A 56,414-nucleotide genomic window follows, 5' to 3' on the forward strand; every position below is an offset into this window, starting at 1 on the left:
CCAGGCACGTCATGGAGCAGCCGGTGTCGACGCCCACGCCCGGTCGCGATGACCGCGCACGACGGGCACCCTGTCGGCCCAGCGGGGCTCGACACTGTGACGACCAGCAACCGCTCTTGACGGTCGACGTGCTCGACATGGACGCCATCGAGGCCGAGCAGAACGTCGCAGCGGGAACACGGATCAGTCGCAGAGCGCGCGGAAGCGCACCCCGAAGTAGGGTGAAGCACATCGAGGTCCTCGGTCGGAATCAGAGAGTTAGCGCTTCTGATCCTCGAGGACCTCGACCCCTACCCGCCGAACCTCACCCGGCGCGCCTCACCCCCCACCGAATGTCCGAAGAGCCGGCAAAGGTAGCGTGGAACACGTCGAGGTCTTTCCGGTGGACAGCGTAGGAACTTCCATCCTGGAAGACCTCGACCCCTATCCGCCAATCGCCGCGCGCACCCCGACTACACCTTCAATTACGAAGAGCCACTTATGAGTCAGACAGATTTTTGAGTCAGCGCACCTTCCGCGAGATCGCGGGTCGAACAACTTGAACCCGCCGCAGAACTGCCCAGCCGAAGCCACTCGCCAGAGACGCTACCGCAACGCGACAACGAGAATCGGCCTCTGCGAGAGCTCCGCAGAGACCGATCAAAGTCCCAGGTCAGCGGGACAAACGCTTAGCACCTGATGGTAAAGCGGAACCTGTCCATCGAACCCAACCGGAGGCCGAGAAGATAAAATCCCTGGTCAGAGACCCTTATTAGACATTAAATCTAAATTCGACCACGTCGCCGCACGTACCAACCTCTGGGTGGATGCCAGCGCTGGGTCGGCTTCGCGTCGATGCCCGTCCTACCGACCAAGGCCGAGCACATCGACGACAGCAGCCACTCGCGCGCGCTCCGCGTCGCGCAGCCCTTGAATCGGCAACGGCAGGCACCGAGGCGGAGCGAGGCCCAGCTGCTCGGCGATGGCTGCAACCACACGCAGACTCCCACCACACTCAGCAAACAGTCCCCACAGAGGTGCGAGGCGGTCCGACGCGGCAACCGCATCCGCGACGCGCCCCTGCTGCGCTGCGCGGGTGATCGCCACGGCAAGGTCCGGCAGCGTGCCGCCGATGACCGAGTACCACGCGTCGCAGCCAGCGTTCAGACCGGTCGCAGCGGACGCGTCACCTGAGATGCCGATGCTGACATGCTCCGGCACGACCGCACGGATCCTAGCGACGTGCTCGCGGGCCTCCGTCGGGTCCGAGGGCACACCTGGGATCTTGATCGAAGCGATTCCCGGAAGTCCGGCGATGCGGGCGTAGAGGTCACTCGTAAACGAGAAGTGAGTGGTGCCCGGATTGTCGTAGACAATCACCGGCATGGTGGTGTGCTCAGAGACGGTGCGGAACAGCTCGAACACATCGTCTTCAGTGAGCGGCTGATAGCTCATCGGCGCAAGCAAGACACCCTTCGCTCCCGCATCCTCGGCGCTGGCCACGTTGGCCATCACCTGCGAGGTGCGCAGCGCCCCGACTCCGACGAAGACCGGCGTCGCGCCCGCGTGCTCGACGGCGAGACGTGCAACGCGAGCGCGCTCCTCGGGGGCAAGGTAGGCGTATGAGCCGGTCGAGCCAAGCGCCGTGATCGAGTCGACCTTCGTATTTGCCAACCGTTCGACGATGCCGACGAACGCCCGTTCGTCGACGACGTCGTCCTTGATCGGGGTGAGTGGGAAAGCGCTCAGACCGGTGAACTCGTGCAATCCTGCTCCTGTTCGGTTTCTCTTGACGGGGCGATCCGCCAGCTTTCAACGTTAAACCCCGCCGCGGGTGGAGTCCAAGCGCGCCGTCTCCCTAACAGAGCACCAGAAGCTAAAGCGCGAAACGAAATTTGACGACGTGGCTACACAACGCCGCTCAGTCGAATTTCAATTGGATGAGCGGCGTTGTTGCACAAGCGAAAGCTAAACATTAAACCGGAACTCCACCGCGTTCCGGCACAGACCAACCTTTCGCGGTCATTCACCACGCGCGACCGCGCAGATCGACTGCGCCGACTGGCCAAGCGGCGACCTCATCCCCGATCGGCAAGATCAACAGAGGCTGCCCAGGCGGGTCGTCGATCGGCCGACCCGATCGATCGATCGAACGCTCCGCAGCAGAGATCCGAATCCAGCCGCAGGACGCGTAGAACGAGACCACTTCCTCGCGGCAACCGAGATAGCCGAAGGCGATGCCACCGGCGGTCTTCATCGACTCCACAGCACTGCCCATGAGTCGTCTCCCGACGCGCCCGCCCCTCACGGCATCCGAGATCAGCACGCCCCCGATGCCGGCTATCTCGACCTCATCGTCGCCGACGGTTACCGTCCGCCTTGCCCAGCCGACATGACCGACGACTTCGCCGTCACTCCGAGCGACGATATGAACGGCGTGAGGCGCATACCCGTGCGGCAGATCGGGGTCCCACTCGCCGAAGTCGTCCAGGTACTCGGCATCGAAGAGCTGGCGCAGTCCCACAAGGTCGCTGGTGGTCAGTTCCTCGTGCACAACGACATTGATCGCAAGCTCTGTCACGCGTTACGCAGCCTGCAGCGGCGTGATCGCCGCGACCTTCTCGCGCAGAGCACGCCGCTCGATTCGCAACTCGTAGTTCGTCTGCAGGTTCATCCAGAACTCCTCGGACGTCCCGAAGTACCGCGCCAGGCGGATCGCTGTGTCGGCGGTGATCCCCCGCTTACCGTGCACGATCTCGTTGATCCGGCGCGGCGGCACGCCAATGGACACCGCGAGCTTGTTCTGCGTGATCCCAAAGCCCTCGATAAAGTCCTCCATCAGGATCTCTCCCGGGTGGATCGGCTCGATCAGATCGGCCTCAGTGGTAGTCGACGAGTTCGACATTGTCCGCACCTCCCTCTCTCCAGACGAAGCAGAGACGCCATTGCGCGTTGACGCGGATGCTGTGCTGCCCTCGTCGGTTGCCGACCAGTTGCTCCAGGCGGTTGCCCGGCGGAATCCGGAGGTCCTCGACATCCTTCGCCGCATGGATCAGCTCGAGCTTCCGCAGAGTCGACCGTTGTACAGCCCGGTCAACGCGCTTGACGTACTGCTCATGCCAGATGCGCTCGGTGTCCTTGCTGCCGAACGATCTGATCACGAGACCAGTCTATAACGGGCACCGTCATTAACGCTAGACGTTAAACCGGAACTCGACCACGTCGCCGCACATACCAACCTCTGCTTGCGCAGCACATAGCGAAGCCTCCTGCTGCCTGCCGCACAAGTGCAGGCAAGCCCTGCTTGCATAGCGTGATGTAGGCAAGCTAGCCTTGCCTCATGGCTACCAACGCAAAAATCCATAGAACCCGCACCGCCCTACTCACCACCCTGATCGCTGGACTCGCACTAGGAGCCTTCAGTCTGATGATCGGAATCGGCTTGCCGGGGTTCATCTTGAGCGTTATCGGCTGGATCGCCTTCTTCGTCGCCGCCGTTTGGCTGATCACGCGGGCCATCAGAAAGCCTGCCAGCGCGACCCAGAGTGCGCCGTGGCGACCAGCCGACCAGAACTGACCCATGAATACCGAAGACACGCAGCTCGGAATGGAGCTATCGCAACTGGTAGTCCGTATCGAGGGCAACGCGGATCACGAAGCGACAGATACCCCACGGGCGGAACGGCTTCTTCGCTCAGTCGGCCACTTCGGAGATCTGGCCCGCGTGAGTTCTGACCTGCAAGCCGAGGCAGCCCGGGCGGCCCACGAGGCCGGAGCGAGCTGGGCCCGGATCGGTACTCACCTGGGCATTTCTCGTCAGGCCGTCCAGCAGCGCTTTGACCCCAGCTACCACAACGGCGAGCCGGAGAATGAAGGAACTAGGACCCTTGGCCCGGTCTCGCGCGCAGAGGAACTCGACCACCTCAACGCAGCCGGAGCGAATGGATGGCTACCAATCCGCTCTCTGCATGGCGAGCACATCATGCACCACCACCACGGTGAGTGGGAGGTGCGACGAGCCTCTGTGCTCACTGCTGGAAAAATGCCTTCAAAGAAGGATGGTTGGGAGCCCATCACGACCCGCTTCCCCGACTGCTTCTACATCCGCAAACGCCAATAGAATCAATCGGAATCACATGACTAAGCGGCTGCCGCCAGTATTGATGACGGTAGCCGCTTCGTTCTCGGAATCCAAGCGAGTCCCTAGATCCTTCCACTTGGAACGAGACGTTGAACCTGAACTGGACCGGACTCGCCACCGACCATAATTCGGCGGCTACCCATCCGTTTTATACATTAAACCGGAACTCCACCACGTCGCCGTCCTGCATGACGTAATCCTTGCCCTCGAGCCGCGCCTTGCCCTTCGAGCGGGCTTCGGCGACCGAGCCGGTCGCGACGAGGTCCTCGAACGAGATGACCTCAGCCTTGATGAAGCCCTTCTCGAAGTCGGTGTGGATGACGCCGGCGGCCTGCGGCGCCTTGGCGCCCTGCGGGATCGTCCAGGCGCGCGACTCCTTGGGGCCGGCAGTGAGGTAGGTCTGCAGGCCGAGCGTTGCGAAGCCGATGCGGGCGAGCTGGTCGAGACCCGACTCGTCCTGGCCGGTGGCTGCGAGCAGCTCGGCGGCGTCCTCGGGGTCGAGGTCGATGAGCTCCGACTCGATCTTCGCGTCGAGGAAGATCGCCTGCGCGGGGGCGACGAGCTCGGCGAGCTCGGCCTTGCGTGCAGCATCCGTCAGCACTGCCTCGTCGACGTTGAAGACGAAGATGACGGGCTTCGAGGTCAGCAGCCCGAGTTCCTTGATGGGCTCGAGGTCGATCTTGCTCGTCGATAGCAGCACGCCGCGCTCGAGAGCATCCTTCGCCTCGTTCGCCGCGACGAGCACCGAGGGGTCGAGCTTCTTGCCGCGGATCTCCTTCTCGAAGCGTGGAATCGCCTTCTCGATGGTCTGCAGGTCGGCGAGCATGAGCTCGGCGTTGATGGTCTCCATGTCGGATGCCGGGTTGACGGCGCCGTCGACGTGAACGACGTCGCCGTCGGCGAATCCGCGCACGACCTGGGCGATGGCATCCGCCTCACGGATGTTCGCGAGGAACTGGTTGCCGAGTCCCTCCCCCTCGCTCGCACCGCGCACGATGCCGGCGATGTCGACGAACGACACCGTCGCGGGCAGGATGCGCTCGCTGCCGAAGATCTCGGCGAGCTTGTTCAGCCGCGGGTCGGGCAAGTTGACGACGCCGACGTTCGGCTCGATCGTCGCGAACGGGTAGTTCGCCGCGAGCACGTCGTTCTTGGTCAGAGCGTTGAAAAGGGTCGACTTGCCGACGTTCGGGAGTCCGACGATACCGATGGTAAGAGCCACGAGAGTCGAGTCTACCGGGCGGATGTCGAGATGCCGGTGCTCGCGCTCTCAGTCCCGGATGGCCCGGAACGCCCGCGCCACATAGGGCAGGTCGATGGATGCTTCGCCCACGACCCCCAGCTCATCGAGCAGGGCGTCCATCTCGGTGTGGATCCGGCGGCGTTCGTCGTCGGATGCGGTGATCAGGTGGCTGCGGGAATCGGCCATCCGGTGCAGCTGGGCGCGTGTCATCGGCCGCGCCCACTCCCACTCCTGGGCCTCGAGCGCACCGAAGGGTGCTGCGATCGTCGGGCCGCCCTCCGCGAGCATGATCTCGGCCGCGCTGGCGTGCATGATCTCCGTCAGCCGTCGCACCCAGTCGACGCGGCTGTCACGGGTGTTCCAGATCAACCCCAGCGTGCCGCCCGAACGCACGACGCGGCCGACCTCGGCCGAGGCCCCAACCGGATCCGCCCAGTGCCACGCCTGCCCGAGCACGACCGCATCGAGGCTCGCAACGGGAAGCGGCAGTCGCTCCGCCGTGCCGTGGAACGTCGGCACGCCCGGCACCGCTTCCCGCAGCGCTGCAAGCATGAGCGCATCCGGGTCGATGGCGATGACCTCGGCCGTCGGGCTCTCGGCGAGCACCCGCGTGAGTTTGCCGGTTCCCGCCCCGACATCAGCGATGCGGTGGGATCCGTGCGGCAGCAGCTCGAGCATCCAGGCGACGGCATCGAACGGATAGTCCGGCCGCGCCGCCTCGTAGTCCGCCGCAACCGCACCGAATGATGTCGCCCTGTCATCGCTCATGTCGCCAGCCTACGGCGAGTCTGACAACGCCCCATAGGTCGCGGAGAGAAGGTGGACGGGTGCCTCTGGATTTCACCGCGATCGACTTCGAGACGGCGAATTCCAGCCCCGCCTCCGCGTGCTCGGTCGGTCTCGTCCGTGTTCGTGATGGCCTCGTCGTCGACACCGAGAGCTGGCTGATCCGCCCTCCCGCCGGGCACGACGACTTCCAGGAATGGAACATCAAGATCCACGGCATCCGTCCTGAGGATGTCGCCGGGGCCGACACCTGGCCCGATCAGTTCGAGCGCCTGTGCGCGTTCGCTGGCACCGACGTGCTGGTCGCCCACAACGCGGGCTTCGACCTCAAGGTGCTGCGCACGGCATCCCAGGTCACCGATCTCGACTGCCCGCCGTACCGCTCGCTGTGCACGCTGCAGGTCGCCCGCAAGGTCTACGACCTCGATTCGTACCGCCTGCCCAAGGCCGCCGCAGCCGCCGGCTTCGCCGAGTTCGCACACCACGATGCGCTCGCCGACGCGCGGGCGTGCGCGCAGATCGCGATCGATGCCGCGCAGCGCACGGCTTCCTCCGATCTCGACTCGCTGGCTCGCGCGATCGGGATCCGGGTGGCGGATGCTCCGGCTCCCGTCGCCCGCGAACACGCCGCCTGAGGACGCTGTTCCACCGGCTTCGGCGGTGGGGCATCCAACAATGTCGGAGGCACCGGGCATCATGGCGATATGGATGCTCCGCTCATCGCTCTGCTCACCGTCATCGCGCTCCTCGTGGGTGTTGCGGTCGGCTGGTTCGCACGCTCGTCGCGCGGATCGGCAGAATCAGCGCGCACCGCGGCGAACCTCGCCCGCACAGAGGCCGAGCTGGCCGCTGCACGCGATGACCGCGATCGGCAGTACGACCTGTATCGCGACGCGGTCGAGCACACGCGCGCCGAGCAGCGCGCCGAGGCGCAGCGCGTGCAGCAGCAGAATGCCGTTCTGACGGCGCTCGCCCCGGTGCGCGAGAGCCTGCAGCAGATACAGAACAAGGTCGCCGCCCTCGAGCACGAGCGGCACGAGCAGTTCGGCTCGCTCGCCGAGCAGCTGCGGCGCGCGCAGGAGTCCGATGAGGCGCTGCGCGCGACGACCGAGTCCCTCGCCGGGGCACTGCGATCCACGTCGACGCGCGGCGTCTGGGGTGAAACCCAGCTACGGCGCGTCGTCGAAGCCGCCGGGCTCACGCGCCACGTCGACTTCGACCTGCAGTCGACCATCTCCTCCGATCAGGGGCAGGGTCGCCCCGACATGGTGATCCGCCTCCCCGGGGCGAAGTCAATCGCCGTCGACGCCAAGGTGCCGCTCGACGCCTACCTCGAGGCGACAGCACTGCAGGGTTCCGATGCGAACGAGTCCGAACGCCGCCGTCACATGCAGAAGCACGTCAAGGCGGTTCGCGCGCACATCGATGCTCTGGCGAAGAAGGCCTACTGGTCGGGCCTCGAGTCCAGTCCCGAGTTCGTCATCTGCTTCCTGCCCAGCGAATCCCTTCTCGCGGCGGCGATCGATGAGGATCCGACGCTTTTGGACTACGCCTTCGGGAAGCGCGTGGCTTTGGCCTCGCCGGTCAACCTCTGGGCCGTGCTCAAGACCGTCGCCTACACGTGGACGCAGCAGGAGGTCTCCACCGAGGCGCGTACGCTGCTGAAGCTCGGCACCCAGCTCTTCGATCGGCTCGGCACTCTCGCTGGCCACGCCGACGACCTGCGCCGGGCGCTCGAGCGCACCGTCGACAGTTACAACAAGTTCGCGGGCTCGCTCGAGAGCCGGGTACTCGTGACGGCCCGACAGTTCCCGGGCATCGATACCTCATCGCTCGAGACCAGCCCCGCCGTGATCACCACCCCGGCACGACGCTTCACCGCCCCAGAGCTGCTCGAGGGAGCTCAATCGGCCGCGATCGCTGCCGAACTCGGAGAAGTGCGCGACCGAATCGACGTGGATCAGGCGCTGTAAGGCACCCAGCTCAGCAGAACGATCACCAGCGCGGATGTTCCGAGGAACGCGCCGATCATCCACCACGAGCTGAGCTCGTGCCCCTCGGCGCGACGCTTGCGGAAGAGCACGTCAGCGCGACGGGCCGGATCGACTTTTGCCGCGGTCACCGTTGGAGCGGCGGTGGACGCCGCACGAGCAGCCTCATCGGCCGGGGTCACTCGAAGGATGCGCCCGGTGTCGGTCGTGATCATCTTCACCGGGGCCGACGTGCTGTCGCCCTGATTCTGCTCAGCGGTCATCTCTCACCCTCCTGGAGGCCGTCATCAGGAATGTCGTTGATGACGAGGAAACCAGGCTCCATTGTGCCAGCAAAGCCTGGCCGTCCCCCGCAGGCCTGTGCAAAACGGGGAGAAAGAGCGGGTAACGATGCCGTTACAGCCACTTCGAGACGAGGTGCTCCGATGCGATGCGACGCAGCGTTCCGGAGGCTCCGCGCAGCACGACCGACTCCGTGTACACGTAGTTGCCCTCGCGGCTGACGCCGTCGACGAGCTGGCCATCGGTGACGCCCGTCGCGACGAAGAGAGTGTTGTCGCCGCGCACGAGATCCTCCGCCTCGTAGACGTGGTCCATCTTCAGCCCGGCGTCGATCCCACGCTGGCGCTCCTCATCGTCGCGCGGCCACAGGCGCCCCTGGATGTGCCCGCCGAGCGCCTTGATCGCGCAGGCGGTGACGATGCCCTCCGGGCTTCCGCCGACTCCCACGCACATGTCGGTGCGCGCATTGTGCCGGGCAGCATTGATGCCGCCTGCGACGTCGCCATCGCTCATGAGGCGGGTGCCGGCGCCGGTCTCGCGGATCTCGGCGATGAGCTTCTCGTGACGCGGGCGGTTCAGCACCGAGACGACGATCTCATCGACGGGCTTGCCCAGCGCCTGCGCCAGACGACGGATGTTCTCGCCGATCGGGAGGCGGATGTCGACGACGCCGACACCGGCGGGGCCCGTGACGAGCTTGTCCATGTAGAAGACGCTCGACGCGTCGAGCATCGTGCCGCGGTCGGAGACCGCGATCACCGACAGCGCGTTCTGGCGGCCGGCGGCGGTCAGCGACGTTCCATCGATCGGGTCGACGGCGATATCGCACTCGGGCCCGCGGCCCGATCCCACGACCTCGCCGTTGAACAGCATGGGCGCGTTGTCTTTCTCGCCCTCGCCGATCACGACTCGTCCCTGGAAGTTGACGGTGCCGAGGAAGGCGCGCATCGCGTCGACCGCAGCCCCATCGGCTGCTTCCTTGTCGCCTCGGCCGATGAACGGCACGGCACGGATCGCCGCGGCCTCGGTCGCACGCACCAACTCGAGTGCGAGGTTTCGATCAGGACGCAGCGGGCTCATATCGGCCGTCAGACTCACCATGTATCCATGGTAAGCACCCGAATCGTTGAAACAGCTGGTGTTTCCGCAAACACTTGCTGAAAGAAGTGGCTTTCTTAACGTCAGTGAAGATCGGGACTCGCAAACGACGCGATACAGCCCCGGCATCCGGTCCGGTCCACCGATAGAGTAAAGCTGTCCCAGGCTTCATCTATCGCAGGAGTTATTCATGCCCGTAGCCACTCCGGATCAGTACGCAGAGATGCTCGACCGCGCGAAGGCCGGTTCCTTCGCGTATCCCGCATTCAACGTCTCCAGCTCGCAGACCATCAACTCCGTCCTCCAGGGCCTGACCGAAGCCGGCTCCGACGGCATCATCCAGGTCACCACGGGCGGCGCCGACTACTTCGCCGGCCACACCGTCAAAGCCCGCGCCACCGGCGCCCTCGCCTTCGCGCGCTACGCCACCGAGGTCGCAAAGAACTACCCGATCACGGTCGCCCTGCACACCGACCACTGCCCGAAGGACGCCCTCGACGGCTTCGTCGAGCCGCTGATCGCCGCTTCGGAAGAAGAGGTCAAGGCAGGTCGCAACCCGATCTTCCAGTCGCACATGTGGGACGGCTCGGCCGTTCCCCTCGCTGAGAACATCGAGATCGCCCAGCAGCTGCTCCCCCGCATGAAGAACATCAACGCGATCCTCGAGGTCGAGATCGGTGTCGTCGGCGGCGAGGAGGACGGCGTCGAGCACAAGGGCTCCAACGACGCCCTGTACACCACCTTCGCCGACGTCGACCAGGCCGTTCAGGCCCTGGGCCTCGGCGAGCAGGGCCGCTACATCGCCGCCCTCACGTTCGGCAACGTCCACGGCGTCTACAAGCCCGGCGGAGTCAAGCTGCGCCCCGAGCTCCTGGGCGAGATCCAGGCCGAGGTCGCCGCGAAGTACAACACCGGCGCCAAGCCCCTCGACCTCGTCTTCCACGGCGGATCCGGATCGAGCGACGAAGAGATCGCCACGGCCGTCGCCAACGGTGTCATCAAGATGAACATCGACACCGACACGCAGTACGCCTACACGCGTGCGATCGCCGACTACATGTTCAAGAACTACGACAGCGTCCTGAAGGTCGATGGCGAGGTCGGCAACAAGAAGGTCTACGACCCGCGCGCCTGGGGCAAGGTCGCCGAGTCCGCGATGGCTGCGCGCATCGTCGAGTCGACCCGCCAGCTCGGCAGCTACGGCCAGTCCCAGAGCTGATCGACGCACCTCTGATAGACGCGAAGACCGCGTCGAGACGCTCTCCGTCTCGGCGCGGTCTTCGCGTTGGCGGGCGAGTATCAGCGTCGGCGTCGACGCACCTCCGCGATGATGAGATCGCCGATCGCATCCGAGATCAACAGAATGCCGAAGAAGCGGCCTGCCCCGGCGCGACGCGAGAGAAGGATGCCGCCGGAGAGCTCGGCGACGCTGAGCGCCGCCGCGATCAACGGCTTGCTCCGAAGAGCAGCGCCGAGGCGCGCGAACGGGCGATCGCGACGAGTCAGCGGGGTCATCTCGCCCAGGCCGCCGACGAGCGTGTCACCGATAGCGCGCGCCCACCCGGTGCGCTCGAACCGCCGCACCGGCAGGTGCGGCTCTTCGAAGGCTCCGGCGATGAGCTCGGCGGGCAGCCCGAAGGCCGCGAGGAACGCCTCCTCACGGGCGCGCAGCCCGACGATGCCGCCGAGCGCCTCCGGTCGGAGCGCGCGATGTGCGGCGTCGACATCGAGCACAGAATGCGCCGCGAGCTCGATGAGCTCCTCCCGGCTGCCATCGCCGTCGCTGAGCAGCGCACGGCAGATGGCCTGCGTCTCCGGCACGGTGATCGCATCGAGATCGAGCACCGGCTCGGTCGCCCGCTGGGCATCCGGCCAGAACAGATGCAGACCGCCCGGGGTCGTGATCTCGAACCAGTCCCCGCCGCCCGCGACGCGATTGAGCTCGATGACGGGCATCTCCGCCGCGGAACCGATCCCCGCGGTCGTGCTCTCCTCCGAAGCGAAGCGCACGAGCGACCAGGCGCCCGACTCCATATGGTCGACCGCGACTCGGTTCAGCTGCGCCAGCATGCGGCCCGCGAACGGCCCCCGGTGGGAGAAGACGGCGATCTGAACGGGGTGCGGCGCGAAGAGATTCTCGTCGATCAGGTCCTGTTCCGGGTCGCTGAGCTCGGCATCCGCTGCACCGAGCGCTTCCTCGATGTCCTCCGCGTCCTCCAGCTCATCATCGCCCTCGACATCGAGCAGGAGCAGGAGCCCCTCCGCACGGAACGCCGCACGCAGTTCACCGACCGTGAGCGTCGTGGCCACAGCATCCGCTTCGGTGAGGGTCAGCACCGTACCGGCATCCGTCACGGGGATTTCGAGAACCGCCTCATCGTCGTCCCACACCGCGTCAGAATCCCTCAGTCCCGCAGGTACGCGCAGGGAACGCAGAATCTCGCGAGCCGCCGCACGGGGATCACCGCCATCGACGCGTTCGACCGAGGCATAGGAAAGATGAACGCCAAAGCTGTTGTCATGCACACGATGACGATATCGGCCCGGCCCCGCACCGAGCTGTGAGCGTCAGACGCCGGTCATCGATTCGAGGTACGACAGGAAGGCCGGATCCCCCATCATCGGCACAGCGATGCAGAACGACACGACGACCCCGGTCGCGAGGGCGCCGACCAGCGGAACCCACCAGGAGATCTTGCCCGTGCGCAAGCGGCGCATCGACAGCACAGCCGTGATCACCCAGCCGATCACCAGCACCGCTGCCGCGATCGTTCCCCACAGCCGCCCCTGGGCGAAGTTCGAGAACTCGCCGTCGACGCCGAGCAGCTGCAGGCTCTCGTTCATGACCGCAGGAAGATCCAGGTAGGACCCGGCCGTCATGAACACGTTCACGACGCCATAAGCGAGCAGGGCGATCGTCAGCAGCCGGTCCCAGGAGCGGGGCTTCGGCGCGGCCTCCTCAGGCGATGCCGTGGCCGCCGGTCGAAGCGCGGCGGGTTCGGCAGGAACAGCTTCGACAGCGTCCAGCGGAGGAAGCCCTGCCAGACGGCGCTGCTCCTCGACGGTCGCATACTCACCGTACTGGGGACGCTGTTCACTCATGCAACCATGCTAACCGGCTCCGCTTTGAGCAGGCCGGAAAGAGCGGCGGCCCCTGAGAAGTGGGGACTCCTCCGGGGCCGCTGGCTACGAACGCTGGGGACGTTCTCGCCGAGATGAGTAAGCGCTGGGGACGCTTCCCTCACCTTCGGCACCGCAATACAGGCGCCGATACCCAACACCTTAGACAACCGTCCAGAAGAATGCGAGGGGTACTTCTTCAGATAGTGAACTCGTCGCCGACGGCGACACCGGCGGCCCCGGAATCGAGCGCATCGGCCCCGAGCTGGAGCGAGAGATTCCGGGCCGTGCGCTGCAATCTCCGCACAAGAGCGCGATCGACCACGGCCTGCTCCGCGGGAAGGGAGATCGCCAGCGAGGCCGTCACACCCGGAGCGATGACCGGCACCGCGAGACACGTGCTTCCGATCGAGTACTCCTCGTCGTCGACCACCCAGCCCGGCGACTGCTGCAGCTGCGTCAGCAGCGTGGCACGGTCGCTGATCGTCTTCGGGGTCAGCTCCTCCAGACGATGCCGCGATAGATAATCGAGCCGCTCCGACTCCCCGAGACCGGCGAGGATCTGCTTGCCCAGGGCCGTCGCATGCGCGCTCGAGTGCAAGCCCACCCACAGCTCCACACGGGGTTTGTGCGTGCCATCGACGATGTCGACGAGATGCACCTCGCCATCATCGAAGCGCGATAGGTACGCGGTCGCCCCGACCTCATCCGTCACCTCGCGCAATGCCGCCCGGACGCGTGCGAGGAAGACTCCGCGCGAATCGATCTGCTCCTGAAACGACGGAAAGCGGTCCCCGAGCACGATCCCATCCGGCTCCACCGAGAGATAGCCCTCATGGACGAGGGTCCGCAACAGGTTGTACGTGGTCCCCGCGGTGAGGCCGGTAGCGGCGGCGAGCGCCTTCGCCGGCAAGGGGCGCGGCGCATTCGCGACGATGTCGACCAGACGCAGAGCACGCTGCACGGATCCGATCAGCGTCGGCTCCGACTCCTGGGCGGCCACGACGATCAGGCTTGTCGGGTGCTGCGCCCGCCGAGCGCGCGATCATCGCGCGCTCCCGAAGCATTCTGCCTGAGCTCCTTCGGCAATGAGAACATCAGATCCTCCTCGGCGGTGCGGACTTCTTCCACGTCACCGTACCCAGCGGTTCCGAGCGTCTCGAGGACCTCTTGCACGAGCACTTCCGGCACGGAAGCCCCGCTCGTCACTCCCACGGTGGCGACGCCGTCGAGCCATTCCTGCTTGATCTCATCGGCGTAATCGATACGGTACGCGGCTTTCGCCCCGTACTCCAGGGCCACTTCCACGAGCCGCACGCTATTGGAGGAATTCGCGGACCCGACGACGATCACCAGATCGGCTCCGACCGCAACCTTCTTGATCGCGACCTGACGGTTCTGCGTCGCGTAGCAGATGTCATCCGACGGCGGGTTCTGCAGATCCGGGAATCGCAGTCGCAGACGTTCGACCGTCTCCATCGTCTCGTCGACCGACAGCGTCGTCTGCGACAGCCAGACCACCTTCGAGGGGTCCTTCACCTCGACGGTGTCGGCATCAGCGGGCGAGTTCACGATCGTGACCGCGTGCGGGGCCTCCCCCGCCGTGCCCTCGACCTCTTCGTGCCCCTCGTGACCGATGAGGAGGATCTCGTAGTCGTCACGGGCGAAGCGCACGGCCTCGCGGTGCACCTTGGTCACCAGCGGGCAGGTCGCATCGATCGCCTGCAGGCGCCGATCGGCCGCGGCCTCGACGACGGCCGGCGAGACGCCGTGCGCGCTGAAGACCACGTGAGCGCCTTCCGGCACCTCGTCGACCTCATCGACGAAGATCGCCCCCTGAGCCTCGAGCTCGGTCACCACGTGAATGTTGTGCACGATCTGCTTGCGCACGTACACAGGAGCCCCGTACCGCTCGAGCGCCTTCTCGACGGCGACGACGGCGCGGTCGACCCCGGCGCAGTACCCGCGCGGAGCGGCGAGCAGGATCCGCTTGCTCCCGTCGACCGGGATATCCTGAAGAAGCGCCGTGCGCGATCGTGGGATGCGCGGAATGGGCAGATGAACGGTGGCCTGGGTCACGGCTCGATCCTAGCCGTGACCACCCGGGAAAGCTCCGGGCCGGTCCCCGCGGGAACCGGCGGAGAAGAGGACGAGATGACACTGTTCGAAGCATCGCCCGCGGCCGGCGAGACGCCGCCTCCGGATGCCGTCGCCCCGAGGGATTCGACGGCGGATGCTCCGACCTCTGTCGCACGGTTGAACACGACCATCCGTGACTTCATCGCCCGGTGGAACATCGTCTGGGTCGAGGGCGAGATCACCTCGTGGAACGTGCGCGGCGGAAACGTCTTCGGCAGGCTCAAAGACACCCAGTCCGATGCGCAGATCTCGATCCGTGTGTGGTCGAGCGTGCGCGGGCGGATCCCCGCCGACCTCGCCGTGGGCGCTCACGTCGTGGCCGCCGTCAAGTCGGACTACTTCGTCAAGGCCGGCGATTTCAGCTTCACCGTCTCCGCCATGAAGCACGTCGGGCTCGGCGATCAGCTCGAGCGGCTCGAACGCCTGCGCGCACAGCTCCGCGGCGAGGGCCTCTTCGATGCCTCTCGCAAGAAGCCCCTCCCCTTCCTCCCCAACACGATCGGCCTCATCACGGGTGAGCGCTCGGATGCCGAGAAGGATGTGCACCGCAACGCCGAACTTCGCTGGCCGCAGGTGCGCTTCCGCACCGAGTACGCGGCGGTGCAAGGGGAACGGTGCGTTCCCGAGACGCTCGCAGCACTCGCACGGCTGGATGCCGACCCCGAAGTCGATGTCATCGTGATCGCCCGCGGCGGCGGCGACCCGCAGACGCTGCTGGGATTCAGCGACGAGCGGCTCGTACGAGCCGTGGCCGCGGCATCCACCCCGATCGTCTCGGCGATCGGGCATGAGAACGACCGACCGCTCCTGGACGACGTGGCCGACCTGCGCGCTTCGACACCCACCGATGCGGCGAAGCGCGTCGTCCCCGACGTCGGCGAGCAACGCGCTCTCATCGCCCAGCTGCGGTCGCGGGCGACGACCCGGCTGACCCAGCGCATCTCGCACGACATCGCGCAGCTCGAGCAGCTGCGCACGCGCCCCGTGCTGCGCACCCCCGATCCCATCATCGACACGCGTTCCCAAGAGGTCTGGCTGCTGCTCTCCCGCGGTCGCGACACGATCTCCCGCCACATCGACGGAGCCGAGCGACGCACCGTCGAGCTCCGCGCCTCCCTGCGGGCGCTCTCACCGGCGGCGACCCTCGCCCGCGGCTACGCCATCGCGCACCTCGACGGAGGGTCGATCCTGCGCGACGCCGCAGACGCGCCGGCCGGAACAACCATGACCATCACACTCGAGAACGGTTCCGTCGCCGCGCGATCCGAGGGCGCGGCGCAGTCGCCGTCGACGCCCGCGTGAGCCGGTCCGGCGCCCGAGCGTCGAAGCGTAGGATGGAGGGGTGACCGCGCCCAACGACTCCCCCGTCGAGACTCTGTCATTCGAAGCCGCCCGTGACGAGCTCGTCCGCGTCGTCGCCGAGCTCGAGCAGGGGGCACCGACGCTCGAGCATTCGCTGGCCCTGTGGGAGCGCGGCGAGGCCCTCGCGGCCCGCTGCGAGGAGTGGCTCGTCGGAGCCAAGCGCCGCCTCGAACAGGCCCGCGCAGCATCCGAGGAAGACGAAGCATGAGCAAGAAGCCCGCGATCGTCGCCGAGCTGGGCCGCCCTGAGACTCCGGAGGAGACCTCTGCGCGCAAGGCGGAGTTCAGCAAGACCTACCGCGCCAGCCAGACGTTCCGCAACCTCATCGCCGCGCTGATCATCACGGTCGCGGTCGTCGCGGTCGTGATCTTCGCGGTTCCCCGCGGCGAGCCCGTCGCCGAGCCGTCGATCGATGTGGCCGCCATCGCCGCAGATGTCGAGACCGCGATGCAGAGCCCGGCGATCGTTCCGGAGACCGGTGATTTCTGGCGCGTCAACGCTGCCGAGCTGCAGGGCGGATCGACCACGGTCTGGAACGTCACCCTGGCACCGGCATCCCAGGAGGAGCGCGGATTCATCCGAATCGCCCAGGCCTTCGGCACCGATTCGTCCTGGGCGCCGCAGATGCTCAGCGGCACCGCCGCGACCGACACGACGCGCATCGGCGGCCTCGAGTGGGACGTCTACACGCTCAAGGGCACCACCGACGACAACGTCAGCTACGCAATCGGCACCCAGGCGGGTGACGACTACATCCTCCTCTACGGTTCACGCTCTGCGGAGTCGACGGCCGAGCTCGCCGAAACTCTTGTTCCGCAGATCGAAGCCCTCAAGGAGGCCTCATGACCGCTCTGACCCCGACTGCCGCCTGGCAGGAGATGCTCGAGGGGAACCAGCGGTTCGTCTCGGGTGACCCCCGTCACCCGAACCAGGACGTCGGCCGCCGTCACGACCTCGCCAGCGAGCAGAACCCGATGGCGACGCTGTTCGGTTGCTCCGACTCGCGCCTGGCCGCCGAGATCATCTTCGACAAGGGCCTGGGCGACCTGTTCGTCGTCCGCAACGCCGGACAGGTCCTCGGCGAATCGATCGTCGCGAGCCTCGAGTACGCCGTCGGCATCCTGAACGTCCCGCTCATCGTCGTGCTCGCCCACGACTCCTGCGGAGCCGTCGGCGCCGCGATCGCCGGCACCCCGATCGACGCCGAACCGCTTCCGGCCAACATCTGGAAGCTCATCGCCCCCATCGTCCCCGCAGCCCGCAAGGTGCTCGCTGCCAGCGGCGGCGGCTCGGTGACCGACATCGACGCCGAGCAGGTCGGCGCCGAGCACCTGCGCAACACCGTGCGCGACCTGCTGCAGTCCTCCGAGATGATCGCCAGCGCGGTCGAAGAGGGACGCCTGGGCATCGTGGGCGCGAACTACCGTCTTTCCGAGGGCACGGCCGTGCCCGTCATCACTGTTGGAATCGACACGGGGATCGAAGGCGTCCCCGCCACCCAGGAGGGATCGAAGTGACCGAAATCGAGTACCGCATCGAGCACGACACCATGGGCGAGGTGCGCGTTCCCGCAAACGCGCTCTACGGTGCGCAGACCCAGCGCGCCGTCGAGAACTTCCCGATCTCGGGCTCCGGCCTCGAGTCGACCCAGATCGCCGCGCTCGCACGCATCAAGAAGGCCGCGGCCCTCGCGAACAAGGAGCTCGGCACGCTCGACGCCGCCATCGCCGACGCGATCGCCCAGGCCGCCGACCAGGTCGCCTCCGGCATCCACGACGGCGAGTTCCCCGTCGACACGTACCAGACCGGCTCTGGCACGTCCTCGAACATGAACATGAACGAGGTCCTGGCGACGCTCGCGACCCGCATCCTCGGTGCGACCGTTCACCCGAACGACCACGTCAACGCCTCGCAGTCGTCGAACGACGTGTTCCCGACCTCGGTGCACATCGCCGTCACGCAGGCGCTCATCGACACCCTCATCCCCGCGCTCGACCACCTCGCCGTGGCGCTCGAGGCCAAGGCCGAGCTGTGGAAGGACGCCGTCAAGTCGGGTCGCACCCACCTCATGGACGCCACCCCCGTCACCCTCGGCCAGGAGTTCGGCGGCTACGCCCGCCAGATCCGCCTCGGCATCGAGCGCGTGCAGTCGGCCCTCCCCCGCGTCGCCGAGGTTCCGCTGGGCGGCACCGCCACCGGCACCGGCATCAACACCCCGCTCGGCTTCCCGCAGAAGGTCATCGCGCTGCTCGCCGCCGAGACCGAGCTGCCGATCACCGAGGCGAAGGACCACTTCGAGGCACAGGCCAACCGTGACGGCCTCGTCGAGGCATCCGGCGCCCTGCGCACCATCGCCGTCTCGCTGACGAAGATCAACAACGACCTGCGCTGGATGGGCTCGGGCCCGAACACGGGTCTCGGCGAGCTGCACATCCCCGACCTGCAGCCCGGCTCCTCGATCATGCCCGGCAAGGTCAACCCGGTCGTCCCCGAGGCTGTTCTCATGGTGTGCGCCCGCGTCATCGGCAACGATGCGACGGTCGCCTGGGCCGGAGCATCCGGATCCTTCGAGCTCAACGTCGCGATCCCCGTCATGGGCACGGCCCTCCTCGAATCGATCCGCCTGATCGCGAACGCCTCGCGCGTGCTCGCCGACAAGACCGTCGACGGCCTCGAGGCCAACCTCGAGCGCGCCGCGGCCTTCGCCGGCATGAGCCCGTCGATCGTGACCCCGCTGAACAAGGTCATCGGCTACGAGGCCGCGGCGAAGATCGCCAAGCACGCGGTCGCCGAGGGCATCACCGTGCGTGACGCCGTCATCGCCCTGGGCTACGTCGAGCGCGGTGAGATCACGATCGAGCTGCTCGACGAGAAGCTCGACCTGCTCTCGATGACCCACCCGGGTTGATCCCGACAGTCTGATCCGGATGCCGCGAGGACCTGTTCCTCGCGGCATCCGTGTTTCCAGGGGTGTATCGGCACGCTTGCGATGTTGCGCCCTGCGGAGGTTGTTGCGCACAGCGGACGTTTCCGCGGAAAGGGTCCGTCAGGTGCGACAAAGCCCGGCGCGTGCAACGGGCCGGACCTCGCCGGTGGATGCTGCGCCCCGACCGTCTCAGAACTCAGAGGCCGAGCGGCAGCGCGCGGAAGGTCACCAGCACTGCCCGCGTCTCGTCGTCCACCGTGAAATCCGGGTCGCCCATCGCCGCACGGAACTCGTCCCCGTGCCAGAACTGCTCGTGTCCGCTTCGCCACTCCGCGACCGACGTGAACCCTTCGCCCTCGGCGATCGCGTGCGCGAGATCGACATCGGCGACGCGCACCTCCCGAACCTCGGTGATCTCCTCGATGCACACGGGTGCGTCATTCGAGTCGATGACGACTGCCCGGTCGCCGACCGCCGGAAGCGGTTCGCCCTCGAGCTCGTACTGCACGACCAACGAGGTCGTCGACGTCTTCTCGCCGCTCAGGATCGCCGCGACGAGCTGGTCGCGCAGCGGGCCCGGGAATGCGTACTCCGAGACGGGAAGTTCTGAGGATTCCGGCATCCGTCCAGCTTATTCCGGCCCGTCTCCTGTTGCGCGCATCGGAGGTTGTTGCGCGCAGCGGAGCTTTTCCCAAGAAAAGTCCGCCACGCGCAACAGCGTCCGCCAGGTGCAACGAGCGCGCCGCGGTGGCAACCCGCTCAGCTGAGTTCGCCGCCCTCCAACAGCTCCGTCACCAGCGCCGCGATCGCGGAGCGCTCCGAACGGGTCAGCGTCACGTGCCCGAACAGATCGTGCCCCTTGAGCGTCTCGATCACGCTCGCGATGCCGTCATGGCGCCCCACCCGCAGGTTGTCCCGCTGCCCGACATCGTGGGTGAGCACAACACGGGAGTTCTGTCCCATCCGGCTGAGCACCGTCAGCAGCACGTTGCGCTCCAGCGACTGCGCCTCATCGACGATCACGAAGGCATCGTGCAGGGAGCGTCCGCGGATGTGCGTCAGCGGGAGCACTTCGAGGATGCCGCGCTCCACGACCTCCTCCATGACGTTGCCCGACACGACCGAGCCGAGCGTATCGAAGACCGCCTGCCCCCAGGGCCCCATCTTCTCCCCCTGGTCGCCGGGCAGATATCCGAGTTCCTGCCCGCCGACGGCGAAGAGAGGACGGAAGACGATGATCTTCTTCTGCTGCCGGCGCTCGAGCACGGCTTCCAGCCCCGCGCACAGCGCCAGTGCCGACTTGCCGGTGCCGGCGCGTCCGCCGAGCGAGACGATTCCCACATCCGCATCGAGCAGGAGATCGATCGCGATGCGCTGCTCCGCCGAGCGTCCGTGCATGCCGAACAGTTCCCGGTCTCCGCGCACGAGGCGATACTCCCCGTCCCCGATGATGCGACCGAGGGCCGACCCCCGCTCGGATTGGACGATGAGCCCGGTGTTGACGGGCAGTCCGCGGGCCTGCTCGCTGATTCCGACTTCGCTCTCGTAGAGGTCGCTCATCTCGTCGCCGGAGAGGTCGAGGGTGGCGAGCCCCGTCCATCCGGAATCGACCGCCTGTTCGGCGAGGTACTCCTCGGCGTGGAGGCCCAGGGATGCCGCCTTGACGCGCATCGGCAGGTCTTTCGAGACGATCGTGACCTGTTGGCCGTCATCGGCGAGCTGCATGCCGACCAAGAGGATGCGCGAGTCGTTGTCGCCGAGTCGGATCCCGCTGGGCAGCGCCTGCCCGTCCGTGTTGCTCAGTTCGACGCGCAGGGTCCCGCCCTCGCCGATCGGCACGGGGTAGTCGAGTCGTCCGTGCTCGATGCGCAACTCGTCGAGGTGGCGCAGCGCCTGCCGCGCGAAGTAGCCGATCTCCGGGTCGTTGCGCTTGCTCTCGAGCTCGGTGATCACGATGACGGGCAGGACGATGGAGTGCTCGGCGAAGCGGAAGAACGCCTGCGGATCACTGAGCAGCACGGATGTGTCGAGCACATACGTGCGGAGGTCGTGCTCGGGCCTGCCGCTGGAGGCTCGGCGCGAGGCCTGACGGGTGGACTGCTGTGCTGTGCGTGTGGTCACGACCCACTCCCGACCCGGGGTGATTCCCGGCTATGCCACGAGTCGACCTGGGGCCACGAGTCGCGTACCTTCTGGCCGACTCGATCGGGCGCGGTGCCCGATGCCTCGAAGGTACGACCGGCATGTCGCCATGCCGGCATCGACACGCAGAACGGGAGGTGTCGCGCGGATGAACGTTCAGGCGTTCATCGAGATGAAGGTGCGGATTCCTTCGTCGAGCATGCGTAGGGTCTCGTCGCTCGTTCCGGCGTGCGCCGACAGCCGGATGCTGTTTCCCCGCGGCGTCGCGACGACGCCGGCGTTGGTGAGCACGGCGGCGAGTGCGCCGGGGGCGTGCGGGGTGAGCGTGACGATTCCGGCACGTCGGTGCTCATCGCGCGGTGTCTGCACGGGGATGCCGTGGCGGTCGACGATCTCGAGAATGCGGTCGACGCGTTCGCTGATGCGTTTCTCGATGATCGCAGGGCCGACGTCGCGCACATCGCGCAATCCGACGGCCAGGCGGGCGACGGCGAGCTGGTCGGGGTGGTTGACCGCGTAGGCTCGGGCGGATGCCGCGGGGGCGGGGATGTCGTCGAGGGGCATTCCGCCCTCGACTCCGACGAATCCGGAGAGAACGGGCTCGATGCGCTCCCGGGCGAGCGGCGAGAACGATGCGAAGCCCGTTCCGCGCGCGGACCGCAACCACCCGTATCCGTTTCCGACCACGACATCGGCGATGCTGAGATCGTCGTCGACGATCCCGAATGATTGAACTGCGTCGACGATGAGGAGCCGGTCCGAGCCGATGACCTCGCGCAGAGCCGCGAGGTCGGCGCGGTAGCCCGTGCGGAAGTCGACGTGACTGACGACGAGGGCGCGCACGTCGTCGTCGAGGGCCTCCGCGACCGCATCGGGAGTCACGAACGAGTCGGCCGGCGAGATCCACCGCGCCTGCAGGGCATCGCCCGAGAACCGAGCCGCGCGCTCGAGTGTGACCGTGATGGCAGGCACCTCGGCACTCGAAGCCATGACCGTGCCGGCGAGGCCGTAGAGGGCATGCTGAAGGCCGTGCGTGGCGGAGGGTTGCAGGGTGACGAGGGCGGGGTCGATGCCGATCAGTTCGGCGACGAGATCGCGTGCCTCGTCGAAGCGCTCGGAGACGAGGGCATTGGACGAGGCCCGTCCGCTGCCGAGGAGATCAGCATCGGCGAAGACTTCGGCGCGCACGGTCGGCGAGATGGGGCCGAAGCCGGCCCAGTCGAGGTACCCGGGGTCGCCGTCGAAGCCCGCGAGGTAGTCATCGATAGTGGTCACCCCACGAGTCTCCCACGCCAAGCCCGCGCAGACACGGTGGATTCAGCGGCCGAACCGGCGATCCCGGTCGGCGAAGTCGCGGATCGCCCGCAGGAAGTCGACCTCACGCAGGTCTGGACCGAGCGCTTCGACGAAATAGAACTCGCTGTGCGCGCTCTGCCAGAGGAGGAAGTCGCTGAGGCGCTGCTCACCGCTGGTGCGGATCACGAGGTCGGGATCGGGCTGGCCGCCGGTGTAGAGGTGCTCGCCGATCATCTCGGGGGTCAGCTGCTCGGCGAGGTCCTCGAACGAGCCGCCGGAGGCATGGTGCTCGGCGAGGATCGAGCGGACCGCATCGACGATCTCGTTGCGTCCGCCGTAGCCGACCGCAAGATTGACGTGCAGCCCGGTGTTGTGCTCGGTGCGCTTCTCCGCATCGGAGAGAACGCGCGCGAGCTCTGCGGGGAGGATGTCGGAGCGTCCCACGTGCTTGACGCGCCATCCGCTCTGTTGCGACAGAGCCTCGGCGAGCTCGGCGATGATCTCGATGAGGTCGGCGATCTCCTTCGAGTCGCGCTTGCGCAGATTGTCGCTGGAGAGGAGGTAGAGGGAGACGACGCGCACGCCGATCTCATCGCACCAGCCGAGGAACTCGCGCATCTTCGCGGCTCCGGCCCGGTGACCGTCGGAAACGGAATCGAAGCCCAGCTGACGCGCCCAGCGGCGGTTGCCATCGATCATCATGGCGATGTGGTGCGGAACGGCCGAGGGGTCCAGCTGTCGCCGCAGGCGGTTGCCATACAACCGATACAGCAGGCCCCGGCCTTCGCTCACACGCGCATTCACGTGCCTACGCTACCGCGCCGAGCCTCGTACACCGTGTGAGCCCGCTCAGCATGCTGAAGATGTACATCAAACGGAATGAGCCGACACCTAGAGTGAGCACGTGAGCACTCCCGACCACGAAGCGACGCCTCTGCCCCAGCTGCCTCTGATCGACGCCGCACAGGATGACGCGATCGCCGAGGTGAAACCGAGCTGGCGCGGCTGGCTCCACGCGGGCACCTTCCCCGTGGCGATCGCCGCCGGAATCGTGCTGATCGTGCTCGCCGAGGGAACTCCGGCCAAGTGGGCTGCGGCCGTGTTCATGGCCAGCTCGCTGCTGCTGTTCGGCAACTCCGCTCTGTACCACCGCATCAACTGGGGCCCGAAGACCAAGATGGTCCTCAAGCGCATCGATCATGCGAACATCCTGCTGCTGATCGCCGGCACTTACACACCGCTCGCGGTGAACGCGCTCGTTCCCGAGAAGGGGATGCTGCTGCTCATCCTGGTGTGGAGCGGGGCCGCGCTCGGCATCCTGTTCCGCGTCTTCTGGATCGATGCGCCCCGTTGGCTGTACGTCGCTCTTTATCTGGTCCTCGGCTGGGCTGCGGTGATGTACATGGCAGATCTCCTGCAGGCGAACGTCACGATGATGGTGCTCGTGTGCGTCGGGGGTCTGCTCTACACCGGTGGCGCGATCGTCTACGCGCTGAAGAAGCCGAACCCCTGGCCCGGCCACTTCGGATTCCATGAGATCTTCCATCTGTGCACCGTGCTGGCGTTCCTCTGCCACTGGACCGCGTGCCTGCTCATCTCGCTGGCCCCGCACTCCCCCTCGCTCGGTCTTCCGGGCTGACGCCCGCGCCTCGCGCGGTAACAGGATGTGTCGTTCGCCCGTGCGGGCGGCTAAGTTCGCAGTGCACCCGATGCACGCGAATCCCATGACGAGGAGAGTTTGACCCATGGCCGAAGTCGAGAGCTTCACGCTCGATCACACCGCTGTCCACGCACCCTATGTGCGCCTCATCTCCGTCGAGCGCGGACCGCGCGGCGATACGATCTCCAACTTCGATGTGCGGTTCGTGCAGCCGAACGCCGGCGAGATCCCGACTTCGGGCCTGCACACGATCGAGCACACCCTCGCCGCGGTGCTGCGCGATCACCTCGACGGCGTCATCGACATCTCGCCGTTCGGCTGCCGCACCGGCTTCCACCTGATCACCTGGGGCGAGCCGACGGTCGCCGAGGTCGTCACGGCGATCCGCGCCGGCCTGCAGTTCATCGCCGAGAAGGCCGATTGGGACGACGTTCCCGGAGTCTCGGCCGTGGAGTGCGGCAACTACCGCGATCACAGCCTGCACAGCGCCAAGGAGTGGTCGCGCCACATCCTCGAACAGGGGATCAGCCTCGACGCGTTCTCCCGCGTAGGAGTCTGACGGCCGCCCCACCGAGGACGGTCCGCCGGGGTCAGCGGGTCGGATCGTCCTCTTCGGGGTCCGTCATCGTGGTCTCGACGGGAGCGGACGCCGCGTCATCCGCTTCTTCGCTCTGCGTCGCAGCGAGCTCGGCATCCAGCTCCTCGCGGATCTCCTCGCGGTAGCGCACCCGGCGCACGCGGCGGTTCATGTCCCAGATGAGCAGGACCACGGCGATCACGACGATCACGATCGCGGCGAACCCGATGGGCCCCGGCGTCACGGAGTCGGGGTCGACCGACGGCGTCGGAATGGGAATCTCTGTTCCGAACAGCACGAGCATGTGTCCGCCTTTCCTGCCCAGGTCGCATAACCTGGTAGTACCAGCCTAACGACCGGAAGACCCAGCACGTGACGACAGCACTCGAGCTCGACGAGCGATACGGCCGCGGCCGACGTCGAAAGGCTACCTGGATCATCGGCGGCATAATCGCCGTGCTCGCCGTCATCGCCGCGGGATGGATGACGGTGGCCCAGTCGATGAACTCGGTCGACGCGGACGATCTCGGGTTCGAGGTCGTCGATGCGCACAGCACGACCGTGCGATTCCAGCTGACCGCCACGAATCAGAAGGACGTCGTCTGCGCCGTCGAGGCGCTGGATGTCGAGTTCGGCGTCGTCGGCTGGAAGATCGTCGAGATCCCGGCGGATGCGGCCCACACGCGGTCCTTCACCGTCACCGTCCCGACGGTCGCGGAGGCCACGACAGGTTTGGTGAACGCCTGCTGGGTCGCATAGAATCCTCGTGAATACCGACGCCCTGGCCTTCTGCCGGGGCGTCTTGGCATATCCCACCGCCCTGACGGGCGACCGCACATACTAAGGAGCACGCTGTGTCTGCAGACGCTCAGACTTCATTCCTCACGCAGGAAGCCTACGACCGGCTCGTCGCCGAGCACGAGCACCTCTCGACCATCGGCCGCGACGAGATCGCCAAGCGCATCGAGGCGGCCCGCGAGGAGGGCGACCTCAAGGAGAACGGCGGCTACCACGCGGCGAAGGACGAGCAGGGCAAGCAGGAGGCGCGCATCCGCACGCTCGAGCTGCTCCTGAAGAACGCGAAGGTCGGCGAAGCGCCGGCCAGCCGTGGAATCGTCGAGCCGGGCACGGTCGTCACCGCCGTCGTCGCCGGTGGGGAGGAGATCTTCCTCCTCGGCAGCCGGGAGATCGCCGGCGGCACCGATCTCGATGTGTACAGCGAGGCGAGCCCCCTGGGCATCGCCATCCTCGGCCTCAAGGTCGGCGAGAAGACCTCCTATGAGGCGCCGAACGGCAAGATGATCGCCGTCGAGGTCACGAACGTCGAGACCTTCGCGGGCTGATTCAGCGACGCTTCACGAGGGCCCGGTCCTGCTTCGGCGGCCGGGCCCTCGTCGTCGGCACGTACATGACGATGTGCAGATCAGGGGCGTCCGAGGGCACGAGCCGGTGGTGCTCGAACTCGAGCAGCCCCGCGTCACGGTGACGGAAGTTCCGGATGCGCGAGGTGAAGCGCTCCACCGTGAGCTCGGCCCACTGCAGCAGGAAGTCCTCGCTCTCCGCACGAAGCCGTTCGACGACCGCCCGGTGCCGCGGAGATGACAGCCGCACCCCCGACTCGGCGCGGAACTCCGCGAGGAACCTTCTGCTGTCGCGCTCCCAGTCCGGCAGCATCTCGCGCAGCTGCGGGTCGGTATAGACGAGCGAGAGCAGGTTGCGCGCTTCTTCGTCGAGGTCGGCGATGCGCGGGTAGAGCCATTCGTAGCCGGAGTTCCAGCCGACGATCGACCAGTCGGTGCCGACGATGAACGCCGGGAAGTCGAAGGCGTCGACCATGCGCTGCAGGTGCACGGGCAGCACCTCGGCGCGCTCGGGGTCCGGCTCCTTCCCCTGTTCCGCCAGCGCCGAGATGTACTCCCCTTCGGCGGCGGTGAGATCCAGCACCCGGCAGACCGCGGCGAGCACCTGCCGGGAGACGTTGATGTCGCGCCCCTGCTCGAGCCAGGTGTACCAGCTGCTGCTGACGCCCGACAGCGCCGCGACCTCCTCGCGGCTCAGGCCGGTATCGCTGCGCCGCGATGTGAGCGGCAGTCCGACTGCCGTGCGGCTCATCGCTCTGCGGCGCGCTGCGAGGAACTCGCCGAGTTGCTCCCGGCGCGGGGTTCGAGGACGGATCACCCTTCGATAGTACTGCCAGTACCAGTACTAACGGCATGCGCTCCACGGCTGCCCGGCGGGTGAAAAGTGTGGCTCAATGGAATCATGCCCACCCCTCTTCGCTCACGCACTGTCACCCACGGCCGCAATATGGCGGGCGCCCGCGCACTGCTGCGCGCCGCCGGTGTTCCCGGCGGCGACCTCGGCCGCAAGCCCATCATCGCCGTCGCCAACTCCTTCACCGAGTTCGTCCCCGGCCACACCCACCTCGCCCCGGTGGGTCGGATCGTCTCGGACGCCATCACCGAAGCCGGCGGCATCCCCCGCGAGTTCAACACGATCGCCGTCGACGACGGCATCGCCATGGGTCACGGCGGGATGCTCTACTCGCTCCCCTCGCGCGACCTCATCGCCGACTCGGTCGAGTACATGGTCAACGCGCACTGCGCCGACGCCCTCGTCTGCATCTCGAACTGCGACAAGATCACCCCGGGGATGCTCCTCGCAGCGCTGCGCTTGAACATCCCGACCGTCTTCGTCTCCGGCGGCCCGATGGAGTCCGGACGCGCGACCCTCGTCGACGGCTCCATCCGCACCCTCGACCTCGTCGATGCGATGAGCGAGGCCGTGAACCCGAACATCTCCGATGAGGACATCACCCGCATCGAGGAGGCCGCGTGCCCCACCTGCGGCTCCTGCTCGGGAATGTTCACCGCCAACTCGATGAACTGCCTCACCGAGGCCATCGGCCTTTCCCTGCCGGGCAACGGCTCCGTGCTCGCCACCCACACGGCCCGCCGCGCCCTCTACGAGAAGGCCGGTTCGCTCGTCGTCGACATCACCCGCCGCTTCTACGACGAAGACGACGCCTCGGTCCTGCCGCTGAACATCGCCACCCCGGCCGCCTTCGGCAACGCCATGGCCCTCGACATCGCGATGGGCGGGTCTACGAACACGATCCTGCATCTGCTGGCCGCCGCCGTCGAGGCCGGCGTCGACTTCGGGCTCGACGAGATCGACGAGGTCTCGCGCCGAGTGCCCTGCTTGGCGAAGGTCGCCCCGAACATCGCCGGCGACAAGACCTACTACATGGAGGACGTGCACCGCGCCGGCGGCATACCCGCACTGCTGGGCGAGCTGCGCCGCGGCGGTCTGCTCGATGACCAGGTGCACACGATCCACGCATCGACCCTCGGAGAGTGGCTCGACGAGTGGGACATCCGCGGGGGCAAGGCCTCCGACGAGGCGCAGGCCCTGTGGCACGCCGCCCCCGGCGGCGTGCGATCCTCGAAGGCGTTCTCGCAGTCGAACGTCTGGGAGGACCTCGACGTGGATGCTGCAGGCGGTTGCATCCGCGATGTCGAGCACGCCTATTCGAAGGATGGCGGCCTCGCGGTTCTGCGTGGAAATGTCGCCGTCGACGGCGCCGTGGTGAAGACCGCCGGCGTCGACGAGTCGATCTGGACGTTCTCCGGTCCCGCGGTCGTGTGCGAGTCGCAGGATGAGGCCGTCGAGAAGATCCTCAGCAAGAAGGTCGTGGAGGGCGACGTCGTCGTCATCCGCTACGAGGGCCCCAAGGGCGGCCCCGGCATGCAGGAGATGCTCTACCCGACCTCGTACCTGAAGGGTCTGGGCCTGGGCAAGAAGTGCGCCCTCATCACCGACGGCCGCTTCTCCGGCGGCACGTCTGGACTGTCGATCGGCCATGTCTCCCCCGAAGCTGCGGCCGGAGGGCTCATCGCGCTCGTCGAGGACGGCGACATCATCTCGATCGACATCCCCACCCGCGCGATCTCCCTCGACGTCCCCGCTGAGGAGCTCGAGCGCCGTCGCGCCGACCTCGAGGCGAACGGCGGATACCGCCCGAAGAACCGGGTGCGCCCCGTGACGGCGGCGCTGCGCGCCTACGCCGCTTTCGCGCAGTCGGCGGACAAGGGCGCGATCCGCATCGTTCCCGAGATCGTCTGATCAGACGCGGAATGCGCCGGCGCCCCTCGGGGTGCCGGCGCATTCTGCATTGCGGGGATACGTGTCAGTCGGGGACGACGATCGGGTCGAAGCCCGCGCGCCGCAGCGTGTCGAGGGTGAGATCGGTGTGCTCGGCGCCGCGCGTCTCGATCGACATCTGGAGGATCACCTCGCTGATCTGCAGGCCCTGGCCGTGGCGAGTGTGCATGACCTCCATGACGTTCGCGCCGGCTTCGGAGACGAGCTCCGACACGCGCGCGAGCTGACCGGGACGATCGGGCAGCGGGATGCGAATGGTCAGGTAACGGCCGGATGCCGCAAGCCCGTGCGAGACGACGCGCTGCATGAGCAGCGGGTCGATGTTGCCGCCGGAGAGCACGCAGAGCGTCTTGCCGGTGTCCTCGACCTTGCCCGCGAGGATCGCCGCGACGCTCACGGCGCCGGCCGGCTCGACGACGACGCGCGACTGCTCCAGGAGCACGAGGAGCGCACGGGCGATGTCATCGTCCGTCACCGTGATGACATCGTCGACGAGGTCCTGGATGATCTCGAAGGGCACGCCGCCGGGCTGGGCGACGAGGATGCCGTCGGCGATCGTCGGCTTCGTGACGATCTCGACCGGCTCACCCGCTGCCAGAGAAGGCGTCATGGCCGCGGCGTTCTCGGCCTGCACGCCGATCACGCGGATCGTGCGCCCGGCGGCTGCGGCCTTTGCCTTGGCTGCCGCCGCGACACCGGCGATGAGCCCGCCGCCGCCGATGCCGACGAGGATCGTGTCGACGTCGGGCACGTCCTCGAGCAGCTCGAGTCCGAGCGTTCCCTGGCCGACGACGACATCGCGATGATCGAAGGGGTGGATCATGACCGCGCCGGTGCGTTCGGCGAATTCGGCTGCGAGGCGCAGCGAGGTCGCGACGGTCTCGCCCTCGAGCACGACCTCCGCGCCGTAGCCCCGGGTGGCGAGCAGCTTGGGAACCGGCACGCCCAGCGGCATGAAGATCGTCGCGGGGATGCCGAGGGCCTGCGCTGCGAGCGCGACGCCCTGGGCGTGGTTGCCGGCGGATGCGGCGACGACGCCGCGCGAGCGCTCCTCGTCGGTCAGCTTCGAGAGCCGGTGCGCGGCGCCGCGGATCTTGAACGAACCGGTGCGCTGCAGGTTCTCCATCTTGAGGATCACGGGGGATCCGATGATGTCGGACAGCGCCACCGCCGGGAGGGCCGGCGTGCGCGATATCACCCGTTCCAGCCCCCGTGCGGCTTCTTCGAACTCTGCCAGTTCAGGGACTGCACTCATGTATTCCTCCGTCGCCGCTCGCGCGGCACTGTACTCCAGATGAGATCACCCGACGGTTTGCCGCCGGTCTTCCACGAACCGCTGCTCAGCGTGACGGCCACCACGTTCACGAATGCCGCGAGCGGCACGGCGAACAGGGCACCGGGAATGCCGGCGATCATCGATCCGCCGGCGACCACGAGCACGACGGCCAGCGGATGGACTTTGACCGCCGAGCCCATCAGCAGCGGCTGCAGGATGTGGCCCTCGACCTGCTGCACGCCGATCACGACGGCCAGCATCCACAGCGCGTTCCACGGGTCGTTGTAGACGAGGGCGAGCAGCACGGCCAGCGCACCGGTCACGACGGCTCCGACGATCGGCACGAACGCGCCGAGGAAGACGAGCACGGCGATCGGGATCGGCAGCGGTACGCCGAGCAGGAACGCGCCCAGGCCGATGCCGATCGAGTCGATCGTGGCGACCAGCAGCTGCGTCTTGGCGTAGTTGACGACCGTGCGCCAGCCGGTGCGCGCCGAGGCGTCGACGGCGGGGCGTGCCGCGCGCGGGAACATGCGCGTCGTCCAGCGCCAGATGCCGGCACCGTCGGTGAGCAGGCAGATGAGGATGAACAGGGTCAGCACTGCGCCCACGGCGACATGGCCGAACGTCGTGCCGAGCGCGAGCGCGCCCGACCACAGCAGCTGCGCCTGCTCCTGGATGAGCGCGAAGCCCTGATCGATGTAGTTCTGGATCTGCGCATCCGTGAGATGCAGGGGCCCCTCAGTGAGGTAGGTGCGGAACTCGTTCACGGCGATGACCGTTCGCGCCTGCACCTCGGGCCATTCACGGGCGACCTGCCAGATGACGAGCCACATGAGGCCCCCGACGATCGCCACGGTTCCGAGCATCGAGACGACGATGGCGATCCAGCGCGGCACGCGGTGCCGCAGCATCCAGGAGAAGGCAGGCCAGAGCAGGGCCGTGATGAGGATGCCCACGAGCAGGGGGATCACGAGGAGCTTCAGCGTGATCACGACCCACACGATCACTCCGGCCGCGGCGGCGATCAACAGCAGCCGCCACGCGTACCCCGCCGTGACGCGCAGAGCGAGGGGGACGGCATGGTCGGCCTCGGTCGAGACGGTGCGGTCGGTCGGCATGCGACCCCACAGGAGATCGCGCTTTCGGGGGCGCTGCTCTTCCGTCATGTGGTCAGTCTAGTTGCGGCTGAGAACGCTCTGGAGTACGGATGACATCGATGACGCTGCCGTGTCTGAGGCGGAGGGTACGCTGACGGGGTGTCCGACACTCTGAGCGCCGCTGAGGCCCGACGCGTCGCCCTAGCCGCGCAGGGGTTCAGCCGTCGACGCCCGGCCGCCAGGATCGCTCCCCGTCACCTGCACGGCACGATGGGCAGGCTGGGCGTGCTGCAGATCGACTCGGTGAACGTGTTCTCCCGCAGTCACTACATGCCCTTCTTCTCCCGGTTGGGCGCGTACGATCCGGCGCTCCTGGATCGCGTCTTCGTCAACCGGACCACGCACTACGTCGAATACCTCGCGCACGAGGCGACCTTCATCCCCGTCGAGGACTGGCCGCTCTGGCGTTTCCGCATGGATGATTTCCGCGCCCGCCGCGACGCGAACCCCTCGTCGTGGCCGGATCCCCGAACCCTGGACTGGGTACGGGCCGAGCTGGCGGAGCGCGGTGCGCTGCGGTCCGCGCAGCTGCGCGATGATGCGCCGCGCGAACGCGGTTCCTGGTGGGGCTGGGATGAGGCGAAACAGGCGCTGGAGTACCTGTGGCGGGTGGGCGAGGTGTCTATCAGCGGACGCCGCGGCTTCGAGCGGCTCTACGCACTGGCCGAGCATGTGATCCCGGCATCCGTTCGAGATCGGGTCGTCCCCCGCGACGCGGCGATCCGCGAGCTCGTGGAGCGCGCGGCGCGATCGTCCGGCATCGCGACGGCTGCCGACCTCGCCGACTACTACCGCATCCGAGACCGCGCCGCGGTCGCACGGGCCGTCCATGAACTCGCCGACGAGGGGCGTCTGCGCGCCGTCGCTGTACGGGGGTGGGAGCAGGGCGGACGCGCCGTCACGGCATGGATGCACAGCGACGCCGTCCTGCCCCGCCGAATCCAGGCTGCGGCTCTGCTCACGCCCTTCGATCCCGTCGTCTGGTTCCGCCAGCGTGCGCTGCGCGTTTTCGAGCTCGACTACCGCATCGAGATCTACGTTCCCGCGCACAGGCGCCGATACGGCTACTACTCCCTGCCCGTTCTCGTACGCGACCGCATCGTTGCGCGCGTCGATCTGCGTGCCGATCGCGCGAGCTCGACGCTGCAGGTGCAGTCCGCCTGGTGGGAGCCGCAGGGCCGCCGCGGCGATGAGGCGGCCATCGCCGCGGAGATCATGCGCGCGGCCGAGTGGCAGGGTCTCCAGAACATCTCGATCTCCGGATGGGGTGATGCGGCCGAGGCCATCGCGCGTCCCCTGACCTCCTCCGAGTGCGGGGCACTGCGTCACGTGCACCCGCGGGAGGTGTCGGGATGACGAAGCGCAGGCCGATAATGCTCCTCGCCATCGGCGCGGCGGTCATCGCCACGGCCGCGGCCGGTCTCTTCTTCCTCACCCCGTCCGATGATGCTCCCGAGGATCGGGCTCTGGCCGTCATGCAGGCATTGGCGACGGGCGACCCCGAGACGATCGCCGCGGCCGGCGTGGAGCTCGAGGAGAGCGCCATAGCCGCGCTGAGCGGCGCGACCGGTCTCATCGAGGACCCGGCGGTCGTCTCGGCATCCGCGCACGACGGCGATCCCGTCGTCAGCGTGTCCTACACGCTGGATGGTGAACAGCACCGCGCGGCGCTGCCGATGACCCGGGTCGGCGGGTCCCTTGTCCCGGAGCCCGACGCGCTCTTCGCCGCCGTCACCGCGGATGCGCCCATGATGATCGGGGATGCTCTGATCCCGGCGAGCACGCCGACCCTGCTAATTCCCGCCGTCTACGAGGCCTCCGCGGCCCCGGCGGATTTCCTCGCCGGGGAGGCGCGCATCAGTGCGCTCGCGGGCGCCGACATCATGAGTCCGCTCGACGCCGAGCTCTTGCCCGAGGCGTCGTCCCTCGCTCAGTCCCGGCTCGACGCCTACGCGACAGACTGCGCCACGGCATCCGATATCCCGGGCGGATGCGGGATCGTCCTGCCCTGGGCAGCGGATCTCCGGTACGTCGACAGCGCAGAGATGACGATCGAGCGTTTCCCGAGCATCACGCTGAGCGAGACCTCGTTCCTCGCCGATGACGGCATCCTCATCGCCGTCGTGCACGGCACCGGTCACGACGGAAAGCCGCTCACCGCCACCTATCGAACCGAATCGTGGACGCTTCGCGGCGATGTCTCCTTCACCGCCGACACGATCGTGCTGTCGGTCTGGTGAAACGAGGAAGGCCCGATGCGCATGCGCATCAGGCCTTCCTCTCCGGTGGTGTCAGAACTGCACGCGGGGCGGCTCGGCGATGGCCGCACTGTCGGCAACCTCGAAGAACTCTCGCTCGGTGAAGCCGAGACCGCGGGCGAAGAGGTTGTTGGGGAACACCTTGATCTTGGTGTTCAGCTCGCGCACGCCGCCGTTGTAGAAGCGGCGGGCGGCCTGAATCTTGTCCTCGGTGTCGACGAGTGCCTGCTGCAGCCCGAGGAAGTTCTGGCTGGCCTGCAGCTGAGGGTAGGCCTCGGCCACCGCGAAGAGCGACTTCAGCGCCTGCTGCAGGTGGCCCTCGGCGATTCCCGCCTCGCCCGGCCCGGTCGCCGACATCGTCTCGGCTCGTGCCCGCGTCACGTTCTCGAAGACCGCCTTCTCATGGGCGGCGTAGCCCTTGACCGTCTCGATGAGGTTGGGGATGAGGTCGGCCCGGCGCTTCAGCTGAACAGTGATCCCGCTCCATGCCTCGTCGACGCGGACGTTCAACTGCACGAGCGAGTTGTACGTCGCCCACAGGTAAATGCCGACAAGTGCCAGCACGGCCACAATGATCACTACCGGAATGAGCCATTCCATGGTGGGCAACCCCCTCGAAACGAATTTTTTTCATCCTATCGACGCACCCTGCGTGCGAACTGGACGCACCGGTCACTTTCCCAGCACGCGCTCCAGGTGCGTGTTGGCGAAACGCCGTTGTGGGTCCAACTGATCGCGCAGCGCCAGGAAATCGCCGAATCGCGGATATCTCTCCCGCAGCTGGGAAGCATCGAGCGTATGCAGTTTTCCCCAGTGCGGGCGTCCGCCGTACTCCAGGCAGATGCGCTCGATCTCACCGAAGTACTCGGTGGGATCGACCCGCCAGTAGCGGTGCACCGCGATATAGCCGCTCGCCCGCCCGTACGCGGTCGACATCCAGCGGTCATCGGATGCGGCGAACCGCACCTCGAGGGGGAATTCGATGCGCCAGCCGCGCCGGGCGATGAGCGTCTGGATCGCACGGAAGGCCGGGACGACGTTCTCGGCGGGCAGGGCGTACTCCATCTCCCGGAAGCGCACCGTGCGGCTCTGCGTGAAGACGGCGTGCGAGCGGTCGGTGTACTCGCGGTCCCCGGTCAGGCGCACCGCGAGTCGGTTGAACGGCGGCGTGATCGCCGGAACGACGCGCCCCGCCGCGCACACCGCCCGATAGACGGTGTTCGACAGCACCGTCTCATCGATCCAGCGGCCCAGGCGCGGCAAGGGTTCACGCCGCGTCGATTCGGGCAGCCGAGTCTGGCGCTTCGTGAGGGCGATATCCGTGTGCGGGAACCAGTAGAACTCGAAGTGATCGGATGCCGCGACCCGTTCGTCCAGGGTCGAGAGCACCTCGTGCAGCGGGATCGGTTCGTCGACGGCGTGCAGGACGAAGGCGGGCACGCACTGCAGGGTGACCTCGACGATGATCCCCAGCGCACCGAGGCCCAGTGCGACGGCGGGAAGCAGCTCGCTGTTCTCCTGCTCATCGATGCGGAGAAAATCACCCGATGCAGTGATGAGCGTGATGCCCGCCACCTGGGTCGCCAGGCCTCCGAATTGTGCTCCGGTGCCGTGCGTGCCCGTCGAGATCGCCCCAGCGATCGACTGCCGGTCGATGTCGCCGAGGTTCTCCATGGCCAGCCCGTGAGCGGCCAGGATCCGGGGAAGCCGGTGCAGCCGAGTACCGGCGAGCACCGTGATGCGCGAGCGCTCACGGTCGACCGAGACGAGCCCCTGCAGATCATCGAGCTCGAGCAGCACACCCGGAGCCACGGCTATGCCCGTGAAGCTGTGCCCGGCACCGATGGCTTTGACCGGCAATCCCCGCGTCGCAGCGGCCTGCACAGCGCGCTGCACTCCCTCGGGCGTGCGGGGCCTCTCGACGCGCACGGGATCGACCCGCGCCGATCGTGCCCAGTTGTGCCATGTCGCGCCTGGCCGTGTCACAGGAAGCTCTTCCCCTCGCCGCGGTAGGTGGGCAGTCGATCGATCACCCGGTCGCCGTCGACGAGGTGGAAAGCGTCGGTCCGTTCAGCGGGTTCACCGCTCTTGGCGTGGCGGAACCACACCCGATCTCCGATGCGCAGCTCTCGCGCGTTCTCGCCGCGCAATGGTGTCTGCACCTCTCCGGCGCCTTCGCGCGACAGCATCCGAAGCCCTTCCGGCCACACGGCACGGGGCTGGCGGGACTCGAGAGCCGGACCCGACGCGATCCATCCTCCTCCGAGCACCGTCGCGATGTCGGCGGACGGGCGTCGGACGACGTCGAAGGCGAAGGCGCTGGCGGGTGCGGGGCGGAACGCCCGGTATCCGTCGAAGAGGTGCCCTCCGAGGAGTCCGCTGCCGGCCGACACCTCGGTGACGGATTCGTCGGCGGCCGTGGTCTCCAGCGACCCCGTGCCTCCTCCGTTGAGGAATTCCATGGGCGCGATGGCGGTCAGGGCATCGGCGATCTGCGCGCGGCGCGTGAGCAGCTCCGACCGGGAGCGCGCCTGCACGCGACGGATCACCGCGCCGTCCGCTCCTGCATCGCCCTGTCCGGCGATCTGCGCCTCGTACATCTGCAGTCCGACGAGTCGAAAGCCCGGACGCCGGATGATCTGCCGGGCCAGCGCCGAGACATCGCCAGCGGTGAACAGGGGCGAGCGGCGCACCCCGATGTGTCCGAGAACTCCGCTGCGCAACGAGGCATCCGCATCGATCGCGAGTCGGATCGGCGCTCGACGGTGCGCCGGCGCGATGGCGTCGATGACATCGAGCTGAGCGATGTCATCGACCATGAGCGTGATCCGAGCGGCGGCGGTCTCATCCTTCACCAGCATCTCGAGCGCGTTCCGGTCGACCGTCGGATATCCCAGCACGATGTCGTCGTGGTCTTCGGCGAGCCACAGCGCCTCGGCGAGCGAGAAGGAGAGGATGCCGCGATAGCCGGGGATGCGCAGAACAGCGTCGAGGATGCCGCGCACGCGCACCGATTTGGATGCGACGCGGATCGGAAGCCCGCCCGCACGGGCCAGCATGTCCATCGCATTGTGCCGCAGCGCATCGATGTCGATGACGGCCACGGGAGCGGAAAGCTTCTCGGTGGCAGCGGTGAGACGCGGCCACCAGCGACCGGGCTGTTCCCAGGCGCGGGGCTCGGAGGCGTTCGGCGTCGCGGTGAGGTCGATCACTCCCCCACCCTATGACCTCGACGCCCCGTGGCGCACGACTAGGCTGGGCCCGGGCCCCCATAGCCCAATGGCAGAGGCAGGCGACTTAAAATCGCTTCAGTCTGGGTTCGAGTCCCAGTGGGGGCACTGCATTATCAAATGCCTTCCGGCCCGCACAAGGGCCGAGCAAACATTTGTCATCCTCCGTCGAATGCTGAGAGCCTCGTGGGGAAGCGAGCACTCACGACCAGCTCGCTCGGAAGGATGATGAACACCATGACGATCATCACGAACACCGCCGTCACGACCGGACACGTGCTGTGGACGGAGGTCGATGTCGACCTCTGGGTAGCGCACATCGACGGGGCATTCGGCGGCTCCATCGATTCCAGCGACGGCCACGCCGCCCGCGACCCGTTCGGACGCGATCGCGGCACCTTCGACACCTTCGACGAGGCGCGTCGCCACCTGGAGTCGTTCCTCGCGCACCCCGCGATGGCTCACCGGCTTCGGATCGGCTGAAACCCGACGAAGAAAAAGGTCGGCCCCCGTTCGATGAACGAACGGGGGCCGACCTCGTGAAATCTGCTCGGATCACTCCGCAGCGGCAGGAGCCTTCTTCGCAGCAGGCTTCTTGGCCGGAGCCTTCTTCACGGGGGCCTTCTCGGCCTTCTCCGCGGTGTCGGCTGCAGCGTTGTCGGCCACGACCTTCTTCGCCGGAGCCTTCTTCGCAGCCGGCTTCTTCGCAGGAGCCTTCTTCTCGACCGGCTTCTCTTCGGCCGGCTTCGCCGGTGCGGGAACAGCATCGGCCGCGGGGCGCGGACGCGAGGCGAACTCCTCGAAGAATGCACGAGGCTGCTGCAGCTTCTCGAGGCTCACGATGTCGCGGTCGAGCCAGAGGTTGTTCCACCAGCCCCACAGCACGCGGAACTTGCGCTCCCACGAAGGCATGGCCAGGCCGTGGTAACCGCGGTGCGCGACCCAGGCGAAGAAGCCCTTCATCGCGAACTTGCCCGACTGGAAAACACCGGTGCCGAGGCCGAGGCCGGCAACCGCGCCGAGGTTCTTGTGGAAGTAGTCGATCGGCTCCTCGCCGCGCAGAACGGCGACGAGGTTCTTCGCGAGGCGCTTGGCCTGACGGACGGCGTGCTGGGCGTTCGGCACGCAGAAACCGCCGACTCCGCCGCCGCTGAGGTCGGGGACAGCCGAGACGTCACCGGCGGTCCATGCGCCCTCGACGACGTTTCCGTCAGCGTCGATCACGCGCAGCGAAGCCTGGGCGCGGATACGACCGCGCTCCTCCGTGGGCAGGTCTCCTGCACGGGTGACCTGCGGGTTGGCCATGACGCCCGCGGTCCAGACGATGATGTCCGAGGGGATGACCTCGCCCGTGGACAGCTCGACGTTGCCGTCGACGGCACCGGTGACCTGCGTGTCGAGGTGCACGTTGGCGCCGCGCTTGGCGAGGTCCTGGAGCACCCATTCGCTGGTGGGCTGCGAGACCTCGGGCATGATGCGGCCCATCGCCTCGATCAGGTGGAAGTGCGTCTCCTCGAAGGAGAGCTGGGGGTAGCGCTTGAGCAGCGCCGAGGCGAACGAGCGCAGCTCGGCGAAGGTCTCGATGCCCGCGAAGCCACCACCGACGACGACGACCGTCAGAAGACGCTCGCGCTCGGGGCCGGCGGGGAGGGCTGCGGCCTTGTCGAAGTTCGCCAGAAGCTTGTCGCGGACCCAGACGGCCTCTTCGATCGACTTCATGCCGATCGCGTTGTCGGCGATGCCGGGGATCGGGAAGGTGCGCGAGACGGAGCCCGCCGTGACGACGATCTGGTCGTAGGCGAACTCGTACGCCTCACCCTCGGAGGGGGTGATGGTCGCGACCTTGTTCGCGTGATCGATCTTCGTGACCTTCGCCGAAACGACGTTCGTGCGCTTGAGGTGACGACGCGTCGCGACGACCGCGTGGCGCGGCTCGATCGATCCGGCTGCGACCTCGGGCAGGAACGGCAGGTAGGTCATGTAGGGAAGCGGATCGACCATGGTCACTTCGGCTTCGCCCTTGCGGAGGTGCTTCTCGAGCTTCCACGCCGTGTAGAAACCCGCGTAGCCACCACCGACGATCAAAATCTTGGGCACAGTGCTGTTCTCAGGCACGTAGGGACAACTCCTCGTCAGGGTGCTGGCGTGCTTTTCGCGCGCGCCGTTCGGATGCGCCGGGCAGCTGCGGTGACGCCTAGCCCGACAAGAATACCAGTCATGGTGAGTGCGATGAGCGGGAGGGTACCGTATCGCAAAGATTCAGCGCTGGGGAGCAACGGCGATCCCGCCTCCGACGGCGGATCGGCAGCCGGAAGAGGAGGGATCTGCACCGGCGTCACCTCCGGGTCCGGCAGCGGTTCCGCATCGGCACGCCGATACAGACGCACCCACTCCGCAAGATCTCCCATCGGGTTCTCCGAGACGAGCGGAACATCCGCGCTGAGGGCCGCCGCAGCATCCAGCAGCCCATAGCCGTACAGCGGATCCGGCACCGCCGTCACCCCTTCGACGGGGATCGCCGTCGAGATGATCCGGTTGATGACGTTCGCGGCATCCAGATCGGGATGAGCCGCACGGATCAGCGCTGCGACGCCGGCGACGATCGGCGCCGCCCCGCTCGTGCCGTCCCAGGAGACGAGATCGCCGTTGGCAGAGACGCCCAGCAGACCTTCACTCGGGGCCGAAATGCCGATCGTGATCCCCTGCGTGGATGCTTCGACGCTCGCCGTGCCCGTCTGATCGACGCCGCCCACCGTGAGAACACCGGGGATCGTCGCCGGGGCGCCCACCATCGTCGTCCCGCTCCCCCGGTTGCCGGCGGCCACCACGACGACCACGTCGTGCTCGTAGGCGTAGAGGAACGCATCGTCCCAGCTGGGATCCCAATCGAGGGTGTTGGTCGTCAGGGACATGTTGATGACGTCGGCGCCGTTGTCGACGGCCCAGCGGATGCCATCGGCGATCTGATCCACGAACGGCACGACGGCCGCGGCGCCGAACCCGACCGACACCGACAGCAGATCCGCCTCCGGTGCGACGCCGATCATTCCGGTGCCGTCGGCATCGCCACGACCGGCGGCGAGCGAGGCCACCCAGGATCCGTGGTCCGGGTCGACGGCGCCGACGGGCGATCGCCCATCGGGCGTTCCGCTTCCCGAGACGTCCGTTCCGCCGACCACGGCCTCGCCGAAGACGGAGGGGACCTTCCCGACACCGGTATCGATGACGGCGATCGTCACGCCCTTGCCGCGGGTCGTCGCCCAGGCCTCGCGGATCCCCGCGCCGTCGAGCCAGTACTCCAGCGCGCGCACCGGATCAGTCGGGTCATCCGCGACCAGTCCGGGAGTCGGAGCGGGGGGAGGCGTCGCCGCCCCCGCGAGCAGGGCGGATGCCGCCACCATCGCAACAGCGACGGCGTTACGCAGCATCCGCTTCACACTCATCCCTTCGCGGCTCCGGGGTCCTCGCACTGGCAGCGCTCAGGCGACCAGCTCGAGCGCTCCAGCGCCAGGTCTCCGATGGGGTTCACGCCCGGGCCCGCAGCCAGAGCGTGGCCGGCCAGAGCATGCAGGCACTTGATGCGGGTGGGCATGCCGCCCGAGGAGATTCCGTCGATCTCCGGGACATCGCCGAACTGGGCACGATCGGCGAGGAACGCCTCGTGCGCGGAGCGGTACGCGGTGGCCACCGACTCGTCGTCGTTCAGCAGCTCGGTGAGCTCGACCATCACCTGAGTGGCTTCGAGCGTCGACATCGCGGCGGTCGCAGCCGGGTGCGTCAGATAGTAGAACGTCGGGAACGGGGATCCGTCCGGCAGACGCGGCGTCGTGGCCACGACGGTGGGGTTTCCGCAGACGCAACGGGCGGCGATGCCGAGGACACCGCGTGCCGTTCGGCCGAGTTGAGCCGACACGACGTCGATCTCTGCGGGAGTGGGCGGGGCGAAAGGCGGTGTCGTCACCGTCTCAGCCTACGGGAGGAGTGCCTGAGCAATCCCTTGGGATCCGCGTTATTGCGCGCGGATCGCCGACTGGGCGAGCCCGGCCCCGGTCACGGAGCGCAGCAGCTGCGGCATCCAGTCGGAGGGAGTCTGCTCGAGCTCATCGCTGACGGGCGCTTGCTCCTGCGGGAGAGAGGCCGGATCGAGATCGTTGTCGACGAGGTAGACCACCTCGCCGGGCTTCATGTAATACAGGCGCTCCCGGGCCTGAGTCGTGATGTAGGCGGGATCTTCCCAGCGCTCGCGAGCCTGCTCGAGCCGCGTAATCTCCTCAGCCGTCACCTGCACCGACGCCTCCAGAGCGGCGATCTTCTGCCTCTGATCGATATAGGTTCCGAGCGTCGGGACGAGCACCCACGCGCCGAGGATCACCAGCGAGAGCATGATGACCATGAACCCCGACAGGCGGATTCCCGATGCCCATTCGCGGACGTCGACCTGCGCCGTGCCGCCGGCGCGCGTGCGCCGAGGAGCGGGAGCCGGGGCTCCCGTCGACGCCGTTCGGGCACGAGAAAGGGGAGCCGGACGTTTCGCCATGGCTCCCCCTCCTCTCGTGCTCAGTGCGGTGTCGTCGTTCAGCCCTGGAATCGGGGGAACGCCGAGCGGCCGGCGAAGACCGCGGCATCCGCCAGGTCTTCTTCGATGCGCAGCAGCTGGTTGTACTTCGCGACGCGCTCACTGCGCGCCGGGGCGCCCGTCTTGATCTGACCGGCGTTGGTCGCCACGGCCAGGTCGGCGATCGTGGTGTCCTCGGTCTCACCCGAACGGTGCGAAAGCATCGCCGTGTAGCCCGAACGCTGCGCGAGGCTGACCGCGTCGAACGTCTCGGTGAGCGTGCCGATCTGGTTGACCTTGACCAGCAGCGAGTTCGCGACACCGCGCTTGATGCCGTCGGCGAGACGCTCGGGGTTCGTGACGAACAGATCGTCGCCGACGAGCTGGACCTTCGAGCCGAGGGCGTCGGTCAGCGACTTCCAGGCGTCCCAGTCGTCCTCGGCCAGGGCGTCCTCGATCGTGACGATCGGGAAGTCGTTGACGAGGCCTGCGTAGTACTCGATGAGCTGGTCGGCGGACCAGTCCTTGTTCTCGAGGCGGTAGACGCCGTCGGTGAAGAACTCGGTCGCGGCGACGTCGAGACCAAGCGCGATGTCCTTGCCCGGGGTGAAGCCGGCCTTCTCGATGGCCTTGACGAGGAAGTCGAGGCCCTCGCGGTTGCTGGGCAGGTCAGGCGCGAAGCCGCCCTCGTCGCCGAGGCCGGTGGCGTAGCCGGCGGCCTTCAGCTCGCTGCGCAGCACGTGGTAGGTCTCGACGCCCCAGCGCAGCGACTCGGAGTAGGTCTCGGCGCCGATCGGCGCGAGGAAGAACTCCTGCATGTCGATGCCGTTGTCGGCGTGCTCGCCGCCGTTGATGACGTTGAACAGCGGGACGGGCAGGACGTGAGCGTTCGGGCCGCCGAGGTAGCGGTACAGCGGCAGGTCGGCGCTGTCGGCCGCGGCCTTGGCGACCGCGAGGCTGACGCCGAGGATGGCGTTGGCGCCGGTGCGCTGCTTATTGGAGGTGCCGTCGGTCTCATTGAGGACCTCGTCGACGATGCGCTGCTCGCTCGCCTCGACGCCCTCGATGGCCGGGCCGAGTTCGTCGATGATGGCCTCGACGGCCTTGAGGACGCCCTTGCCGCCGTAGCGGGCCTTGTCGCCGTCGCGCAGCTCGTACGCCTCGAAGGCACCGGTGGATGCGCCGGAGGGAACGGCGGCGCGCTGGACGATCCCGTCGTCGAGGAGCACCTCCACCTCGACGGTCGGGTTGCCGCGGGAGTCGAGAATCTCGCGTGCGCCTACAGCCTCGATGAGTGCCACGTATGTGCTCCTTGTTCAGGGGAAGGTTTGGTGTGGAGCGTCGTCGATCCACCGTCAGTCTAGTGCGCGGCATCCGCCGTTACCTATGCCGATGTCACACGATCAGGGCGATCGCTGCGCCGTCCCACCCCTTGACGCCGACAGTCTGCAGGGCCGTGGCATCGAACCGCGGGTCCTCCCCCAGCATCCGCAGGCCGTCACGTGCGCCGGTCACCCGAGGATCCCTGGCATCGGAGTTCATGATCTCGCCGTCCCGGCCGATGTTGTCGAGGATCACGACGCCCCCGGGCCGGCTCAGTCTCGCCGCCCAATCGAGGTAGACGGTGTTGGACTCCTTGTCCGCGTCGATGAAGACGAGATCGAACGGATCCGATCCCTCGAGCGTCGGCAGAACATCCGTTGCCCGTCCGATGCGGATCGCCACGCGGTCGCCCACGCCCGCGGCATCGATGCTGCGACGCGCGACCGCTGCGTTGACCGGCTCGGCCTCGATCGATATGACGGCCCCGCCCTCCCCGACGGCCCGTGCCAACCAGATCGTCGAGTACCCGCCCAGCGTCCCGATCTCGAGCACTCGGCGCGCTCCGCTCATGCGTGCGACGAGATTCAGCAGCTTGCCGCTGACCGGCGCCACCTCGATATCGGGCAGCCCGGCCTCGCGCTGCGCGCTCAGCGCCGCGTCGAGCGCCGCATCCTGCCCCACGAGCGTGTCGGCGAGGAACTCGTCCGTGCGGCGCCAGTTCTCAGCAGTCGGTTCGGCCATGACCCCACACAACCCCGGCCGGGGAGTCCCGTCAAGAGGTGTCCGTCAGCCGCCGACCGATCCTGCGGCTGCCTTCGGAGCACGGCTCAGCTCGGGCTGCCGGCGGAACTGGCCGGTGAGCGACAGCGCGATGGTGCTGATCGCGCAGACGATGACTCCGGCGATCCCCAACGGACCGGCCAGAGCCATGTCGAATGTCGTCCCTGCGGCGTGGACGAGGGCGATCATCGCCCCCGCGGCGTTCATGGCGCCGTGCGCGAAGACGGCGGGCCAGAGCGACGCTGAGCGCAGGCGCAGCCAGCCGAGGAGGATGCCCCAGGCCGTGCATCCGAGCATCATGAACAGCACACCGGTGATGTCGGTGCGCCCGAAGTTGTAACCGAGCAGGATCACGGGCGCGTGCCAGAGGCCCCAGACGGCGCCGCTGATGAGCAGGGCCGGCCAGGTGCCGAGCGGACGCAGCGCCGGCAGCAGGAATCCGCGCCAGCCGAGCTCTTCCCCGAATGCGAGCACCGCATTGATCGTCGCCGCGGCGAACGGGATCGCGATCAGCTGCGAGATGATCACGACGATCGGCGGCGCGGCGGGCGTACCGGCGGGCGTGGTGGCTGCCAACACCTGCGCGAAGCCGGAGAAGTGCACGAGGTCGAGCGTCACCCAACCGCAGAGCGCCGCGACGGCCACGGATGCTGCGATGAGAACGACCGGGGCGAACAGACCGATCACCATCATCCAGACGACGGGCTTCGCCGGGCGCAGCGGCCACATGCCGAGGAATCGCAGCCGCGCCCCCTTCCCGATGGGCCGGAAGACCAGCAGAACGATCACGACGGCGAGCGCGGGCGTGAACATCATGGCCTGGATGATGAGACCTGCGAGCGGATGCGCGAGACCGTCGCCGGTCCACAGCGGGAGCGCGACGAGCCAGGCGAGGCCGAGTGCGAGCACCACGAAGGAGATCGTGGAGAGGGGGCGGATACGGGTCATGACGGGTTCCTGTTCTCAGGCGCTCTGCGAGCGGAGGGTCTCGAGCACGGATGCCGCATCTGCAGCGCCGTCGACGGTGACGACGAAGACGCGCCCTGTGGTCTGCGTGACCTGCAGCGCCTCACCGGCTCGCAGCACGACGCCGCGACGGCCGTCCATACCGATGCGCCACCCCCAACCGCCGAACTCGCCCATCGGGTTGATCTGCACGCACTCGACCTTCTCGATGCGATCGAGCGGGATGCGGGTGCTCGGCCAGCCGATGAGCGAGCGCACGCGCAGGCCATCGGTGCTGATGCGCACGCGGAAGACGGCCATCGTGCCGGTGAGCACGGTGACGACCAGGCCGAGCGCGGCGTTGATCCACCAGGAGGCCTCGCCGGCGGCCGCGAGGAACACAGTGAGGACCACGAGCATCGCCAGGGCCGCGACGAGCACGATGATGCCGACGCGCGCCATGGTCACGGTGCCGAACCATGCCGCGCGTTCGGAAGAGGAAAGCGGGATGGTGTCGACGGGCGCCGAGACGGATGCCGCAGGCACGGGGCTCTTCGGCTGCAGGAACCAGCCGATCACCGCGAAGACGACGAGCCCGAGCATCCCGAGCGCGGCCCATCCCCCGACATCGGGGGCGTCCGCCGCATCCGCGAGTCCGCGCTGGATGGCCGTGGTGGACACGAGGAGCACCACGAAGAGCACGCCGAGTCCGAGATTCACAGCGCCGAGGAATCGGCTCGTCGGCCCCCACTGCTGCACCGGCGGCTTGGTGCTCGACTGCGGCATCCGGTGCCCGGCGAAGGCGAGCACCACGTCGAGCAGGATCACGCCGCCGCAGATCCCAAGGATCGTCGGCAGGAACGCCGTCTTCGACATGAAGCCGTCGACGCCGCCGTTCCCCCAGTGCGTCGCGATCGGGTCGGGCAGCTCCGGCATCCAGGCGAGCACGATCGCGGCGGCGATCGCGAGCAGCGCGAACGGGGCGACGACGCCGACCCAGATGAATCCGGTGCGGGCGCGCCGCACATCGGCGGCGATCGGGGGACGCGGACTGTCGGTCACGAGGGTTTTCTCCTTCATGGGGTGCTCTCTTTGACGAGCGAGGCGAGCGTGGCGGGCGAGATGCCGAGGGACGCGGCGCGGGCGACGAGGGCACGGATGTCGTGCGCGAGCTCTGCCAACGGCGCGGCGGATGCGGCGATGACCGCGCCCCTGCCCCGGCGCAGGTCGACGAGACCCTCGTCGCGCAGCTGCTGATAGGCGCGCAACACGGTGTGCACGTTGATGTCGAGGCCGTCGGCGACCTCGCGGGCCGCGGGCAGCCGGTCGCCGGGCACGAGGCGGGAGGCGAGGATGTCGGCGCGCACGGAGGCGGCGACCTGATCGAAGATCGGCGCCGTGCTGTCACCATCGATGCGGATGAGCATGTCACTCCCTCCCGACTAATAGTTATAGAAGAACTATAACAACTGTACGATGCCTGCAAATGCTTTGGAGCACACCACCGGCCCCGACAGACTGGCGGGATGAAGATCACTCCCCGCCGCCTCGCGATCGGCATGAGCCTGTGGGCTCCGAACCTCTTCAGCGGCATCCGTGTGCGCCGGTTCAGCGACGATTGGACGCGCGCCACCGTCGAGCTGCACGTGAACCTGTTCACCCGCAACTACGTGGGGACTGCGTTCGGCGGCTCGATGTCGGCGATGACCGACCCGTACTACTTCATGCTCGTCATGCACCAGCTCGGCCGCGACTACGTCGTCTGGGACACCAAGGGCGAGATCGATCTCATCAAGCCCGGCCGCGGCGTTTTGACCGCCGAGTTCTCCGTGCCGGCGGAGCGCGTCGCCGAGATCCGCGAGAAGGCCCGCGGCGGGGCGAAGGTCCTGGAGTGGTTCGAGACGGTCATCACCGATGCATCCGGCGACGTCGTCGCCCGCGTGCGTCGGGAGGTCTACATCCGCGAGAAGAGGCGGGTCACCGAGGCTCGGGACATCTGACACTTGTCAGTCGAAATGACGGTTGCCGGTCGAAACAGGCTGTTTCGACCGGCAACCGTCACGAATCACTGACGAGTGTCGGCTCAGCTCAGCGGCTTGATCTCCAGGCTGTCGGACGCGGCTCCCGCCGAGACCGTCGCGAACGCCGTGTAGCCGTCGGCGGCGGAGCGCTCCAGCAGCGCCTTGAAGTTCTTCACGCGCTGCTCGAGGCGCACGCGCGACCCCTGCGCGATGAGCGCGGCCTTGTGGGCGACGAGCTCAGCGACCGGCACATCCTTGTCGTGAACGAGCACGATCGCCTGCGCGGCATCATCCTCGGCGAGGGTGACGAGATCGACGAGGCGCTCGAAGCCGAGCGAGAAGCCGACCGCGGGGACCTGCTGGCCGAGGAAGCGCCCGATCATGCCGTCGTAGCGTCCGCCGCCGCCGATCGAGTACGGCACCGAGGGGTGCGCGAGCTCGAAGATCGTGCCGGTGTAGTAGCCCATGCCGCGAACGAGGAACGGGTCGAAGACGAGCGGGATGTCGGTGCGTCCGGAACCTGCGGCAACCGCATCTCCGATGCCGACGAGGTGGCCGAGGATCTCATCCGGTGCACCATCGGGCAGCGCACCGCGGATCTGCTTCTCGCCGAACGGGACGAGATCATCCGTCTGCGGGCGCAGGAGGAACACCTCGAACACGTCGACGGCGGATGCCGCGGCACCGCGCTCGCGCAGCTCTGCGGCGACGCCGGCGGGGCCGATCTTGTCGAGCTTGTCGATCGTGATGAGCACGCCGGGGCGCTCGTCGACGGGGAACCCGAAGGCATCCAGCATCCAGTCGAGGATGCGGCGGTCGTTGATGCGCACCGTCGCCCCGCCCAGACCGAGCGCGTCGAGGGCGTCGAGGGAGGCCACCATGAGCTCGGACTCGGCGCGCGAGGACTCGTCGCCCATGATGTCGATGTCGCACTGCACGAACTGGCGGTAGCGCCCCTTCTGCGGGCGCTCGGCACGCCAGACCGGTCCGATCTGGATGGCTCGGAAAACGCCGGGCAGCTGCGCGCGGTTCGAGGCGTAGAAGCGCGACAACGGCACCGTCAGGTCGTAGCGCAGGCCCAGGTCGCTGAGGGCGGCCGGGTCATCGGCCGCAGCACGGATGCCGTCGGCGTCGAGCCCGCGGCGCAGCACGTTGTAGGAGAGCTTCTCGTTGTCGCCGCCGATGCCGGCATGGAGGCGATCGTATTCCTCGACGACGGGCGTCTCGATCTCGTCGAAGCCGTGCGCGAGGTAGCGCTGACGGATGACGGAGAGGACGCGCTCACGGCGGGCCTTGTCGGCGGGGAGGATGTCGCGCATGCCGCGCGGCGGGTTCACAGTAGCCACCCCTCCATCTTTCCAGGTTCGGGCGGATGCCTCGCATCAGCCGTCGCGCATCAGGCCGACTCGGCCTCGCGGACCTCGTCCTCGAATCCTCTGAGCCGCTCGCGCAGCGCGCGTTCGGCGTCCCAGCCCTGCTCGCGCGCCCGGGCGACGAGCGCGAGGAGCGCGTCGCCGAGCTCCGCCTCGGATGCGGGCGGCAACTGCGACACGGCAGGCGCGACGCCGACGGATGCCGCGCGCCCCGCGAGCTTCTGCGCGAGCGCGAGCGCCGGCATCCCCCGGGGCACGCCATCGAGCACGCTCAACCGCTCGCGCTTCTCGGCGGCCTTCGCCGCGTTCCAGTGCACGAGCACCTCGTCGGGCGTTCGAGCGACGGCGTCGGCGAAGACGTGCGGATGCCGTCGGGTCATCTTCTCGGTCAGCGTCTCGGCGACGTCGTCGATGCCGAAGGGGTCATCCGGATGCTGCGCGGCGATCGCCGCGTGGAACAGCACCTGCCAGAGCAGGTCGCCGAGCTCCTCGCGAAGGTCGGCGCGCGTGCCCGACTCGACCGCGTCGATCACCTCATGCGATTCCTCGATCAGGTACGGCACGAGATCCCGATGCGTGATCTGCTGGGACCAGACGCACCGCTCGCGCACAGCACGCATCGTCTCCGCGGCCTCGCGCAGGGCATCGGCGTCGGTCATGGAGTCCTCCTCCTGTCAAGAACTCGCGGCGGTGACCCGGCGATGCCAAGCCGCGCGCGAGGTGACGATCACGGCCGAGAGCAGCAGCGCGATGAGCGAGCCCACGAGCACACCGAGGATCGCCTGATCACGGGTCGCACCGTCGTCGGCGAAGGCGAGGTTCGCCAGCAGCAACGAGACCGTGAAGCCGATGCCGCCCAGTGTTCCCGCCGCGAGCAGGTCGGGCAGGCGCAGTGCGGGGGGCGCACCCTTCTTGCCGACGCGCACGGCGACCCATCCGAATGCCGTGATGCCGATGATCTTCCCGACCGGCAGCGCGAGGGCGACGCCGAAGAACGCCGGCGACAGCGCCGACAGTGCCAGCTGAGGGATCACGACGAACGCCGCGGCGAATGCGAAGATCGGCAGGATCGCACCGTTCACCCAGGGCTCGAGCACATGACGGGTCGGCATGGAGGGCGCCTGGGCGATCGCGAGCCCCAGCATGACGCCGGCGATCGTGGCATGGATGCCGCTGAGCAGGACGAGCGCCCAGACGATGACGCCGACGACGATCATGGCGACCACGATGAGGGCGGATGCCTTCGATGGGAGCAGGCGCGACAGCACCGCGAACACCGCGACACCCACCAGCGCGAGCAGCAGGTAGAGCCAGTTCAGATCGTGCGCGAAAAGCACGGCGATGAACACGATGCCGATGATGTCGTCGAGGATGGCGAGTGCGAGCAGGAAGACCCGCACCGCCGCGGGCAGCCCCTTGCCGAACACCGCGAGCACGCCGAGGGCGAAGGCGATATCGGTTGCGGTCGGGATGGGCCAGCCGGATGCCGTCGCCCCCTCCCCCGCGATCAGCAGGTAGATGCCGATCGGTACGAGCACACCGCCCGCTGCGGCGATCGCCGGCTGGACCGCCTTGCTCAACGAGTTCAGCTCGCCGCGGGTCAGCTCGTACTGCAGCTCCATCGCGACGACGAAGAAGAAGATCGCGAGGATGCCGTCGGAGATCCAGTGCGCGATCGAGAGGTCGATGCCCGTTCCCGGGATCGCGATGTGGAAGCCCAGAACCGCATCGATCGGGCCGAAGGTCGGCAGATTCGCCAACAGCAGGCCGAGGGCCGCCGCCAGGAGCAGAAGAACCGCGGGGAATTGCTGTGTGCGCAGGAGATTTCGGTTATCAGACATCGTGACCATCGTATGCCGCGGCCGCGCGTCACGCAGTGTCACGTGGTCATGGGCATCCCCTCCGCGGGGTTAGCCTCGTGGTGTGACCCCCGAGCCCACCAACACAGAGGCCATCCGCGTCATCGGCCGTTTCGAAGCCGGACGCGGGATTCCCGACGAGATGCGCGCGGATGTGCGCATGCTCGGCGCGATCCTCGGACAGGTGCTGCGCGAATGCGGCAGCGACGGCCTGTTCGACGACGTCGAGCGGCTGCGCCTGGCGAGCATTCAGGCGTACGAGGAAGAGAGCACCGACGCGTTCGAACGCGCGATCGAGATCGCCGAGTCGTTCTCGATCGAGCGCGCCGACGAGGTCGCCCGCGCCTTCACCTGCTACTTCCACCTCGTGAACCTCGCCGAGGAGCACCAGCGCGTGCGCATCCTGCGCGAACGCGCCGGGCAGCCCGGCCGCGAGGACGCCACCGACACGGTCGCCACGGCCTACGCCCAGCTGCGCCGCGAGGTCGGCGACGACGAGGCGCGACGCCGCCTCGCCGAGCTGCGCTTCCACCCGGTGTTCACGGCGCACCCCACCGAGGCCCGCCGACGCGCGGTCTCCACCAGCATCCGGCGCCTGTCCGACCTGCTCACCCAGCACGACCAGGCCAGCGCCGGCGGCGCCGAACAGCGCCGTGCACGTCGACGCATGCTCGAAGAGGTCGACACGCTCTGGCGCACGGCGCCCCTGCGCGCGCAGAAGCCCTCTCCCACCGACGAGGTCCGCACCGTCATGTCGGTGTTCGACGAGACGCTGTTCACCACCGTCCCGCACGTGTACCGCCGCATCGACGATGCGCTCCGCGGCGACGAGTCCGGCGCCAGCTCCCCGATCGTCCCCGCCTTCGTGCGCGTGGGCAGCTGGGTCGGCGGCGACCGCGACGGAAACCCCTTCGTCACGGCATCCGTCACCCGTGAAGCCGCGCAGATCGCCTCCGAGCACGTGCTGCGAGGCCTCGAACGCGCCCTCGAGCGCATCGGCCGCAGCCTGACTCTCGACGCCGAAGGAACCCCGCCCAGCGATGCCGTCGTGGCGATCTGGGACTCGTTCCAGGCCACCGACGAGACCACGGCCGAGGAGATCGCCGCGCGCTCCCCCGAGGAGCCGCACCGCCGCGTGCTGCTGGCCCTCGCCCGCAAGGTCGCCGAGACGCGTCTCGGACTCGAGGGCGGGTACGACGCCCCGGAGGAGCTGCTCGCAGACCTCCGCTCGGTGCAGGGATCCCTGATCGCCGCGGGCGCGAAGCGGCACGCCTTCGGCGGCGTGCAGCACCTCATCTGGCAGGTCGAGACCTACGGCTTCCACCTGACCGAGCTCGAGGTCCGCCAGCACTCGCAGGTGCACCGCGAGACGCTCGCCGAGATCGAGGCGGGCGGTGAGCTCAGCGAGCGCGCCGAAGAGGTTCTCGACGTGTTCCGCGCGGTCGCCGAGATCCAGCGCACCTACGGTCTGCGCGCCGCCGGACGCTACGTCGTGTCGTTCACGACATCGGCCGAGGACCTCCTCAACGTGCACCGCCTCGCCCGCCATGCGATGGGCGATGACGCGCCCGTCCTCGACGTGGTCCCCCTGTTCGAGACCTTCGCCGATCTGCAGGCCGCGCCCGGCATCCTCGCCGAGGTCGTCGCCTTCCCCGAGTTCCGTCATCGCCTCGACGAGACCGAGAACCGCATGGAGGTCATGCTCGGCTACTCCGACTCCTCCAAGGACGTCGGCCCCGTCGCCGCGACCCTCGCGCTCTACGAGGCGCAGGAGAAGATCGCCTCGTGGGCGAAGGACTCCGGCATCTCGCTGACCCAGTTCCACGGCCGCGGCGGCGCCCTCGGGCGCGGCGGCGGACCGGCGAACTCCGCGATCCTCGCGCAGCCCCCGCACTCCGTCGACGGCCGGTTCAAGCTCACCGAGCAGGGCGAGACGATCTTCGCCCGCTACGGCGAGCCCGCCATCGCCATGCGTCACATCGACCAGGTCGCCGCCGCGACCCTGCTGGCCTCCTCGCCGGGCGTCGAGCAGCGCACGAGCGGCGCGGCGGCGCGCTTCGCCGACGTCGCAGCGACCATGGATGCCGCCTCCCGCGACCGCTTCTTCGAACTCGTCAAGGCCCCCGGATTCGCCCCCTGGTTCGCCACCGTCACCCCGATGGAGGAGATCGGTCTGCTCGCGCTGGGCTCGCGTCCCGCGCGCCGCGGCCTCTCCGTCGAGTCCCTCGAAGACCTCCGCGCCATCCCGTGGGTCTTCGCCTGGACGCAGGCGCGCATCAACCTCGCCGGCTGGTACGGCCTCGGAACCGCACTCGAAGCCGTCGGCGATGAGGCCCTGCTGCAGGAGGCCTACCGCGAGTGGCCGCTGCTGCGCACCATGATCGACAACGTCGCCATGAGTCTGGCGAAGACCGATGAGCGCATCGCCCGCCGCTACCTCGCCCTCGGCGACCGCGACGATCTCGCCCAGCTCGTCCTCGACGAGCTCAGCCTCACCAAGGAGTGGGTCATCCGCCTGACCGGCGGAACCGACCTGCTCGAGAACAAGCCGATCCTGCAGCGCGCCGTCGCCCTGCGCAGCCCCTACGTCGACGCCCTCTCGCTGCTGCAGCTGCGGGCGTTGCGAGAGCTGCGCACCACGACCGCGGCCACCGGATCCGGTGCGGAAGACGAACAACGTCGACTGCTCCTGCTGTCGGTCAGCGGCGTCGCCGCGGGCCTCCAGAACACCGGGTGACCCCACCCGCACTGATCCGTGCGGACCCCGGAGGTGAAGAGCATCCGAACCCCGGGGTAAGGTGAGATCTCGTGCCTGATCGGCACGCCCTCTCGCGCGACACGATCGCCCTCTTGCCATTTGATTCAGAAAGCCGTCCCGCGTGACCGCAACCAGCACAGAATTCCACCCGCTCACCGAGTCCGTCCAGCCCGTGTTCGACACGGTCCTGGCGCGCAGCCCGCACGAACCCGAGTTCCAGCAGGCTGTGCACGAGGTGCTCGGCACGATCGCGCCGGTCCTGGAGCAGCACCCCGAGTACGTCGACGCCGGAATTCTGGAGCGCATCGTCGAGCCCGAGCGCCAGATCATGTTCCGCGTGCCGTGGATCGACGATTCCGGCAAGCTGCACGTGAACCGCGGATACCGCATCCAGTTCTCGTCGGTCCTCGGACCGTACAAGGGCGGACTGCGATTCCACCCCTCCGTGAACCTGTCGATCATCAAGTTCCTCGGCTTCGAGCAGATCTTCAAGAACGCTCTGACCGGCCAGGGCATCGGCGGCGCCAAGGGCGGTTCCGACTTCGACCCGCACGGCAAGAGCGAGGCCGAGGTCATGCGCTTCTGCCAGTCGTTCATGAGCGAGCTGTACCGTCACCTCGGCGAGCACACCGATGTCCCCGCGGGCGACATCGGCGTCGGCGGCCGTGAGATCGGCTACCTCTTCGGCACCTACCGCAAGATCACCAACCGCCACGAGTCCGGCATGTTCACCGGTAAAGGCACCGGCTGGGGCGGCGCGCAGGTGCGCACCGAGGCCACCGGTTACGGCGCCGTGTTCTTCGCCCAGGAGATGCTGGCGGTTCACAACGAGTCGCTCGACGGCAAGCGCGTCGGCATCTCCGGCTCGGGCAACGTCGCGATCTACGCGATTCAGAAGGCCACCCAGCTCGGTGCGACCGCCGTCACGGCATCCGACTCCTCGGGCTACGTCGTCGACGACGCCGGCATCGACCTCGATCTGCTCCGCCAGATCAAGGAGGCCGAGCGCGGCCGCATCGTCGAGTACGCGAAGCGTCGTCCGAGCGCCCGCTTCGTCGAGAACGGCAGCGTCTGGGAGGTTCCCGTCGACATCGCCGTGCCCTCGGCCACCCAGAACGAGCTGAACCTCGCCGACGCCGAGGCACTCATCGCGAACGGCGTGCGCGCCGTCTCCGAGGGCGCCAACATGCCGTGCCTGCCGGATGCCGTCGAAGCCTTCCAGCGCGCAGGGGTCCTCTTCGCCCCGGGCAAGGCTGCCAACGCCGGTGGTGTCGCGACCTCTGCGCTCGAGATGAGCCAGAACGCCTCGCGTCAGCGCTGGTCATTCGAGAACAGCGAGAACAAGCTGCGCGCCATCATGGGCGACATCCACCGCGCCACGTTCGACGCCGCGGAGAAGTACGGTGTGGCGGGCGACTACGTCGCCGGCGCAAACATCGCCGGCTTCCAGCGCGTCGCCTCGGCGATGCTCGCGCAGGGCGTCATCTGATCGACTGATCTCTGACGGTGCCGGGTTTCTCCCGACACCTGTCGGTCGTTTTCACGAATGTCGGTCGAAACCTTCGGGTTTCGACCGACATTCGTGTTTTCCGCCGGCATGTGTCAGCGGGCTCGGGCGGATGCCATGCGGAATGACGCCGCTCACACGGGCTGGTCGTCGGCGTGCCGCGCGAGCGATGTTCCGTACCGCTCGGTGAGCTGCACCATGCGGTCCGGGGTGTTCCGGTCGACGCCGAACACGTGACCGGGGAAGTCGAGCTCCGGCTGCGCTGCGGCGATCTCGTCGGCGCGGTCCGGAGAGTAGAGCTGCACGGGATCGCCCGTCGCCACCCATCCGATCGGCACGACTGTCCCCTCCGGCAGAGCTGCGCGACGCTGCACGATCGCGTTCACGCGAATCTCGCTGCGCGCGCCGATGTGCGCACCGTTGAACACGCGCGCGCCCGAGGCGAGGAATACCTCCTCGCCGATCGTCGCACCGGCAATGCTCGCCAGGGTGCCGAGGAGTGTGTGCGATCCGATGTGCACCGATTCGGCCGCGGTCGCCCGGATGAGCGCGTTCTCCATGACGATCACGTGCTCCCCCAGTGTGATCGGCCCGCCCTCGGCGGTGATCACCGCCCCGTGCAGCACCTGGCAGTGCGGCCCGATCTCGACGTCGCCGGAGAGGACGGCGGTCGGCGCGATAACGGCGGTCTCATGGATGCGGGGCCGAGCCCCGAGGTGCTCGTACAACATGCCGACAGACTAGCCGGGCGGATGCTCCGGCGACAGCATCCACGCTTCTGACGCCCCGCGGACATCCGCCGACATCAGGATGCCGGGGCGCTTGCCACCGGCTCCGGGAACAGCGCCGTGAGCAGCTGACCGACCCAGGCGAGCATCTTGTCCTCGGGGAGCGGTTCGAGGCCGACCCCGATCTCGGCGGGCGTCATCGGCATCGGCACGACGAGCGCCTCCCCGCTGGAGACGAGCTTCGCCTTCGGGTAGAGCCGCTGCAGGCGCACCTTCATCGAGTCGGCCAGATGCGCGGGGGCGACGCGCAGGTTGGAACCCATCACGACGACGTCGCTGAGCCCGGCGCGCGCGGCACGACGGCGCAGACGGGCGACGTCCACCAGCACCCCCACCTCGTCGGGCGGCGTGCCGTAACGGTCGGCGAGCTCCTCGACGACGAGGTCGATCGCGTCGTCGGCGGCGGTCGCCGCCGCCGCGGCGGACAGCTTCTGATAGGCCTCCAGGCGCAGTCGCTCGCTGTCGATGTAGGTCTCGGGGATCCGCGCCTCCACGGGCAGCTCCATGCGCAGCTCGGTCCCCGCCTCGGTGTCCTCCCCGCGGAACGTCGCGACGGCCTCGCCGACCATGCGCAGGTACAGGTCGAAGCCGACGCCCGCGATGTGCCCGGCCTGCTCGGCACCGAGCATGTTGCCCGCGCCTCGCAGCTCGAGGTCCTTCATGGCCACCTGCATGCCCGAGCCGAGATCATTGTTGACGGCGATCGTCTGGAGGCGATCCGCCGCGGTCTCGGTCAACGGCTTGGCGTCGTCGTAGAGGAAGTAGGCGTAGGCCCGCTCGCGCCCGCGGCCGACGCGTCCGCGCAGCTGGTGCAGCTGCGAGAGGCCGTACTTGTCGGCCTTGTCGATGATGATCGTGTTGGCGTTCGAGATGTCGAGGCCGGTCTCGATGATCGTGGTCGAGACGAGAACGTCGTATTTGCGCTCCCAGAAGTCGTCGACGACCTGCTCGAGCTGGTGCTCGCCCATCTTTCCGTGCGCGACGGCGATGCGCGCCTCCGGCACGAGCTCGGCGATCTCGGAGGCCACGCGCTGGATCGACTGCACCCGGTTGTGCACGAAGAACACCTGACCCTCACGGAGGATCTCACGGCGGATGGCCGCGGCGATCTGCTTGTCGCTGCGCGGGCCGACGAAGGAGAGGATCGGATGCCGGTCCTCGGGCGGTGTCGCAAGGGTCGACATCTCGCGGATGCCGGTGACGGCCATCTCGAGCGTGCGCGGGATCGGCGTCGCGCTCATCGCGAGGATGTCGACGTTCGTCTTCAGCTTCTTCAGCGCATCCTTGTGCTCGACGCCGAAGCGCTGCTCCTCGTCGATGATCATCAGGCCGAGGTCCTTGAAGATGACCTGGTCGGTGAGGATGCGGTGCGTGCCGATGACCATGTCGACCGAACCGTCGACGAGGCCCTCGAGCACAAGGCGGGCCTCCTTGTCGGTCTGGAAGCGCGACAGCGGCCTGACCTTCACCGGGAATCCGGCGAAACGCTCGGTGAACGTCTCGAGGTGCTGCTTGACGAGCAGGGTCGTCGGCACGAGCATCGCGACCTGCTTGCCGTCCTGGATCGCCTTGAACGCGGCGCGGACCGCGACCTCGGTCTTGCCGAAGCCGACGTCTCCGGAGAGCAGGCGGTCCATGGGAATCGGCCGCTCCATGTCGGCCTTGATCTCGTCGA

At 67.8% G+C, this 56,414-nt stretch carries 58 protein-coding genes and 1 tRNA gene (1 of these 59 running past the window's edge); 22 read left to right on the top strand and 37 right to left on the bottom strand.

From position 1 onward, the window contains the following. Positions 1-843: 843 nt before the first annotated feature. The 4 genes from ACWAUG_RS02955 to ACWAUG_RS02970 all read right to left on the bottom strand — a co-directional run bounded on the left by ACWAUG_RS02955 (position 844) and on the right by ACWAUG_RS02970 (position 3,140). Positions 844-1,746, bottom strand: coding sequence for a dihydrodipicolinate synthase family protein (locus tag ACWAUG_RS02955; RefSeq protein WP_460801147.1), 903 nt, complete (start codon positions 1,744-1,746; stop codon positions 844-846). Between the two features lie 259 nt (positions 1,747-2,005). Further along, entirely contained in the window at positions 2,006-2,560 is a 555-nt protein-coding gene (locus ACWAUG_RS02960; RefSeq protein WP_460801149.1) for a GNAT family N-acetyltransferase, read from the bottom strand. Positions 2,561-2,563: 3 nt separating this feature from the next. Then, on the bottom strand, positions 2,564-2,884 hold the full coding sequence (locus tag ACWAUG_RS02965; protein ID WP_460801150.1) for a HigA family addiction module antitoxin: 321 nt from the start codon (positions 2,882-2,884) through the stop codon (positions 2,564-2,566). Further along, complete coding sequence (locus ACWAUG_RS02970; RefSeq protein ID WP_460801151.1) at positions 2,859-3,140, bottom strand: type II toxin-antitoxin system RelE/ParE family toxin; 282 nt, start codon at positions 3,138-3,140, stop codon at positions 2,859-2,861. Before ACWAUG_RS02970 ends, ACWAUG_RS02965 begins: the two co-directional genes overlap by 26 nt. A 179-nt stretch (positions 3,141-3,319) precedes the next feature. On the opposite strand from ACWAUG_RS02970, the gene ACWAUG_RS02975 reads away from it, so the two are divergent. Then, entirely contained in the window at positions 3,320-3,556 is a 237-nt protein-coding gene (locus ACWAUG_RS02975) for a hypothetical protein (RefSeq protein ID WP_460801153.1), read from the top strand. Between the two features lie 3 nt (positions 3,557-3,559). Then, entirely contained in the window at positions 3,560-4,099 is a 540-nt protein-coding gene (locus ACWAUG_RS02980; protein WP_460801155.1) for a hypothetical protein, read from the top strand. Positions 4,100-4,268: 169 nt separating this feature from the next. Here the strand turns inward: ACWAUG_RS02980 and ychF are convergent, their stop codons facing one another. Continuing rightward, on the bottom strand, positions 4,269-5,342 hold the full coding sequence (ychF, locus tag ACWAUG_RS02985; RefSeq protein ID WP_460801156.1) for a redox-regulated ATPase YchF: 1,074 nt from the start codon (positions 5,340-5,342) through the stop codon (positions 4,269-4,271). Between the two features lie 48 nt (positions 5,343-5,390). Next, positions 5,391-6,131, bottom strand: coding sequence for a class I SAM-dependent methyltransferase (locus ACWAUG_RS02990; protein WP_298037237.1), 741 nt, complete (start codon positions 6,129-6,131; stop codon positions 5,391-5,393). A gap of 59 nt (positions 6,132-6,190) precedes the next feature. On the opposite strand from ACWAUG_RS02990, the gene ACWAUG_RS02995 reads away from it, so the two are divergent. Continuing rightward, positions 6,191-6,784 carry a 3'-5' exonuclease gene (locus tag ACWAUG_RS02995; RefSeq protein ID WP_298037235.1) on the top strand — a complete coding sequence of 198 codons (594 nt, stop codon included), beginning with the start codon at positions 6,191-6,193 and terminating at the stop codon, positions 6,782-6,784. A gap of 69 nt (positions 6,785-6,853) precedes the next feature. Beyond that, positions 6,854-8,122: a DNA recombination protein RmuC gene (locus ACWAUG_RS03000; RefSeq protein WP_298037233.1), complete on the top strand. Its 1,269-nt coding sequence runs from the start codon at positions 6,854-6,856 to the stop codon at positions 8,120-8,122. On the opposite strand, the gene ACWAUG_RS03005 is transcribed toward ACWAUG_RS03000, so the two are convergent. Both ACWAUG_RS03005 and glpX read right to left on the bottom strand, forming a co-directional pair. Next, positions 8,110-8,403, bottom strand: coding sequence for a hypothetical protein (locus ACWAUG_RS03005; protein WP_298037230.1), 294 nt, complete (start codon positions 8,401-8,403; stop codon positions 8,110-8,112). The genes ACWAUG_RS03000 and ACWAUG_RS03005 overlap by 13 nt on opposite strands. A gap of 133 nt (positions 8,404-8,536) precedes the next feature. Beyond that, entirely contained in the window at positions 8,537-9,523 is a 987-nt protein-coding gene (gene glpX, locus ACWAUG_RS03010; protein WP_298037228.1) for a class II fructose-bisphosphatase, read from the bottom strand. Positions 9,524-9,710: 187 nt separating this feature from the next. Here glpX and fbaA point away from each other — a divergent pair, with 187 nt between their 5' ends. After that, on the top strand, positions 9,711-10,739 hold the full coding sequence (fbaA, locus tag ACWAUG_RS03015) for a class II fructose-bisphosphate aldolase (RefSeq protein ID WP_298037225.1): 1,029 nt from the start codon (positions 9,711-9,713) through the stop codon (positions 10,737-10,739). An 80-nt stretch (positions 10,740-10,819) separates the two neighbouring features. On the opposite strand, the gene ACWAUG_RS03020 is transcribed toward fbaA, so the two are convergent. From ACWAUG_RS03020 to ACWAUG_RS03035, 4 genes are all read right to left on the bottom strand, one after another. After that, positions 10,820-11,911, bottom strand: a complete 1,092-nt coding sequence (locus tag ACWAUG_RS03020; protein WP_460801159.1) for a hypothetical protein — start codon at positions 11,909-11,911, stop codon at positions 10,820-10,822. Between the two features lie 177 nt (positions 11,912-12,088). Then, positions 12,089-12,622, bottom strand: coding sequence for a DUF6264 family protein (locus ACWAUG_RS03025; protein ID WP_298037221.1), 534 nt, complete (start codon positions 12,620-12,622; stop codon positions 12,089-12,091). Between the two features lie 217 nt (positions 12,623-12,839). Continuing rightward, positions 12,840-13,643: an IclR family transcriptional regulator gene (locus tag ACWAUG_RS03030; protein ID WP_460801161.1), complete on the bottom strand. Its 804-nt coding sequence runs from the start codon at positions 13,641-13,643 to the stop codon at positions 12,840-12,842. Between the two features lie 5 nt (positions 13,644-13,648). After that, positions 13,649-14,692 (bottom strand): 4-hydroxy-3-methylbut-2-enyl diphosphate reductase, encoded by a 1,044-nt coding sequence (locus ACWAUG_RS03035; RefSeq protein WP_460801329.1) that lies wholly within the window; start codon positions 14,690-14,692, stop codon positions 13,649-13,651. 102 nt (positions 14,693-14,794) lie between these two features. Here ACWAUG_RS03035 and xseA point away from each other — a divergent pair, with 102 nt between their 5' ends. The 5 genes from xseA to ACWAUG_RS03060 are packed head-to-tail and all read left to right on the top strand — an operon-like array spanning position 14,795 to position 19,049. Beyond that, positions 14,795-16,081 (top strand): exodeoxyribonuclease VII large subunit, encoded by a 1,287-nt coding sequence (xseA, locus tag ACWAUG_RS03040; RefSeq protein ID WP_460801162.1) that lies wholly within the window; start codon positions 14,795-14,797, stop codon positions 16,079-16,081. 40 nt (positions 16,082-16,121) lie between these two features. Beyond that, positions 16,122-16,349, top strand: coding sequence for an exodeoxyribonuclease VII small subunit (locus ACWAUG_RS03045; RefSeq protein WP_298037212.1), 228 nt, complete (start codon positions 16,122-16,124; stop codon positions 16,347-16,349). Further along, on the top strand, positions 16,346-16,987 hold the full coding sequence (locus tag ACWAUG_RS03050; RefSeq protein WP_298037209.1) for a DUF4245 family protein: 642 nt from the start codon (positions 16,346-16,348) through the stop codon (positions 16,985-16,987). The genes ACWAUG_RS03045 and ACWAUG_RS03050 overlap by 4 nt, the downstream gene beginning before the upstream one ends. After that, a complete protein-coding gene (locus ACWAUG_RS03055; protein WP_298037206.1) occupies positions 16,984-17,658 on the top strand; it encodes a carbonic anhydrase in 675 nt (224 codons plus the stop codon). The genes ACWAUG_RS03050 and ACWAUG_RS03055 overlap by 4 nt, the downstream gene beginning before the upstream one ends. Beyond that, on the top strand, positions 17,655-19,049 hold the full coding sequence (locus ACWAUG_RS03060) for a class II fumarate hydratase (RefSeq protein WP_298037203.1): 1,395 nt from the start codon (positions 17,655-17,657) through the stop codon (positions 19,047-19,049). The genes ACWAUG_RS03055 and ACWAUG_RS03060 overlap by 4 nt, the downstream gene beginning before the upstream one ends. 214 nt (positions 19,050-19,263) lie before the next feature. On the opposite strand, the gene ACWAUG_RS03065 is transcribed toward ACWAUG_RS03060, so the two are convergent. The 4 genes from ACWAUG_RS03065 to ACWAUG_RS03080 form a co-directional block, all read right to left on the bottom strand. Continuing rightward, positions 19,264-19,689: an ASCH domain-containing protein gene (locus ACWAUG_RS03065; RefSeq protein ID WP_298037200.1), complete on the bottom strand. Its 426-nt coding sequence runs from the start codon at positions 19,687-19,689 to the stop codon at positions 19,264-19,266. A gap of 137 nt (positions 19,690-19,826) precedes the next feature. Then, positions 19,827-21,188 carry a PhoH family protein gene (locus ACWAUG_RS03070; RefSeq protein WP_460801166.1) on the bottom strand — a complete coding sequence of 454 codons (1,362 nt, stop codon included), beginning with the start codon at positions 21,186-21,188 and terminating at the stop codon, positions 19,827-19,829. 177 nt (positions 21,189-21,365) lie between these two features. After that, positions 21,366-22,484: an aminotransferase class V-fold PLP-dependent enzyme gene (locus ACWAUG_RS03075; RefSeq protein ID WP_460801168.1), complete on the bottom strand. Its 1,119-nt coding sequence runs from the start codon at positions 22,482-22,484 to the stop codon at positions 21,366-21,368. A 42-nt stretch (positions 22,485-22,526) separates the two neighbouring features. Beyond that, positions 22,527-23,309: an isoprenyl transferase gene (locus ACWAUG_RS03080; protein WP_298037192.1), complete on the bottom strand. Its 783-nt coding sequence runs from the start codon at positions 23,307-23,309 to the stop codon at positions 22,527-22,529. A gap of 130 nt (positions 23,310-23,439) precedes the next feature. On the opposite strand from ACWAUG_RS03080, the gene trhA reads away from it, so the two are divergent. Together trhA and ACWAUG_RS03090 are read left to right on the top strand one after the other, a co-directional pair. Then, complete coding sequence (gene trhA / locus ACWAUG_RS03085) at positions 23,440-24,144, top strand: PAQR family membrane homeostasis protein TrhA (RefSeq protein ID WP_460801331.1); 705 nt, start codon at positions 23,440-23,442, stop codon at positions 24,142-24,144. Positions 24,145-24,250: 106 nt separating this feature from the next. Beyond that, positions 24,251-24,724, top strand: coding sequence for an S-ribosylhomocysteine lyase (locus tag ACWAUG_RS03090; RefSeq protein ID WP_298037189.1), 474 nt, complete (start codon positions 24,251-24,253; stop codon positions 24,722-24,724). 31 nt (positions 24,725-24,755) lie between these two features. On the opposite strand, the gene ACWAUG_RS03095 is transcribed toward ACWAUG_RS03090, so the two are convergent. Next, positions 24,756-25,046 (bottom strand): hypothetical protein, encoded by a 291-nt coding sequence (locus ACWAUG_RS03095; protein WP_298037186.1) that lies wholly within the window; start codon positions 25,044-25,046, stop codon positions 24,756-24,758. A gap of 68 nt (positions 25,047-25,114) precedes the next feature. Here ACWAUG_RS03095 and ACWAUG_RS03100 point away from each other — a divergent pair, with 68 nt between their 5' ends. Further along, the gene (locus tag ACWAUG_RS03100; protein ID WP_460801171.1) at positions 25,115-25,501 is read left to right on the top strand and encodes a DUF4307 domain-containing protein; all 387 of its coding nucleotides are present in this window, start codon (positions 25,115-25,117) and stop codon (positions 25,499-25,501) included. A gap of 95 nt (positions 25,502-25,596) precedes the next feature. Continuing rightward, positions 25,597-26,085, top strand: coding sequence for a transcription elongation factor GreA (gene greA / locus ACWAUG_RS03105; protein WP_298037183.1), 489 nt, complete (start codon positions 25,597-25,599; stop codon positions 26,083-26,085). A gap of 1 nt (position 26,086) precedes the next feature. On the opposite strand, the gene ACWAUG_RS03110 is transcribed toward greA, so the two are convergent. Further along, positions 26,087-26,920, bottom strand: a complete 834-nt coding sequence (locus tag ACWAUG_RS03110) for a helix-turn-helix transcriptional regulator (RefSeq protein WP_298037180.1) — start codon at positions 26,918-26,920, stop codon at positions 26,087-26,089. 84 nt (positions 26,921-27,004) lie between these two features. Between ACWAUG_RS03110 and ilvD the strand changes: the two genes are divergently transcribed. Beyond that, a complete protein-coding gene (ilvD, locus tag ACWAUG_RS03115) occupies positions 27,005-28,867 on the top strand; it encodes a dihydroxy-acid dehydratase (RefSeq protein WP_298037178.1) in 1,863 nt (620 codons plus the stop codon). Positions 28,868-28,931: 64 nt separating this feature from the next. Here ilvD and ilvA read toward each other — a convergent pair whose 3' ends face one another. Both ilvA and ACWAUG_RS03125 read right to left on the bottom strand, forming a co-directional pair. Next, on the bottom strand, positions 28,932-30,161 hold the full coding sequence (gene ilvA, locus ACWAUG_RS03120; protein ID WP_460801173.1) for a threonine ammonia-lyase: 1,230 nt from the start codon (positions 30,159-30,161) through the stop codon (positions 28,932-28,934). Continuing rightward, positions 30,158-31,351, bottom strand: coding sequence for an AI-2E family transporter (locus tag ACWAUG_RS03125; protein ID WP_298037175.1), 1,194 nt, complete (start codon positions 31,349-31,351; stop codon positions 30,158-30,160). The genes ilvA and ACWAUG_RS03125 overlap by 4 nt, the downstream gene beginning before the upstream one ends. A 90-nt stretch (positions 31,352-31,441) precedes the next feature. Here ACWAUG_RS03125 and ACWAUG_RS03130 point away from each other — a divergent pair, with 90 nt between their 5' ends. Beyond that, positions 31,442-32,698, top strand: coding sequence for a winged helix-turn-helix domain-containing protein (locus tag ACWAUG_RS03130; RefSeq protein WP_460801175.1), 1,257 nt, complete (start codon positions 31,442-31,444; stop codon positions 32,696-32,698). Further along, positions 32,695-33,582, top strand: a complete 888-nt coding sequence (locus tag ACWAUG_RS03135; protein WP_460801177.1) for a hypothetical protein — start codon at positions 32,695-32,697, stop codon at positions 33,580-33,582. The genes ACWAUG_RS03130 and ACWAUG_RS03135 overlap by 4 nt, the downstream gene beginning before the upstream one ends. Positions 33,583-33,633: 51 nt before the next feature. Here the strand turns inward: ACWAUG_RS03135 and ACWAUG_RS03140 are convergent, their stop codons facing one another. The 3 genes from ACWAUG_RS03140 to ACWAUG_RS03150 form a co-directional block, all read right to left on the bottom strand. After that, positions 33,634-34,200: a LemA family protein gene (locus tag ACWAUG_RS03140; protein ID WP_298037170.1), complete on the bottom strand. Its 567-nt coding sequence runs from the start codon at positions 34,198-34,200 to the stop codon at positions 33,634-33,636. A 72-nt stretch (positions 34,201-34,272) separates the two neighbouring features. Then, positions 34,273-35,586, bottom strand: coding sequence for a D-arabinono-1,4-lactone oxidase (locus ACWAUG_RS03145; protein ID WP_460801178.1), 1,314 nt, complete (start codon positions 35,584-35,586; stop codon positions 34,273-34,275). Then, entirely contained in the window at positions 35,583-36,812 is a 1,230-nt protein-coding gene (locus tag ACWAUG_RS03150) for an alanine racemase (RefSeq protein WP_460801180.1), read from the bottom strand. Before ACWAUG_RS03150 ends, ACWAUG_RS03145 begins: the two co-directional genes overlap by 4 nt. A gap of 53 nt (positions 36,813-36,865) precedes the next feature. On the opposite strand from ACWAUG_RS03150, the gene ACWAUG_RS03155 reads away from it, so the two are divergent. Together ACWAUG_RS03155 and ACWAUG_RS03160 are read left to right on the top strand one after the other, a co-directional pair. Then, positions 36,866-36,938, top strand: a tRNA-Leu gene (locus tag ACWAUG_RS03155). Between the two features lie 129 nt (positions 36,939-37,067). Then, positions 37,068-37,313 carry a hypothetical protein gene (locus ACWAUG_RS03160; protein WP_298037162.1) on the top strand — a complete coding sequence of 82 codons (246 nt, stop codon included), beginning with the start codon at positions 37,068-37,070 and terminating at the stop codon, positions 37,311-37,313. Between the two features lie 72 nt (positions 37,314-37,385). Here the strand turns inward: ACWAUG_RS03160 and ACWAUG_RS03165 are convergent, their stop codons facing one another. The 9 genes from ACWAUG_RS03165 to ACWAUG_RS03205 form a co-directional block, all read right to left on the bottom strand. After that, on the bottom strand, positions 37,386-38,927 hold the full coding sequence (locus ACWAUG_RS03165; RefSeq protein WP_460801182.1) for an NAD(P)/FAD-dependent oxidoreductase: 1,542 nt from the start codon (positions 38,925-38,927) through the stop codon (positions 37,386-37,388). Between the two features lie 35 nt (positions 38,928-38,962). Continuing rightward, positions 38,963-40,258 carry a S8 family peptidase gene (locus ACWAUG_RS03170; RefSeq protein WP_298037157.1) on the bottom strand — a complete coding sequence of 432 codons (1,296 nt, stop codon included), beginning with the start codon at positions 40,256-40,258 and terminating at the stop codon, positions 38,963-38,965. An 11-nt stretch (positions 40,259-40,269) separates the two neighbouring features. Continuing rightward, entirely contained in the window at positions 40,270-40,791 is a 522-nt protein-coding gene (locus ACWAUG_RS03175) for a DUF501 domain-containing protein (RefSeq protein ID WP_298037152.1), read from the bottom strand. 48 nt (positions 40,792-40,839) lie between these two features. After that, positions 40,840-41,367, bottom strand: a complete 528-nt coding sequence (locus ACWAUG_RS03180; protein ID WP_298037147.1) for an FtsB family cell division protein — start codon at positions 41,365-41,367, stop codon at positions 40,840-40,842. Positions 41,368-41,405: 38 nt separating this feature from the next. After that, complete coding sequence (eno, locus tag ACWAUG_RS03185) at positions 41,406-42,686, bottom strand: phosphopyruvate hydratase (protein WP_298037142.1); 1,281 nt, start codon at positions 42,684-42,686, stop codon at positions 41,406-41,408. A 94-nt stretch (positions 42,687-42,780) separates the two neighbouring features. Continuing rightward, positions 42,781-43,449 carry an O-methyltransferase gene (locus tag ACWAUG_RS03190; RefSeq protein ID WP_298037138.1) on the bottom strand — a complete coding sequence of 223 codons (669 nt, stop codon included), beginning with the start codon at positions 43,447-43,449 and terminating at the stop codon, positions 42,781-42,783. A gap of 45 nt (positions 43,450-43,494) precedes the next feature. Then, the gene (locus ACWAUG_RS03195; RefSeq protein WP_298037134.1) at positions 43,495-44,436 is read right to left on the bottom strand and encodes a CPBP family intramembrane glutamic endopeptidase; all 942 of its coding nucleotides are present in this window, start codon (positions 44,434-44,436) and stop codon (positions 43,495-43,497) included. 15 nt (positions 44,437-44,451) lie between these two features. Then, a complete protein-coding gene (locus ACWAUG_RS03200; protein WP_298037130.1) occupies positions 44,452-45,513 on the bottom strand; it encodes a DUF1648 domain-containing protein in 1,062 nt (353 codons plus the stop codon). Then, positions 45,510-45,860, bottom strand: a complete 351-nt coding sequence (locus ACWAUG_RS03205) for a GntR family transcriptional regulator (RefSeq protein ID WP_460801184.1) — start codon at positions 45,858-45,860, stop codon at positions 45,510-45,512. The genes ACWAUG_RS03200 and ACWAUG_RS03205 overlap by 4 nt, the downstream gene beginning before the upstream one ends. A gap of 99 nt (positions 45,861-45,959) precedes the next feature. On the opposite strand from ACWAUG_RS03205, the gene ACWAUG_RS03210 reads away from it, so the two are divergent. Beyond that, positions 45,960-46,433 (top strand): PaaI family thioesterase, encoded by a 474-nt coding sequence (locus ACWAUG_RS03210; RefSeq protein ID WP_298037123.1) that lies wholly within the window; start codon positions 45,960-45,962, stop codon positions 46,431-46,433. 83 nt (positions 46,434-46,516) lie between these two features. Here the strand turns inward: ACWAUG_RS03210 and ACWAUG_RS03215 are convergent, their stop codons facing one another. The 3 genes from ACWAUG_RS03215 to nhaA form a co-directional block, all read right to left on the bottom strand. Further along, complete coding sequence (locus tag ACWAUG_RS03215) at positions 46,517-47,773, bottom strand: histidine--tRNA ligase (protein WP_460801333.1); 1,257 nt, start codon at positions 47,771-47,773, stop codon at positions 46,517-46,519. A 77-nt stretch (positions 47,774-47,850) separates the two neighbouring features. Beyond that, entirely contained in the window at positions 47,851-48,486 is a 636-nt protein-coding gene (locus ACWAUG_RS03220; protein ID WP_298037122.1) for a nucleoside triphosphate pyrophosphohydrolase, read from the bottom strand. Between the two features lie 15 nt (positions 48,487-48,501). After that, on the bottom strand, positions 48,502-49,668 hold the full coding sequence (gene nhaA / locus ACWAUG_RS03225) for a Na+/H+ antiporter NhaA (protein ID WP_460801186.1): 1,167 nt from the start codon (positions 49,666-49,668) through the stop codon (positions 48,502-48,504). Between the two features lie 160 nt (positions 49,669-49,828). On the opposite strand from nhaA, the gene ACWAUG_RS03230 reads away from it, so the two are divergent. Both ACWAUG_RS03230 and gdhA read left to right on the top strand, forming a co-directional pair. Next, positions 49,829-52,423, top strand: a complete 2,595-nt coding sequence (locus ACWAUG_RS03230) for a phosphoenolpyruvate carboxylase (RefSeq protein ID WP_460801335.1) — start codon at positions 49,829-49,831, stop codon at positions 52,421-52,423. 142 nt (positions 52,424-52,565) lie between these two features. Next, positions 52,566-53,933, top strand: a complete 1,368-nt coding sequence (gene gdhA, locus ACWAUG_RS03235) for an NADP-specific glutamate dehydrogenase (protein ID WP_460801188.1) — start codon at positions 52,566-52,568, stop codon at positions 53,931-53,933. 152 nt (positions 53,934-54,085) lie between these two features. On the opposite strand, the gene ACWAUG_RS03240 is transcribed toward gdhA, so the two are convergent. Both ACWAUG_RS03240 and mfd read right to left on the bottom strand, forming a co-directional pair. After that, positions 54,086-54,682, bottom strand: coding sequence for a gamma carbonic anhydrase family protein (locus tag ACWAUG_RS03240; RefSeq protein ID WP_460801189.1), 597 nt, complete (start codon positions 54,680-54,682; stop codon positions 54,086-54,088). A gap of 74 nt (positions 54,683-54,756) precedes the next feature. Continuing rightward, positions 54,757-56,414: the final stretch of a transcription-repair coupling factor gene (gene mfd / locus ACWAUG_RS03245; RefSeq protein ID WP_460801191.1), read on the bottom strand. It continues 1,915 nt past the right edge of the window; 1,658 of the gene's 3,573 nt are visible here — the last part of the coding sequence; its start codon lies off the right edge, out of view — the gene reads right to left on this strand; its stop codon occupies positions 54,757-54,759.

The sequence above is a fragment of the Microbacterium sp. GXF6406 genome (genome assembly GCF_054798215.1).

Excerpts from the sequence above, each read along its gene's own strand:
- ACWAUG_RS02965 (WP_460801150.1), bottom strand. The coding sequence starts at position 2,884 with ATGTCGAACTCGTCGACTACCACTGAGGCCGATCTGATCGAGCCGATC.
- ACWAUG_RS02975 (WP_460801153.1), top strand. The coding sequence starts at position 3,320 with ATGGCTACCAACGCAAAAATCCATAGAACCCGCACCGCCCTACTCACC.
- ACWAUG_RS02980 (WP_460801155.1), top strand. The coding sequence starts at position 3,560 with ATGAATACCGAAGACACGCAGCTCGGAATGGAGCTATCGCAACTGGTA.
- ACWAUG_RS02990 (WP_298037237.1), bottom strand. The coding sequence starts at position 6,131 with ATGAGCGATGACAGGGCGACATCATTCGGTGCGGTTGCGGCGGACTAC.
- ACWAUG_RS03000 (WP_298037233.1), top strand. The coding sequence starts at position 6,854 with ATGGATGCTCCGCTCATCGCTCTGCTCACCGTCATCGCGCTCCTCGTG.
- ACWAUG_RS03005 (WP_298037230.1), bottom strand. The coding sequence starts at position 8,403 with ATGACCGCTGAGCAGAATCAGGGCGACAGCACGTCGGCCCCGGTGAAG.
- glpX (WP_298037228.1), bottom strand. The coding sequence starts at position 9,523 with ATGGTGAGTCTGACGGCCGATATGAGCCCGCTGCGTCCTGATCGAAAC.
- fbaA (WP_298037225.1), top strand. The coding sequence starts at position 9,711 with ATGCCCGTAGCCACTCCGGATCAGTACGCAGAGATGCTCGACCGCGCG.
- ACWAUG_RS03025 (WP_298037221.1), bottom strand. The coding sequence starts at position 12,622 with ATGAGTGAACAGCGTCCCCAGTACGGTGAGTATGCGACCGTCGAGGAG.
- xseA (WP_460801162.1), top strand. The coding sequence starts at position 14,795 with ATGACACTGTTCGAAGCATCGCCCGCGGCCGGCGAGACGCCGCCTCCG.
- ACWAUG_RS03050 (WP_298037209.1), top strand. The coding sequence starts at position 16,346 with ATGAGCAAGAAGCCCGCGATCGTCGCCGAGCTGGGCCGCCCTGAGACT.
- ACWAUG_RS03055 (WP_298037206.1), top strand. The coding sequence starts at position 16,984 with ATGACCGCTCTGACCCCGACTGCCGCCTGGCAGGAGATGCTCGAGGGG.
- ACWAUG_RS03065 (WP_298037200.1), bottom strand. The coding sequence starts at position 19,689 with ATGCCGGAATCCTCAGAACTTCCCGTCTCGGAGTACGCATTCCCGGGC.
- ACWAUG_RS03090 (WP_298037189.1), top strand. The coding sequence starts at position 24,251 with ATGGCCGAAGTCGAGAGCTTCACGCTCGATCACACCGCTGTCCACGCA.
- ACWAUG_RS03095 (WP_298037186.1), bottom strand. The coding sequence starts at position 25,046 with ATGCTCGTGCTGTTCGGAACAGAGATTCCCATTCCGACGCCGTCGGTC.
- ilvD (WP_298037178.1), top strand. The coding sequence starts at position 27,005 with ATGCCCACCCCTCTTCGCTCACGCACTGTCACCCACGGCCGCAATATG.
- ilvA (WP_460801173.1), bottom strand. The coding sequence starts at position 30,161 with ATGAGTGCAGTCCCTGAACTGGCAGAGTTCGAAGAAGCCGCACGGGGG.
- ACWAUG_RS03125 (WP_298037175.1), bottom strand. The coding sequence starts at position 31,351 with ATGACGGAAGAGCAGCGCCCCCGAAAGCGCGATCTCCTGTGGGGTCGC.
- ACWAUG_RS03135 (WP_460801177.1), top strand. The coding sequence starts at position 32,695 with ATGACGAAGCGCAGGCCGATAATGCTCCTCGCCATCGGCGCGGCGGTC.
- ACWAUG_RS03140 (WP_298037170.1), bottom strand. The coding sequence starts at position 34,200 with ATGGAATGGCTCATTCCGGTAGTGATCATTGTGGCCGTGCTGGCACTT.
- ACWAUG_RS03160 (WP_298037162.1), top strand. The coding sequence starts at position 37,068 with ATGACGATCATCACGAACACCGCCGTCACGACCGGACACGTGCTGTGG.
- ACWAUG_RS03170 (WP_298037157.1), bottom strand. The coding sequence starts at position 40,258 with ATGCTGCGTAACGCCGTCGCTGTTGCGATGGTGGCGGCATCCGCCCTG.
- ACWAUG_RS03180 (WP_298037147.1), bottom strand. The coding sequence starts at position 41,367 with ATGGCGAAACGTCCGGCTCCCCTTTCTCGTGCCCGAACGGCGTCGACG.
- ACWAUG_RS03190 (WP_298037138.1), bottom strand. The coding sequence starts at position 43,449 with ATGGCCGAACCGACTGCTGAGAACTGGCGCCGCACGGACGAGTTCCTC.
- ACWAUG_RS03195 (WP_298037134.1), bottom strand. The coding sequence starts at position 44,436 with ATGACCCGTATCCGCCCCCTCTCCACGATCTCCTTCGTGGTGCTCGCA.
- ACWAUG_RS03200 (WP_298037130.1), bottom strand. The coding sequence starts at position 45,513 with ATGAAGGAGAAAACCCTCGTGACCGACAGTCCGCGTCCCCCGATCGCC.
- ACWAUG_RS03205 (WP_460801184.1), bottom strand. The coding sequence starts at position 45,860 with ATGCTCATCCGCATCGATGGTGACAGCACGGCGCCGATCTTCGATCAG.
- ACWAUG_RS03210 (WP_298037123.1), top strand. The coding sequence starts at position 45,960 with ATGAAGATCACTCCCCGCCGCCTCGCGATCGGCATGAGCCTGTGGGCT.
- ACWAUG_RS03215 (WP_460801333.1), bottom strand. The coding sequence starts at position 47,773 with ATGCGCGACATCCTCCCCGCCGACAAGGCCCGCCGTGAGCGCGTCCTC.
- ACWAUG_RS03220 (WP_298037122.1), bottom strand. The coding sequence starts at position 48,486 with ATGACCGACGCCGATGCCCTGCGCGAGGCCGCGGAGACGATGCGTGCT.
- nhaA (WP_460801186.1), bottom strand. The coding sequence starts at position 49,668 with ATGTCTGATAACCGAAATCTCCTGCGCACACAGCAATTCCCCGCGGTT.
- ACWAUG_RS03230 (WP_460801335.1), top strand. The coding sequence starts at position 49,829 with ATGCGCGCGGATGTGCGCATGCTCGGCGCGATCCTCGGACAGGTGCTG.
- ACWAUG_RS03240 (WP_460801189.1), bottom strand. The coding sequence starts at position 54,682 with ATGTTGTACGAGCACCTCGGGGCTCGGCCCCGCATCCATGAGACCGCC.